The organism is Streptomyces griseus subsp. griseus (genome assembly GCF_000720255.1).
Lineage (GTDB): Bacteria > Actinomycetota > Actinomycetes > Streptomycetales > Streptomycetaceae > Streptomyces > Streptomyces griseus_I.
Window position 1 is genome coordinate 1 of record NZ_JOJE01000048.1, and the last position, 57,671, is coordinate 57,671.

Here is a 57,671-nt window from a genome sequence, read left to right on the forward strand (position 1 = left end):
GACCTCGCCGGCGCCACCGTCTTCCTCGCCTCCGACGCCGCCGCCTACATCCACGGCGTCCTCCTCCCCGTCGACGGCGGATGGCTCGGCAGATGACCGGCACAGACGTCATGCGACAACGGCAGATCAAGAACACGTCCGTCTCCCTCACGGAACTCGGCTTCGGAGCCTCGGTCATCGGCAACCTGTACCGGGTCACTCCCAGCGAGGACGCGACCGGCGCGGTCGACGCCGCCTGGGAGGCCGGCGTCCGGTACTTCGACACGGCGCCCCACTACGGGCTCGGCCTCTCCGAACGCCGCCTGGGAGCCGCCCTGCGGGACCGTCCGCGCGGGGAGTACGTCATCTCCTCCAAGGTCGGCCGGCTGCTCGTCCCCAACGAGCATCCGCGAGGCGCCGACACCGAGGGCTTCGCCGTGCGCGACGACCTGCGCCGCCAGTGGGACTTCAGCCGCGACGGCGTTCTGCGCTCCATCGAGGCATCCCTGGAACGCACCGGGCTGGACCACCTCGACGTCGTCTACCTCCACGACCCCGACGACCACTGGAGGCAAGCCGCCGACGAGGCCATGCCCACCCTCGCCGAACTGCGCGACCAAGGAGTCATCGGCGCGATCGGCGCCGGCATGAACCAGTCCGCCATGCTCGCCCGCTTCCTGCGCGAAACCGCCGCCGACGTGGTCATGCTCGCCGGACGCTACACCCTCCTCGACCAGTCCGCCCTGGACGACGTCCTGCCCGCCGCGGAGGAACAAGGCAAGAGCGTCGTCGCGGTCGGCGTCTTCAACTCCGGTTTGCTCTCCCAGGACCGGCCCGACGAAGGCATGAAATACGACTACCAGGACGCCCCGCCCACGCTGGTCGCCCGCGCCCGCGCCATCGCCGACGTCTGCGCCGGTCACGGCACGACCCTCCCCGCCGCCGCGATCGCCTTCCCCCGTACACACCCCGGCATCGTCAATGTCACCCTCGGCATGCGAGACCGGGAACAAGTGACACGGAACGTGGCACTCCACCGAAGCACCGTCTCCGAGTCGCTCTGGGACGACCTCCGGTGCCAGGGGCTGATCAGGTGATGGACACGCGTTTCGACGGCGCCGCGAGCGCCTGCCACCGCCCGCCCGACCGATTACGCCCGCCGCTCCCCCGTCACGAATGAGTCGGCACCGTTGCTGACGGTGCGCACCCGCTCCCGGCCCCGAAGCCCTGGGGACCGGGCCTGATGAAAGATCCGCGTCTACCGCACCGCGAACATGCACGGAGCCGCCGTATGAACGCCTGCTCGACCGTACGAACCAGCAGGAGGGGCAGATGAAGACAGTCATCTCCCCCGTCCGCAAGGTGTCCGCCGCGCTCGCGGTGGGGGTCACCGCCGCGCTGCTGACAACCCTCTCGACGCCGACCCCGGCCTCGGCCACGACCCAGGCGACGTACTACGTCGCCCCCAACGGTAACGACGCCAACTCCGGGACGATCACGGCGCCGTTCAAGACCCTGCAGCACGCCCGGGACGTCGTGCGCACGGTCAACAACAACATGACCGGAGACATCAACGTCTTTCTCCGGGGCGGCACCTACCCGGTGAGCAGCACCATCAACTTCACCTCGGCCGACTCCGGCACGAACGGGCACCGAATCGTCTACGCCGCCTACCCGGGCGAGAAGCCGGTCCTGGACGGAGGCGTTCAGGTGACCGGCTGGACACAGCAGAGCGGGAACATCTGGAAGGCCACCCTCAACCGCGACAACAAGCTCCGCGCCCTCTACGTCAACGGCAAGCGCGCCCAGATGGCCTCGAAGACGATCAACTCGGCAGGCTGCTACGCGAATTACAGCTTCCCGAGCCCCCAGCCTTCCTGGGCCTGGGACTCGCCGAAGACGACGTGCGACCAGATCAAGTACAACCTCTCCGACCTGCCCGCCATCGCGTCCAACCAGGACGACGTCGAGATCAAGACGGCGACGACCTGGACCACGGCGATCGTGGGTGTCAGCCAGATCACCACGAGCTCGGACGGCGCCAACCGCGTGGCCAAGCTCCAGGAGCCGGGCGCGGCGATAGCCCAGGCCGCATACAACGCCAACTTCCAGGCCACCGGTACCCAGACGTTCATGAACGCGTACGAGTTCCTGGACCAGCCGGGCGAGTTCTACTACGACAAGTCCACCCACACGGTGTACTACTACAAGTCCAGCTCCGACGACATGACGACGGCGCAGGTCTTCGCGCCGAACAACGTGTCCACCATCATCAAGATCGCCGGCACGTCCACGAGCGACCACGCGAAGAACATCACCCTCTCCGGTCTCACGGTCGAGCACTCCGACTGGAATCTGACCAATGTGGCGGGTTCCGTGTTCCGGCAGGGCCAGCAGGGCAACGCCAGCGCGAACGTGTACACGAGGCAGAACTTCCACGCCTACTCGTACCGCAATGTCGACCTGCCGCCCGCGGCCGTCCAGATCGAGAGCGCCGACGGGATCGTCCTCCAGCGCGACACGGTGCAGCACACCGGCGCCGACGGGATCACCCTGGCCAACGACGTGACGGACTCGCAGTTGACCGGCAACTTCACCAATGACGTCGCCGGATCCGCCCTCACCGTGGGACACCCCCAGCACGTGTACATCGGGAGCGCGGACCCCGACCCGAACGACCCGCACGAGAAGTACCCGGTGAGTGTCGAGGGCGTCTGCAAGAACATCACCGTCACGGACAACTACCTCTACGACAGCGCGGTCCTGTTCCAGGGTTCCAGCCCTGTGTCGGCGTACTTCGTCGACACCCTTGACCTGGAGCACAACCGGATCGAGAAGTCCCCGTGGGCGGGCATCACGCTCGGCTGGGGATGGGACAACTTCGACGGGACGTCGAACTCCAACGTCATCTATCCCGGGTCCCCGACCACGACGGCGAGGAACAACACCGTCAAGTACAACGAGCTCCTCAACACCATGCAGGTGCTCGGGGACTCCGCTCCCATCTACACGCTGGGCAAACAGCCGAGCACCGAGATCAGCAACAACTTCATCCAGGGTGAGCCGGCCGGCCACCGGTACGGGATCCACCCCGACGAGGGCTCCGCCTACATCAACGAGCACGACAACGTCCTCGACGTGGACCCGAACGTCATGTGGGTCATGAACACCGGCACCTGGGGACGGCAGAACAACCTGACCGTCACCAACAACTACGGCCCCCGCAACACGATCTTCAGCAAGAGCGTCACGAGCAGCACCATCAACGATGTGCGCGTGTACCGGGACAACGTGTGGCCGTCGCAGGCGTACGGCATCGCCGTGAACGCGGGCCTGGAAAACGCCTACAAGGACATCATCCCCGCCGCCGACACGACTCTTCAGGACTACGCGCTGCCCACCGGCGTCTTCACCGGCAAGGGTGATGTGACCATTCCGGTGCGCAGCCCGGGAGACTCGACCAGGACACTCTGGCTGGCTCCCTCCGGTACGACGACGTTCACCGCCGGTCCCACCATGACCAGCGCGAGCGGCACCGCGACCAGCATCAACGTCCCGCAGGCCGCCGGTGACTACCGCCTCTACATCGTCGACGCCCAGGGGAACGCCTCCGCCGCGTCGAAGGCGCTCGTGCGGCAGCGCTGGAACCACGTCGACGACAAGGCGGCCGGGGTGACCTACTCCGGCACGTGGTCGAACTGGAACGACACCAAGGACATGAACGGGTCCGAGAAGTTCACGAGCACCGCGGGCAACTACGCCGAGTTCTCGTTCACCGGCTCGGGCGTCCGGTACCTCAGCATGACGCAGCCGAACATGGGCAAGGTGGATGTCTACATCGACGGCACCCTCGCCCAGGCGGGCATCGACGCCTATGGCTCGACGGTGACGAAGCAGGTGCCGCTGTTCGAGAAGACGGACCTCGCGGCGGGCCCCCACACGATCAGGGTGGTGTGCACCGGCACGAAGAACGCCGCCTCTTCCGGCACTGTCTGCGCGGTGGACGCGTTCGCCTCCATCGGGTTCCCGGCGACGAACGCCAACTACAAGATCGTCAACAAGGGCAGTTCCAAGGCGGTCGACGTCTCGGGCGCATCGATGTCCGCCGGAGCCAACGTCATCCAGTGGAGCGACAGCGGAGCCGTGAACCAGAACTGGGTCTTCGCCCCGGTGGGTGACGGCAGCTACGAGATCGTCAGCCGGAACAGCGGCCTGCTGATGGACGTCAGCGGTGGCGTCACCACGGACGGCGCGAACATCGTCCAGTCGTCCGACAACAACGTCGCGAACCAGCGCTGGACACTGGTCGTCACCGGAAACGGCTACTACAAGATCAAGAACGTGAACAGCAACGACCTGCTCACCGTGTCCTCGGGAGGCACTCAGCTCGTCCAGTCGACGGACACGGGCGCCGACACCCAGCTGTGGAAGATGGTGAACGTGGACTGACCCCTGAAGGAGGTCAATGACCTGCGGGGACGGTGCCGGCGACACAAGCCGGCACCGTCCCTCTGCTATGCCCGGCGTCCGGTCGGTTGAGCCGCGCGCGGAGCGGCAGGATGCTGGAGGCAGTGCCTGTGGCGTGCGCTGAGCGCGTACGGGAGTCACAGCAGAACGAGGATGGGACCCCATGGACAACGAGTCCGTCATCACCGGGGCATCGCGAGGCGCAGGAATGCCCGAGGACTTCGCCGTGGTCGTCGATGCCAGGGCGAGGATCATGGTGTGGAGCTCCGGGGCCCGCGAGCTGCTGGGATACGGGGCCGACGAGGTCGTGGGCCGACCTGCCGCCGACCTGCTCGCCGCGGACCTGCCCCTCGCCACCCGGCGCCACCTGTCCGCCGGTACGGCCTGGACGAGCGACGTGGCGCTGCTGCACCGGGACGGCGACCGCGTCACCGCGCGGTTGCGGGGGACGCCACTGGCGGACGCGGACGCCAGGCCCCTCTGGCTCGTAACCGGTGCGGCGCCGACGTACCCCTCCGGGCCCGCCACCGCCGAAACGGCGGCCCTGTGGGGCCGGACGCTCGCGCAGCTCCCGCTGCCCGTGGCGATCTACGGTCCCGACGCCCGGTTCGTCGCCTGCAACCAGACCATGAGCCGGGCCATGGGAATGACGGAAGCGGAGATGAGGGGCCGGACCCTGCCCGAGATCCAGCCGGCCCATGAGGAGATCGATCGCCTGCAGCGGCAGGTCCTGCGCACCGGTGAGATGATCCACCGCGAGGAGCGGCCCGGTCGTGCGCTCGGCGAGGTCCACGATCATGCCTGGTCTGTCTTCCTCACCCCCCTGAAGGACGAGAGCGGCACCGTGCAGGGGCTGTCGGCGCTGGTCATCGACACCACCGAGCAGTACTGGGCCCGGCGCCGCCTGGAAGTACTCAACGACGCCGGTCTGCGCATCGGCAGCACGCTCGACGTGACCCGGACCGCCGAGGAACTGGCCGCGGCGGCGGTAGGGGGGTTCGCCGATTTTGTCGCCGTGGACCTGCTCGAGTCCGTCGTACGAGGCGACGAGCCCGAGCCGATGTCGCCCACCGAACCGGTCGTCTTCCGCCGTTCGGCACATGACTCGGTGCTTCCCGGCTGCCCGGAGGCCGTGGTCCCGGTGGGCAGAACGGGCATCTGCCCACCGGGCTCCCCGCCGGCCCGGGCGCTGCTCACCGGACGTGGCACCCGGCACCGTATGGGTGACCCCGTGCTGCGGGACTGGCTGGCCATCTCCCCACAGCGCGCGGAAACCGTGCGACGGCACGGCATGCACTCGGTGCTGTTGGTGCCGCTGCGGGCACGAGGGGTCACCCTGGGTCTGCTGCACCTGGTGCGCCACCGTACGCCGGAGCCCTTCGGCGACGACGACCTGCTGCTCGCCGAGGAGCTCGCCGCCAGGGCGGCCGTCAGTGTGGACAACGCCCGCCGCTACACCCACGAGCGCCGGACCGCGCTCGCCCTCCAGCGCAGCCTGTTGCCGGACCGCCTGCCGGTCGTGGCCGCGTTGGACCTGGCGTACCGGTATCTGCCGGCCGGTTCCGCGAGCGGTGTCGGCGGGGACTGGTTCGACGCCATCCCGCTGTCCGGGGAGCGGGTCGCCCTGGTGGTGGGTGACGTGGTGGGCCACGGTATCCACGCCTCGGCCACCATGGGCCGCCTGCGGACAGCCGTCCACACCCTCGCCGACGTCGATCTCGCCCCCGACGAGCTGCTCACCCAGCTGGACGACCTCGTCATCCGCCTCGACCGGGAGGAGGGGCCGGATGCGCGGCGCCCGGCGGACGAGTCATCGGGGGAGGTCGGCGCCACCTGCCTGTACGCCGTGTACGACCCGGTCTCCCGTCGGTGCCAGCTGGCGCGGGCCGGGCATCCGCCGCCCGCCCTGGTGACTCCTGACGGCACCGTGCTCTTCCTGGACCTGCCCGCCGGACCACCGCTCGGCCTGGGCGGTCTGCCGTTCGAGGCCGTCGAGGTCACCCTCGACGAGGGCAGCCTGCTCGCCCTCTACACCGACGGTCTGATCGAGACCGCCGATCGGGACATCGACGTCGGACTCGATCTGTTGCACGACGCGCTGAGCAGTCCGGCCCCCGACCTGGAGGAAGCCTGCGACCGCGTGGTCCGCAAGGTGATGCCCGCCGCTCCGGCCGACGACATCGTCCTGATCCTGGCGCGGACGTCCGCGCTCGACCACAACCACGTGCACACCTGGCAGCTGCCCCCGGACCCCGCGGCTGTCGCCGGGGCACGCAAGATGACGGACGACCAGCTCAACGAGTGGGGCCTGGACGAGCTGACCTTCTCCACCGAGCTGATCGTCAGCGAACTGGTCACCAACGCCATCCGTTACGGCCGGTCCCCGATCCAGCTCCGCCTCATCCGCAGCGACGCTCTCATCTGCGAGGTGTCCGACGGCACCCACACCGCCCCGCACCTGCGACGGGCCCGCACCTTCGACGAGGGCGGGCGCGGACTGCTGCTGGTCGCCCAGCTCGCGGAGCGTTGGGGCAGCCGGCAGACACCCACGGGCAAGACGATCTGGGCGGAGCAGCCGCTGCCTGGCTGAGCGTACTCACGGAGGAAACAGGAGGCCGAAACCAGGAGTGGCAGATCGGCGGTGAGCCGCGCACGCAGCGGGCCGAAGAGCTGAATGCGGGCCGTACGCCGCGACCCGTGGGCGCGGCGTACGGCGGTGGTGCGGGAGGTCAGGCGGTCATGGCGTCCCGGACGAGGGCGGTGTCGACGAACTGCTCGAAGCGGACGACGAGTCCGCCGCGTACGACGAAGTGGTGCGCGACGCGGACGTCGATCGGCTTGCCGGTCGCCTTGTTGGTCGCGGTGTAGCGGGCGAGGACGACGACGTTCTCGCCGTCGACGACGTAGGTGTCGTCGTGGGCGGTCCAGCCGTCCCAGTCCTGGCCGAGCTGCTCCATGACGTTCGACGTCACGCCCTCGGGGGTGCGGTAGGTGCCGGCGAGGGGGAAGCCCGCCATTTCCGTCCACTCCACGTCCGGGGCGAGGGTGGCCCGCAGCGCCTCCAGGTCGCCGGCCGCGGAGGCCAGGTACTGACGGCGCACCACGTCGGCGGGAGCGGTGGAGGTCGCGAAGTCGGTGTTCTCGTGCGGCACTTGGGTCAGCCCCACTTCATCTCGCCCTTGGCGACCTTCGCGCCGATCTGGGCGGCGATCAGCATGCCGTTGTCGGGGTAGCGCTGGACGAGGGCCTCGGTCAGCGCGGCGCCGTCGGCCGCCTTGCCGAGCTCCTCCTCGAAGGCGAGCAGGTAGTCGCGGGTGGCGGTGATGGCGGAGGCGTCGGCGGGCGCGTCGGGCAGGCGGTGGCCGGGCACGACCAGCTCCGGCCGGAGGGCGGCCATCTCGTCCAGCAGGTCGATCCAGGCCTCACGGTCGCCGGGGGCGGGGGTGTCGGCGACCCAGACGTGCTCCTGCTGGAAGAGCAGGACACCACCGAGGAGGGCGCGGTGCTCGGCCTGCCAGAGGTAGTGGCGGTCGGGCAGTGCGGCCGGGCCGCCCTTGAGCTCGAAGCGGTGGCCTTCGAGGGTGAGGTCGCCGGTCAGGGGCTCGAGGTCGACCAGCCGGGTGGGGAGGTTCGGGCCCAGGGCCTCCCAGGCCTTGAGCTTGCCCGCGTAGGAGTGCTCGATGTGCTCGATGACGATCGGAGTGGCGACGAACTTCGCCTCCGGGAAGGCGTCGGCGAGGACCTCGGCGCCGAAGTAGAAGTCGGGGTCGCCGTGGCTGACGAAAACGGTGGTCAGCTTCTTGCCGGAGTCGAGGATCTCGGCGGCCAGGCGGTGACCGTCGGCGCGGGTGAAGGCGGCGTCGACCAGCAGGGCATCGTTCTCGCCGGTGACGAGCGTGGCGGTCTTGTTCTTGCTGCCGGCGGGGAAGTCCAGGTCGAGGACCTTGAAGGACAGGGTGCTCATGGCGGTTCCTTGGTGGGTCGGGGACGGATCGGGAGGATCAAGAGGTGCTGCGGGGCCCGGTGAGGGCCGCGAGCCGCCGCTGCACGTCGTCGGTGGTGGCCTGGCCGCGTGCCAGGGCGGCCGCGCGGCCGCCGTCGACGGCGAGAAGGGTGGGGAAGCCGTCGACGCCCAGCGCGGCGGCGCGTGCGAAGTCGGCTTCGGCCGCCGCCCGGGCCTCGGGCGCTTCGAAGGCGGCGGCGACGGCGTCCGCGTCCAGGCCGTGCTGCTCGGCGATCTTCCGGTAGGTGGCGGTCTCGGAGAGGCTGAGGCCGTCGACGTAGAAGGCGCGCTGCGCGAGGGTGGCCAGCTCGGCCGCGCGTTCGGGGGCGACCTGGCGCAGGGCGGCCACACCGCGGGCGGCGGCCTCCGAGTCCATCACGAACGAGCCGTCGGCGATCAGCCGCTCGTAGGCGTCGCCGAACTCGGCGCCGGTCAGCTCGGCGATTCGCGCGTTCGCGCCCTGGACGTAGCCGAACTCGCGGATCGGTACGCGCCGTTCACCGGTGAACAGGCCGCCGGAGATCACGTCCACCGCGAGTTCCGGGTGCAGGGAGGCCACCTCGCGCAGTGTGGAGGAGAACCCGTGCGACCAGCCGCAATAGGCGTCGAAAACGTAGACGAGCTTCATTGAGGACCTCGGCAAGACGGTGCGGTGCCCGCCTGCTGCGGGCGTTTCACCTGACACAACAGTACCTGATGCGTCAGATATTTCCATGATCGGGTGACTGTCGCCACACCCACCCGGCACCGGCCCGCACGGCACAGCATCAGACAGGAGGCGGGGTGAACCGGCTCGCCGGTCCACCCCGCCTCCGCTCACCGTATGGTCACCGCGCGGTCGCCGAATCCCAGATCAAAGGCGTCTCGTCGAAGACCACGGCGATCTTGAACGGGGTTCCGGCCGCGATCGTCCTCGGCAGTGTCACGCTGCCCTTCTGCTTCTGGTCGAAGGCGACCGGGCCCAGGTCCGTGACCTTCCCGCCGGACGTGAGCAGGTAGACCCGGCCGGTCACGTTCGCGTGCGGGTCCGCGTCTGCCGGGTCGGACACCGCCGCGTCCTGGCCGACCGCGCCCGCGCTGCCGCCCTGCCAGCCGCCGGTCGTGATGACGTTGACGACCTTCCAGGTGCGGCCGTCGTCCGCGCTGGAGTACAGGGCGATCGCCAGATCGCTGCGGTCACCGTCGTTGGACGGCCTCCAGTCGGGGTCGGCCGCCTTGTGTTCCTTGTAGTAGTGGTCGTCGCCGGACACCACACTCGCGAGCAGCAGCGTGCCCGCCTTCAGGTTCCCGACGCTCTGCGGAAGCACGTACAGGTACGGGTTCGTCCAGTTGCTCGTGTACTTGGCGTACTCGGGGTCGGTTGACAGGTACGCCGGCGCCTTGACCTCGGACAGCGCCTGCCAGGTCGTTCCGCGGTCGTCGCTCTTGTAGACGGGGAGGGTCTCCCCGTCGGCGCTTCCCGTCCTGGGCACGACGGTGGCCTTCTCGAACGACGCGACCAGGCGCCCGCTCGGCAACTGTGCCGACTTCGGGTAGACGGCGCAGTTGCCCCGCCCCTTCAGGCATGGCTCGTTGCCGAGTCGGTAGAGGGTCCCGCCCGTCGGGTTGTAGGCCTGGGCGCCGGCGGCCGGCACCGCGAGCAACGCGGACGCCGCGGCGAAGGTGCCCAACGCCCTGCGTGTCCTACTTCTTCTCATGGTTCCTCCTCGAAGAAGCCGTCGGGCGTATGACTGCGCCGCCATGACTGCGCAGACATATGTACGCAGTTGAACTGTCCCCGTCAAGACCGTGAACAGGATCGCGCGATCGGCCGCTCTTGACGCAACCGGTGACAAGATTGTGTTACTCGCGGTAAGTTCCGGCCCTCCACTCCCCGTTCTCAGGAGTTCCGCTCCATGCGCCGTCTACTCACCTGCCTCGCAGCGGCGTCAGCCGTGTTCGCCGGGTTCCTCACGAACGCGCCTCCCGCCGCCGCGGACACCACCTCCGGGTCCTTCAGCGTCCTCTCCTACAACGTCGCCGGGCTGCCGGAAAGCATTTCCAGCGCCCCCACTCCGCGCCAGTCGAGCACGACGACCATCGGCAGCCGGACCGGCGGCTACGACGTGGTCAACGTCCAGGAAGACTTCAACTACCACGCCTACCTCTACGCCACCGACACGCACCCCTACCGCACCCCGACCAGCGGCGGAGCCGGTATCGGCAGCGGACTCAACACCATGTCGGGCATCCCCTACGACACCGACGACTTCGAGCGGGTGCGCTGGAACTCCTGCCAGTTCGACTCCGGCGACTGTCTCACGCCCAAGGGGTTCAGCTTCATGCGCGAGCGCCTCGCCGAAGGCGTGTACGTCGACTTCTACAACCTCCACACCAACGCCGGCACGAACGACGGCGACCTGGCCTCGCGGGCGGACAACCTCAACCAGCTGACGGCCTTCATCAAGACCCACTCGGCCGGAAACGCCGTCGTCGTCATGGGCGACACCAATACCCGCTACACCCGCTCCGGTGACACCATCGCCGAGTTCGCCGCGGCCAACGGCCTGACCGACCCGTGGGTTCAGCTCATCCGCGGCGGCACACCGCCCGCGAAGGGCAGCGACGCCCTGGTCTGCGACCAGACCGGGCCCACGGTGCCCAACACCTGCGAGGTCGTCGACAAGGTCCTCTACCGCGGCAGCAAGCTCGTTTCCCTCCAGGCGACCTCGTACAACAACGAGCACGCCAAGTTCCTCACCGGTGACGGGCTGATGCTCTCCGACCACGACCCGATCAAGGTGGCGTTCACCTGGGCGCGCAACGCCGACTTCCAGCTCAGTGACCAGTTCGGCGGACCGCACGGCGACTACTACACCGACATCGACGCCGTACCGGCGGGAGCCCGCCCCGTCACCCTCTCCTTGCGCAGCGGCTCCCGCCTCGACGGCGTCGGCCTGACGCTCGGCAACGGCAGGACCCTCACCCACGGCGGAACCGGCGGCACGGTGTCGTCCCTGACGCTGGGCAGCGGGGAGTACATCACCTCAGCCCAACTGTGCCAAGGCCAGAAGGACGGCCGCACGCGCGTCTTCTACGCCAAGTTCAGCACGAACCTCGGCAACAGCCTGTCCGGCGGGACCACCACGTCCGACTGTCTGACGCGCACCGCGCCGTCGGGCTGGCAGATCGCCGGGTTCCACGGGCGGGCCGCCGGCGAGGTCGACAAGCTCGGCTTCATCTACACGAAGCGCTGACAGGGCCGGAGCGGCCCCGGGCGAGGACACCTGGGCCTCGCCCGGGGCCGTGCCGCTCGGGACCACTGACGGCGAGTGTCGTCAGGGCAGCCTGGGAAGCATGTCCCGGGCCGAGTGGCTCAGGCGGCGGAGGTTCTCGGCGAAGCCGTCCCGCTCCTCGACCGGCAGGGGCGCCAGGAAATAGCGCCTGATGTTCTCCACGTGCACCCGCGACGCCGCGACGGTGGTCCGCTCCCCCTGCGGGGTGAGGCACACGAGCTTCGCCCGCCGGTCAGCGGGATCCTCGACGCGCGCCACCAGCCCGGCCGCCTCCATGCGGTCCACCAGGCGTGTCGCCCCTCCGGTGGTCAGCACCTGCTCCTGGGCGATGGCCCGCATCGACAGCCCCGGCTTCCCCGCCCGGCCCAGGATGAGCAGCACCTCGAACACCAGATGACTGACACCACACTCCGCCTCCAGAGCCCGGCCGAGAAGGTACTCCAGCCGGTTCGCAGCCCCCTGCAACCGACCGAAGGCGAGGACCAGCTCGTTGTCAGCGGCCTCCTCCGGCGTCGAGATCTCCGCCTGCTCGTCCACAGTTCTGGCGCCCCTTCCGTCCTGCCCCCCGTCCGTCCACCGATCATCCCCCACGCCGGTCGTGGCATCGTCCACGGCCGGATCACCGTCTCACCGCTCGGGGCAGCTCCTCGTTCATTGCTGACCGTGATGGGTCTGGCGGAAGGTACCGGGGGTCGAGCCGGTGTGGCGGGTGAAGAACTTGCCGAAGTTGGTGGGTTCGGGGAAGCCCAGGCGGCGGGCGATGGTCGCCACCGGTTCGTCGGTGTGGGCGAGCAGCCGCTGGGCCTCCAGGGCTACGCGGCCGTCGATGACGTGCTTGACGGGCTGTCCGGTGGCGGAAACGCAGGCGCGGGTGAGGGTCTTGACGGTGTAGCCGAGGCGGTGGGCGTAGTCGGCGGCGCGGCGGGTGGTGGCGTAGGAGCGTTCCAGCTCGGCGCGGAAGCGGGCATAGACCTCGCCGCCCGCGTGCGGGTCGCCGCCGCCGTCGGGGTGCGGCAGCCGGTCGACCTGCAACAGCACGGTGGCCAGCAGGAGTTGGAGTATCTCGGCCGAGATCGTCGGCTCCGGCCTGCCGTACTCGGCGCGCAACTGGCCCAGCAGGGTGGACAGCACCGCGTACTCGGGGCCGGCGCCCAGCTGCCAGCACCCGGGCCCGTACCACTCGTTGACCAGTCGGTCGGCGCTGCTGGAGTGGGGCGGGAAGGCCGGCGTGAACAGCAGGTGCGTGCCGCCGGCAGTACCCGGCCGCACGAAGCTCTGCACCTGTCCGGGGCGGATCCACAGCAGGGTGCCGGGACGGCAGGGATGCGTCACGAAGTCGATGGCGTGTTCACCGCTGCCCTCGGTGATGAGGGTGAGGGTGTGGAAGTCGACCCGGTGCACCGCGCCCGGCCGAGTGCGCCGACGGCGGCGCCGCTCGTGCAGGGTGGCCAGGTCGATGATCTCGAAGCCGGGGATCCGTTCCTCGGGCGGGTTGAAGTCCAACCGAGGGATGGCACCGCCCCGGGAAGGATCCGCCGCGTCATTTGCCGCGTCACGGTCCGCGGGGGTCATCACCGTCTCCGCGGGGATCATCTCGGTCTCCTGAATGTCCTCGATTTACCATGCCGCGTCTCCAGCGTATCTCGTCTGCCTGCGGTTTCGCGGCGAGAGTAGAGGGCGTCAAGGCGGCGCGAGGCCGCGCTCACCGCAAGGAGAATTTCATGAACGGCACGGTCACGGTCCTCGACAAGGGCGCGGTCCGCATCCACAGCTACATGTCCCCGGCGGACACCTTCCACACCACCACCCAGCTGATCGAGACCTCCGCGCGGATCATCGCGATCGACGCCCAACTGCTCCCCGCCTACGCGGACGAGGCGGTCGCCTACGCCGCGGGGCTCGGCAAGCCGCTGGACCGGCTCGTCGTCACCCACGCCCACCCCGACCACTACAACGGCGCCGCCCGCTTCGGCGTCCCCGTCCACGCCCTGGCCGACGTGCGCGAGCAGATCGTGGCGCGCGGCGACAGCCACCTGCCCACCGGCCAGGTCGTCCCGGTCACCGATTTCACGCCGACCGTGGAGCTCGTCCCCGGCACCGAGGTCATCGACGGCGTCCCGTTCGTCTTCGAGGCCGTCTCCGGCGGTGAGGCCGCCGACGAACTGCTCGTCAAGCTGCCCGAGCAGGGCGTTCTGGTCGCGCAGGACCTGGTCTACAACGACGTCCACCTCTACCTGGGCAACAACGACATCACCGGCTGGCAGCAGGTGGTCGACGCGCTCGCCGCCGAGTCCGGCTACGACACGATCCTGGCGGGGCACGGCCTGCCGACGGGACCGGAGGTCTACGACGCGGTGCGCCGCTACCTCGCCGACGCCCACGAACTGCTCGGCGACGACGGCGAGGCGTACAAGAAGGCGATCGTGGACCGCTACCCCTCCCACGTCGGCCCGTTCATCATCGACATCGCCAACCGGTCGCTGTTCGGCGCGGGCCACTGAGCCCGGTCCCCTGCTTCTTGCCTCCCCCGAGAGGGGCGGGTCGAGCAGCACCCCCGTCATCGCGGGTGCCGGTCTCGCGGTCGTGGTGGCCGGCACCGGCGCGGTGTACTTCGCGCGCAGGCGCCGTACGGTCGGTCGGAGCTGACGGCGACCATCACCGCCCCACTCCGGGGAGGCAGGCCGCTCGCGGTGTCGCGGGCGGCCTGCCCGACGCGGTTCTACCGGCCGCCGGGGTGCAGCCCCAGCCAACCCGGGGACGGTTCCCCGGTGACCTCACCGACGTAGAGCGTCAGTTGCTGGCGGAAGCGCTCCGCCATGGACCGGTCCTCCATGAACGCGGCGAAACCGTCCACATGGGCGTTGGGGTAGTCCCAGATGGGACGGTAGCCCTGGTGGGCGGCGACGTCGGTGCGGACCGACCACATGTAGAAGTCGGACTGGGTCTGCTTCGACAGCCACCAGTTCAGGTAGAGCTTGGCGGCGGCCGGGTGCTTGGCGTCCTTGAAGATGGCGGCGCGCTGGGACCAGGCCATGAAGGGGTCGTGACGCGGGACGACGAAGCGGGTCTTCACTCCGGGGGCCGGGGTGAGCATGCCGTCGGTGCCCAGGGCGACGGACGCGGTGCCCGCCTCCACCCGGTCCGCGGGTTCCTGCGTACCGCGCACCCAGGCGACCTCCTGGGCGACGAACCGCCGGAGCCAGTCCCAGCCGTACGTGTCGACGATGGTCTTGTAGAGGTAGAGGACCGCGTCGTCGTCGTTCGGGTACGTCGAGACGATCTTTCCCTTCCAACGCGGGTCGAGGAGGTCACGGGCGGACGCCGACGGCTTCTAGCCCGACTTGTCGACGTTGTAGACGGTGGAGAAGGCGTCGACGAAGATGCCGGTCCAGGCGCCGTCCGGATCCTTGAAGGCGGGGTGCACCCGGGAGAAGCCGGCGGGCTTGTAGGGGAGCAGCGCCCCTTCGCGCTTCCACCGGGGGAAGTCCTGGAGGGTCTGGAGCTGTACGACGTCGGGCACGAGGGTGCCGGTGGCGAGCTGGTTGTCGATGCGCGCGTCGTGGAACTTGCTGTAGTCCACGACGATGTCCAGCGTGATGCCGGGGAACGCCTTTTCGAACGCGGCCTTGTTGGCGTCCTGTTGGGTCGCGGTGTCACCGCCCGCGTAGACGGTGAGGGTACCGCCCTCCGCCTTCGCCTCGCGGTACAGCCGGCGCAGGCTCCTGGTTTCCTCTCCGAGTTGTGCCGCCTGCCCCGTTCCGGCGCCGAGTGCGACTCCAGCGGCTGTTCGCCCAAGGGCAACACAGCGGCCAAGGCGGTCGACGGGTCCACCGCCACCCGCTGGTGCGCGAACGACGGCAACACCGGCCACTGGCTCAAGGTCGACCTCGGCTCGACGCGCTCGCTGACCGGCACCCGTATCGCCTGGGAGCTGGACAAGACCAACTACCGCTACAAGATCGAGGGATCCACCGACAACAGCACATGGACCGTGCTCGTCGACAACACATCCACCATCAGCACGAGCAGGTCCAGGCGGCCGTGTTCCAGGCCCAGGCACGATACCGTCCGGGTCACCGTCACCGGCCTGCCTGCCGCCACCTGGGCGTCCCTTCGCAGTCTGGAGGTCTACGACCGGCCCTTCAGCGCGGACCTGGGCACCTACAAGATCATCAACGGCAGGAGCGCCAAGGCGATGGACGTCGCCGACGCATCGACCGCCGACGGCGCCCCGGTCATCCAGTGGCCTTATGACGGCGGGGCCAACCAGCGGTGGAGCCTCCTGCCGAACAACGACGGCTCCTACCGGCTGCACAACGTCAAGAGCGGCAAGCTCCTGCAGAGCCCCAACTCCACCCAGGGCGCCACCCTGACCCAGGGCACCGACAGCGGTGACGACAGCCAGTGGTGGAAGCTGGTCCCCTCGGCCACCAGCGGCTTCCACCGGCTCGTCAACGTCCACACCGGATGGTGCGCCGACGTCGCCGGCGGATCGACCGACGACCGCGCCAACATCATCCAGTGGCCCATCGCCGGCGGCACCAACCAGGACTGGCAGATCACCAACCTGTGACCCTCACGCGTCGGACGAGTCGGGTGGTGGGCCGCTCATCCACCACCCGACTCGGTGGGCCACGATTCTCCGTTGCCGAGGAGGCCGGCCGGCCCCGATCCTGAGGCGATGAGGATCTTCACATGCGGCTGAGGCTGCGCCGGTTCAGGCCCTGGATCGGGCCGCACGAGCACCGTGTCGTCCAGCCGGGGCAGCCCCTTCGCCACACCTCGCTGCGCGCCCCCGAGCCCATCGGCCTGCTGCTCGGCGACCACGACGGGCTGAACCGGCTCGCGGGCCTGTTCTCCTTCGCCGCCTCCTCCCGGCACACGATCGTCCACATACCCCTACGTGACGGCGCTCCTCCCGACGAGGGCGTCGGCGAACTCGTCGACCTCGTCCTGGCCCACCGCGCGCTCGGCCTGCGCCCCAGCGCGTGGCCCCGGCTGCGGCGCAAGCTGGTGAACGGCACCGCGCTGACCGTCCGTACCGACGAGGCGCGCACCGCCCGGGACGCCGCCTCCCGGCGGGAGCGCCGGGAGCGGGCCGGCTGCCGGGACGAGTTGCGGCACGCCACCCACGCCCGGACGTTCTTCCTGTTCGGCGACCGGGACGTCTTCGCCGAGATCGCGATGGACCTGGCCGAGGCGGCGGGCCGGGGCCCGCACCGGAAGGGGGTCGACGAGGGCCACTCGGCGCTGATGTCGGCGCTTCCCACGCTGGTCCAGACGCCCGGTGGCGGGCATCCCCTCGAGGTGCTGATCTGCTACAAGCCGTATCCGCCGTACGCGCACTTCAGGCCGCCTGGACGCTGAGCCGGGCGGCGACAGCGGACCGCCGTGCCGGGGTTCGGGCGGGCATGGCGGACACTGGACGCAGACGAGGGGAGGCCGACCGTGCTGACCGTACTCCGTGAACAGCTGGGCCAAGCGCTGTTCCGCCGGGTCGCCGGCCCCGGCGGCTCGGCCACACGTGCCCGCATCCACGACACTCCCGGCTCGCGCTGGTTCGAACCGGAGCGCCCGATCCGCGCGGTCCACGGCGACGCCTCCATGTTCATCGGCGGGCTGAGCGCACTGCTTCTGCAGTCCCTGCACCCGCTCGCCATGGCGGCGGTGGCCGGGCACTCCGGTTACCGCGGCGACCCCTGGGGCCGGCTCCAGCGCACCAGCACCTTCCTGGCCGTGACGACGTACGGCACCGCCGCGGACGCCCAGCAGGCGGTCGACCACGTCCGTGGGATCCACGAGCGGGTCCGGGGGAGGACGGCCGAGGGTCTGTCCTACCACGCGGCCGACGCGCACCTCCTCGGCTGGGTGCACGCGGCCGAGACGGAGAGTTTCCTGCGTGCGCACCAGCGCTACGGTGCCGCTCCCCTGGACGCGGAGGGATACGACGCCTACGTCGCCGACACCGCACGTGTCGCCGAGGCCCTGGGTGTGGTCGATCCGCCTCGCGACCACCGTGGGCTGTCCGAGCGCCTCGCCGCTTACCGGCCCGAACTGAAGGCCACGCCCGAGGCGCGCGCCGCCGCACGCTTTCTCCTGTTCCAGCCCCCGCTCCCCCTCGCGGCACGACCGTTCTACGCCGGCCTGGCCGCGAACGCCGTCGCGCTGCTCCCGCCGTGGGCCCGGAGCATGCTCTGGCTCCCCCACCTCCCCATGGTCGAGGACATCGCCGTACGCCCCGCGGGCCACGTACTGACCAGAACCATCCGCTGGGCCATGACCACCCCCTCCTCGTGAACCTCCCGGCCCCCGGATTCGGCCATGGGCCGGGAGGACTGCTGGTCTCCGTCAGCCGGCCTTCTGCCGTTCCCGAAGTTCGTGGACGTCGGCGGTGAGGGTGCCGTCCTGCTGTTCGTAGTGGGACAGCGCGAGACCGAGGCCGAAGAAGGTGGGTGCCCATTCACCGACGAAGATGCCCCAGCGGTCCGCGCGCTCCAGGCCGGTGCCGGGTTCCATCTTCAGAGAGCCCATCCAGCTGACGAACGTGAAGCCGATGGATACCACGGCAGCCATGTAGGCGTGCTCGCTTCTGATGCCCATGTCATGCATCTTCTTGATGATCATGATCGCTCCGTTTCCCGTGGGGGTTCACAGACGGAGTGCCCACACCGCGGCCTACCATTCACCCTTTTTGGGCGCTATGTCGGCTACATCGAAGAAAGGGGTTGTTCTGCCCAGATGACTTTGCCCTCGCGGGTGTGGCGGGTTCCCCAGTGGTTGGCGAGTTGGGCGACGAGGAGCAGGCCGCGGCCGCCTTCGTCGAAGGTGCGGGCGCGGCGCATGTGCGGGACGGTGCTGCCGGTGTCGGAGACCTCGCAGGTCAGGGTTGTCTGGTGGATCATGCGGAGCTGGATGGGAGGTTTTCCGTAGCGGATGGCGTTGGTCACCAGTTCGCTGACGACGAGTTCCGTGGTGAAGGCGGCGTCCTCCAGCCCCCAGACGGCCAGTTGGTCGCATGCGCGGGCTCGGGCTTCGGAGACGATCGCCGGATCGGAGGGGAGGTCCCACGTGGCGACGTGGTCGGCGTCGAGGGCTCGGGTCCGTGCCAGGAGCAGGGCGACGTCGTCGGAGGGACGACTGGTCAGCAGCGTGGTCAGGAGGAGGTCGCAGGTGTCCTCCAGGGACGTCGGCGCACGGGCGAGGACATCGCGGAGCTGGGCGATTCCGGTGCCCGCGTCACGGTCACGGCCTTCGATGAGGCCGTCGGTGTACAGGGCCAGGACGCTGCCTTCCGGCAGTTCGAACTGGGTCGTCTCGAAGGGGAGCCCGCCGAGTCCCAGGGGCGGGCCGATCGGGAGCTCGGGGACGTCGACTGTCCGTGCGGGCGGGGCACCGCCGGCCGCAGCAGGGGTCACCACGGCCGGCGGAACATGTCCGGCGCTGGACACGGAGCACAAGCGGGAGACCGGGTCGTAGACGAGATAGAGGCAGGTGGCACTGATCTCGTCCGTCTCCGGCTCCTGCTCACCCTGGAGGCGGATGACCACGTCGTCGAGGTGGGTGAGCAGTTCGTCGGGCGGCAGATCGATGTCCGCGAGGGTGCGGACCGCCGTCCGCAGTCTGCCCATGGTCGCCGCGGCCTGGAGCCCGCGCCCGATCACGTCTCCGACGACGAGGGCGACCCGGGCTCCGGACAGCGGTATCACGTCGTACCAGTCCCCGCCCACGCCCTCTCGGGCTCCGCAGGGCAGGTAGCGGGACGCCGTCTCGGCGGCGGGCTGTTCCGGCACGTGGTGCGGCAGCAGACTGCGTTGCAGAGCGAGCGCGGTGGACCTCTGGTGGGTGTACCGACGGGCGTTGTCGATGTACACAGCCGCCCTGGACGCGATCTCCTGGGCCAGGAGCAGGTCGTCGTCGTTGTAGGGGTCCGGGGTGCCATGGCGGAAGAACTGGACGAGACCCAGCGTGACGCCCCGGGCCCACAGCGGCACCATGAGCACGGAGAGGGCGCCGTGGGCGTTCAGGACGCGGCCACGCTCGGGAGTGCCGGCCGCCAGCGTGCGAACCTGCTCCGAGTCCGGTGGGTACGTGTGCGTCTCATCCGGTGCGACCGCTGAGTCCGGGCGGCCGCCCGGCGCGGCCCGCTCGGCGATCCGGCGCAGCGTCTGCTGACTCGGGCCGGGGGCGTCATCCGTCTCCTCGCCCTCCAGCACTGAGTCGAGCAGGTCCACGGTCACCACGTCGGCGAAATGGTCGGTGCCCACGTTCGCCAGTTCCTGGCAGGTGCGGGTGAGGTCGAGGGTGGCTCCGACACGGACCGTGGCCTCGTCGATCACCGATTGCCGCCACTTCAACAGGCGCTCCCGCTCCTCCTGATAGGCAGCGGTGACCTGTTTCGCGATGCGGTCATTGAACTCGAACCCCATCACGCTCACCTTGGTCGCCGCGGCGCTGATCAGTTCGGGGTTCTTCGCGACCCTCACCACCTCTTCGAGCGTCCACTGGAGGATGCCCGCGAGGCCGAGCCGGTAGCCGTGCAGCAGTTCGCTCATCTGTCCACCACGCTGAGCGAACCGACGGGCGCGCTCGATGGCGACAGGCGGCGCACTGACCTCCCGCACATCGAGGCCCTGCTCGAGGATGCCCAGCCAGTGGGTGACGTGTTGAGACAGGGTGAACACCACAGGTGCGGTGTCCTCGCCCTCCCACAGCACTGGAATTTCGACACGCAAGCGCTCGACCAACGCGTCGACCAGTTCCTCCACCCGCGGCTTCAGACCGCGAGCGGCGCTGGACAGGCACGCGTCGGCGTTGGTCGCCACAAGGAGAATGTACGGCCAAACGGATGAGCGTGCACTTCCCTCCGACCTGGTAGCGAGTGGCCGCGTGGACGTCAAAGTTGCTCCACAACCCTCCCCTCGTGCAATGTTTTCTCTGTGGATGCGACCGACAGGGCAATCATCGCCGAGCTGGAGCGGGACGGACGGCTGACCAACGTGGAGCTGGCGCAGCGAGTCGGTCTCACCACGGGGCCGTGCCTGCGGCGGGTCCAGCGGCTGGAGGCCGACGGGGTCATCCGGGGGTACCGGGCGGTGATCGACGCCGCCGCGCTGGGCCGTTCCTTCGAGGTACTGCTCGATCTCAGCCTCGAGTCGCAGGACGCGGAGACGGTGGAGCGCTTCGAGCAGACGCTGGCACAGGCCGACGAGGTGCTGGAGCTGCGCAGGCTGTTCGGCACACCGGACTATTTCGTGCGCGTGGCCGTCGCCGACCTGGCCGCGTACGAGACGTTCCTCAGCCGACGGGTGATGACGATCCCACGGGTCAAGAACGTCACCTCGCACTTCACGATGAAGACCGTCAAGCCCGGTCCCTAGCGGACCGGGCTTGACGATCGACCGCCGGGCTGCGGGATGGTGAGGCCCGACGGATGCCGGTGGTGATGGTGACCTGCTTGGCCCAGAGCTTCTCCCGACGGAGGGTGGCCGGGCCCTCGTCGACGCCGATGGTGGCGACGCGCCTGCCGGAGCGGACCGGGTCGGCGGCGAGCTCGAAGGCGTCGGGGAAGCCGACGGCTTCGATGGTGACGTCCGCGCCGTAGCCGGCCGTGGCGGGGGTGTGTGCCGGCGGACTCCCAACCAGTACTGGTGGCGTTGCGGCAGTGGGGTGACACCTGGGCCGCGGACGAAGACGGGCCCCAGTGGTCCTACGCCACAGGGAACGCGGCACCGCGGTGCACGTGATGACCCGTCAGCCGAGAGGCTGTGCCGAGGGGCCCGGGCGAGTGCGGGCCTCCCGAGGTGTCAACGGCCCGTGGCCCTCCGTGCAGAGGACCACGGCTCGCAGAGGCTCACCGCACTCGACATGGTGAACTTCCAGGGGCGGGCCCTGAGGATCTGCCGTGTACCGGTCGCCCCACTGCTTGAGGGCGATCATCGCGGGCCACAGTTCCCAGCCCTTGCCCGTGAGCCGGTACTCGTGGCGGGTGCGGCTGCCCGGCTCGCGGTAGGCGACGGTCTCCAGGATCCCGGCCGCGACGAGTTTCCGCAGCCGGTCCGCCAGGACGGCCTCGGACAGCCCGACGTGCCGCCGGAAGTCGTCGAAGCGGCGGACGCCGTTCATGGCGTCCCGGATCAACAGCAATGACCACTTCTCGCCGATCAGGTCCAGTGTCCGGTGGACCGTGCAGTTCTCCGTACTCGTCTCCAGCCACCTCATGCCGCCCATCCTAGGCTGGCTTCACCATTGACAGCCAGATGACGACACAGCTAGCTTCGCCACGAGAAGCCAGCCGTGCCTAGGAGTGGGAATGCGCAGGTCACGTACGTTCGAATGGGAAGATCCCACCATCTCCGCCAGAGCGGTCGGTGATCGCAGCGGTCTCGACTTCCTCCGCGAAATCCTGGCTGGGCGCCTGCCCGCCGCGCCGGTCGCCGCCACCCTGGGCTTCACCCTGGAAGAGGTCGAGCACGGCCGGGCGGTCTTCGTCCTGGTGCCGGGCGAGGAGCACTACAACCCGATCGGCAGCGTCCACGGCGGCGTCTACGCCACACTGTTGGACTCGGCGGCCGGCAGTGCGGTGCAGTCCGTGCTGCCCCGGGGCATGGGGTACACCTCGATCGATCTGACGTTGAAGTTCCTGCGCCCGGTCACCGTCGACACGGGCAAGGTCCGCGCCATCGGCACCGTCCTCAACAGCGGACGCCGCACCGCCCTCGCCCAGGCTGAGCTCCGCGACTCCGCCGACCGCCTGCTGGCCCACGCCACCAGCAGCTGCATGCTCTTCCCTGTCCCGTCCGACTGACCTCGTCCCGTCCGACTGACCTCCCGGGGTTTGCGAAGGTGATCGACAGATTGGCCGCGGCCACGCCGAAGATCGCGGTGAGCAGGGGCAGCCCCGGCAGCGGTGAGAAAGCTGACGAGGTCACGGCGCCGGTGCCGATGGCGGCCAGGACGGCGATCCACTGGCCGCGGCGACGGCCACCTTGCACACCGGGGGCTATTTGGCGGGCGTGACGACGTACTGGCGCACGTACAGGTCGCGGTAGGTGACCGGGCCGCGCGGGCCGGGGACCCGGTCGATGTTGATTCCGGTCTCCGGCAGACGCAGGAGTTTGAAGCCGTCGAGCAGGCGCGTGGGCGCGTTCCAGAAGACTCCGGAGCCGCTGTAGGCGTCGATGAAATGGGCGGCGACCGTGGGGTCCTGGGTGGCGACGGCGGCGGCGAGCCCGGAGGTCTCCTCGTTGGCGATCCGTGCCGCGTCGAGGGGACCGTCCGCGGCGTCGATCGTTACGGTCGCGGCGCGTTCCGCGTCGAGGGACCACTCGTAGCCGCGCGGGTGGTCGTGCGGCGGCAGCGAAACGGCGATGCCCAGGCGCTCCAGGACCTCCAGGACACCGGGCAGCGCCTTGTCGTAGACGGTCCGGTCGATGAGCAGCAGGTTCAGCCGGTTGCACACGCCGAGGCGGTCCAGGCTGTCGGCGATCAGCTGATGCACCGCGCTCTCGTCGGCGTCGGCGCCCACATACAGCACTCCCCCGCCGTCGGCGTGCGCCAGCGTCCGTACGCCGTGCACCGCGGCCTCGCGGCTGAGTTCCCGGGTGCTCTCGCCGCTGCCCCGCAGGATGACCAGCGGGACGATCTCCGGCAGGGTCACCAGCGCATGGGCCGCGGCACGGTCCGCGCTCGGCACCAGCTGGATGACGTCGGGATCGAGGCCGACGTCGCTCAGCGCGGGGACGATCACCTGCGCGACGAGGGCCTGAGAGGACCGCAGGGCCGCCGAACCGGTGCGCAGCACCCCACCGTTACGGGATTTGAGCAGCTGTGAGGCGATGTCCAGCGTCACGTTGGGACGGGCCTCGAAGTTCGCGCCGATGACGCCCACCGGGCGTCGGCGTTCCACCAGCGTGAGACCGTCCGGGCGCTCTTCGACGACGCGGTCCCTGTGGGTGTGCGGAACGTTCGCGAGCGTGCGCAGTTGCGCCGCCATGTCGTCCAACCGGGCGGTGGTCAGCCGCAGTCGGTCCTGAAGCGCGGGCGACAGACCGTCGGCCTCCGCTGCCCGCAGGTCTTCGGCGTTGGCCGACCTCAGCGCGGGCGCGGCGTCCGTGAGCCGCTCCGACATGCGGAGCAGCGCCGCGTCGATCACCGCGTCCGAGGCCTGGGCGAGGGTGGCGACGCCCTGCTGAGCCCGGACCGCGCACTGGCGCACTGTTGTCTGGACGGAGCGGGGAGCGCTCTGTTCGACGCTGCTCACGGGAGTGTCCTTCGCGGTCGGTGCGCACGGAATCGATGACGCTACGCAGTATTGTTCAACAATCCTCGAATCGGGCGACGCCAACTGTAAACCGATCGGTTGTGCCGGGCAAGCACCACGCCCGGCACGAGCGCGGTCAGCACGAGCGGCACGGCAGGAACGTCGCCGTGGATGTCTCCGCTCTTGAGGTCGGAGGCCGGGCTGGAGGGGCGAAGCGGGCCCGGCCGCCGAAGGCGAGGCGGTTGGGGGGCAGGCGGATGCAGTGGCCGAGGTGCGGGCAGAGCGGGGCTGTGTCCAGCCAGTACGAGATCTGCTTCATGGCGTGCGTCCTCGCACCCGTCTCACATCCGTACGAAGGGTCAGCAGCCGAGCAGCGTCGGCAGGCCGGACAGGTCGCGCAGCTCGTCGTGCGGCTGGTGGTCGGCGCTGTCCGGGCGGCCGAAGCGGTTGATCCACACGGGAGGGTTCGACGCCGATGTTCTCGACGTTCCGCGCGATCAGTTGTGGTCCGTGTCGGAGATGATGGCGATCTCGTAGCGGGACTTCAGGGCGCGCAGTTGAGCGCCCACGACAGTCCTAGTCGGCGCTGGCCGCTTCGTCGCGAGCCATGTCGAGGAAGCGCCGGATCGCTTCGACCGACATGTCGAGTCCCTCGGACGCGGACTGTTCGTCGCCGAAGACCTGCACTGCCTCGGTGACGGCCACGGACAGTTCCAGCTCGGCCTTGCGGACCTTGGCCTCGGCCTTGTCCACGGTGTCGACCACCGCCAACTGGCGGCGCTGCTTCTCCTGGAGCCGCTGCTTGCGGGAGAGGGTCTTGTCAGAGTTCTGCACGGTCATGACCAAGATCATAATGAGTCCGAGCGGGGTCCGGAGCACATCGATGGGGCCTGCACGGGCCCGCATCGAGGGCGAGGCGACCGCCGAACGGCTCGCGTCCGGAGAGCGTCGTCGGCCAGGCGGACGAAGCTCTTCGGGATGCGGCCCCAGGTCGCGGCCTGCGCCCGGTCGGCGTCGGTGCCGGCGTCCAGGTTCTCGTCGGGCTGGAAGGTGTTCAGGAAGGTCAGGAACTCCTCGTCGGTGCCGTCGGCGAGGAAGGCCGCCTTGAACGCGGCGAGGGCGTCCGGGTCCGCGGTGCGGAAGTTGACGCGGAGGAGGCCGAGGTCCGCTGGGTTCCCGGCCATCGCCAGACCGAGCGAAGCGGCGTCGACCGTGGCCATCTCCGGCTCTGCGTAGTACGCCCCGATACCGAGATCGACCGGGCACCAGGCGGCGACGTAGACGATGCGGTCGATCAGGTCCGGCCGCGCGTTGGCCGCGGCGGTGGCGGTGACGCCGCCACGGCTGTGGGCGACCAGGATCACGGGACCGTTCCGCTTGGCCCGCTCCAGGATCCCGATCAGGTGCGCGGCGTTGTCGGCGAGCGTGACCCCCTTGATCGAGCCGGGCGCGATGGCGAGCTCTCCGAGATCCTGCGGCGCCTGGTAGGCACGGGTGTAGGTCGCCCCGAATCCGTGACCGGGCAGGTCGACGGCGACCGAACGGTGCCCGAGGAGGCCGAGTTCCGCCTGGAGCGGTGCTAAGGAAAAGGAATTCGCGAAGGCTCCGTGTACCAGTACGAACGTGGGTTGCATCTGTCTACTCGCTTTCAGGATGTCTCCGTAGGTGGTGGTGAGCAGCACACGCTACTCATCGGAAGATCATCCGCAATGCCTGTTCGAGCCCTCGTCTACTCCTGTTTTTCGCCGGAGGCGAAGCGGGAGATGATCAGGGCGATGATGATGATGGCGCCGTTGAGGAATTGGTTCCATAGGGGTGGGACGCCGGCGAGGGTCATGACGTTGACGACGAGTTGGAGGGTGAGGACGCCGGTGAGGGCGCCGAAGACGGAGCCTTTGCCGCCGTTGAGGCTGACGCCGCCGATGACGGTGGCGGCGAAGACCTGGAAGATCCAGCCGTTGCCTTGGGTGGCGGAGATGGAGCCGTAGTGGCCGCTGTAGAGGATGCCGGCGAATGCGGCGAGGAGGCTGCCGAGGATGAGGACGGTCCAGGTGATGCGGTCGACGCGGATGCCGGCGGTGCGGGCGGCTTCGGGGTTGCCGCCGATGGCGTAGAGGGCGCGGCCGTGTCGGAGCCAGGCCAGGGCGGCGGCGCCGGCTGTGAAGAGCAGGGTGCAGATCCAGATGGCGGCGGGTGCGCCGAGCCAGGAGGCTTTGCCGAGGTAGGTGAAGGAGGTGGGGAGGTCGACGATGGACTGGCCTTGTGAGATGGCGACTTGGAGGCCGCGGAGCATGGTCAGGGCGCCGAGGGTGACGATGAAGCCGTTGAGGCGGAGTTTGAGGATGAGGAAGCCGTTGAGGGCGCCGATGGCGGCGCCGACCAGGAGGCAGAGGGGGATGGCGGTCCATTGGGGGAGCAGGCCCAGGCCGTTGAAGCGGCCTCCGGTGGTGGGCAGGACGAGCCAGACGGCGATGACGGGGGCCACGCCGATGGTGGACTCCAGGGAGAGGTCCATGCGTCCGCTGATGAGGATGAGGGCGGTGGCCAGGACGAGGAGGCTGAGTTCGGTGGATTGCTGGGCGACGCCGATGAGGTTGTCGGTGGTGAGGAAGGCGGGGGAGACGATGAAGCCGATCAGGCCGAGGACGAGGATGGCGGGGATGAGGGAGAGTTCGCGGAAGCGGCCGAGGTCGAGGCGGTGGCGGGTGGTGTCCGCGGTGGCCGGCTCCGCCGCGGTTGCTGCGGGTTCGGTGAGTTGTGTGGTGGCGGACATGTCTACCTTCCGTGCTCGTCGGTGCCGGACGCGTGGGGTGTGGTGGGTGCGGTAGCCGTGGTGACGCCTTCGATGGCGGCGACGAGGTGTTCGTCTTTCCAGCCGCGGTCGAACTCGGCGGTGATGTGTCCGTGGAACATGACGATGACGCGGTCGCATACGCGCAGGTCGTCGAGTTCGTCGGAGACGATGAGTGCGGCTTTGCCGCCTTCGGCGGTCTGGCGGATCCGCGTGAGGAGGAATTCTTTGGATTTGACGTCGACGCCGTTGGTGGGGCGGATGGCGACCAGGATGTGGGGGTCGGTGGCCAGGGCGCGGGCGACGACGACTTTTTGCTGGTTGCCGCCGGACAGGGCGGATACGGGGGTGGTGGTTGTGGGGGTTTTGATGTCGAGGTCGCGGATCATGCGCTGGGCGAAGGTTTTGGTGCGGGCGGGCAGGATGGTGCCCAGGGGGCCGAGTTGGCCGGTGACGGTGAGTGTGGCGTTTTCGGCGACGCTGCGGTTGTTGACCAGGCCTTGGAGGTGGCGGTCTTCGGGGACGAAACCGACGCCTGCGGCCAGGGCGCAGGGCACGCTGCCGGTGGATATGGTTTTGCCGGCGACTTTGATGGTGCCGGTTTTGGCGCGGTGCAGGCCGGCGATGGCCTCGCCGGCCTGCACATTGCCGCTGGCCGCGGCTCCGGCGAGGCCGATGACCTCGCCGGAGCGGACCGTCAGGGAGAGGTCCTGGCAGGCGCCGGGCAGGGTCAGGCCGTCGATGCTCAGCAGTTCGGCCGTGTCGGCTGGTGTGGTGGGGGCTTTGTTTTCTGCCACCGTTGTGATGGAGGCGGTTTCGCCGGTCATGGCCTCTACCAGTTGCTGGTGGGCGAGGTCGGTGACGGGGGCGGTGAGGATGTGGGCGGCGTCGCGGTAGACGGTGACGGTGGTGCAGAGGTCGTAGACCTCTTGGAGGTGGTGGGAGATGAACAGGAAGGCGACGCCCTGGGTTTGCAGGTCGCGGAGTTTGGCGAAGAGGCGGGTGATGCCGCGGGCGTCGAGTTTGGCGGTGGGTTCGTCGAGGATGATGAAGCGGGCGCCGAAGGACAGTGCGCGGGCGATCTCGATGAACTGGCGTTGTTCGACGCTGAGGTCTTTGGCGCGGGCGGCGGGGTCGACGGCGACGCCGTATTCGCCGAGCAGGTCTTGTGCGCGTGAGCGTAGTTGCTTCCAGCGGATGGGCTGTGTGGCGGTGGGGCTCTGGCGGTTGAGGAAGAGGTTTTCGGCGACGGTGAGTTCACCGATGATGGTGGAGCGCTGGTAGACGCAGGCGACGCGGGAGCGCCAGGCGTCGGTGTCGCCGAAGGCGGGTGCCGGGGTGCCGGAGAAGTGCAGCAAGCCGGTGTCGGGTTGCTGCAGGCCGGTGAGGATGGACACGAGTGTGGACTTGCCGGCACCGTTGCGTCCCACCAGGGCGTGCGACTCGCCCTGGGCGATGCTGATACGGGCCTCGCGCAGCGCGACGGTCGCGCCGAACCGTTTGCTGATACCGGTCGCCTCAGCGACCGGGGCCCGGGTTTCGGAGCCGGCCGTCGCGGGGGTGGCGGTGTCCGCCATGGTGGATGCCGTCCTTCGGGTTCGGATGGTCGGGACCGCGGATCGCAGGGGACCCGGATCCGGGGTCGGGGGCCGGCCGCGGCCGGGGGAGGGGGATGGCGAGGTCCCCCGGCGCCGACGTCTTGCTTGCCGGTGGTCAGCCGATGTTGTTGCCCCACAGGGACTTGTCGTCGACGTTGTCCTTGGTCACCAGCGGGGCGGGCAGCTGGTCCTCCAGGCCGTTGGGGAGCTGGATGATCGTGGAGTCGTGGTCGGTCGGGCCGGGCTTGAAGGTCTTGCCCTGGGCGGCGGCCTGGGCGTAGTACAGCGCGTACTTGGCGTAGAGGTCGGCGGGCTGGGAGATCGTGGCGTCGATCTGGCCCTTGCGGATCGCGTCGAACTCCTGCGGGATACCGTCGTTGGAGACGATGCTGATGTGGCCCTTCTCGCCGGCCGGCTTGAGCAGCTTCTTCTGCTCCAGCAGGGCGAGCGTGGGCTGCAGGAAGACACCGCCGGCCTGCATGTAGATACCGTTCAGGTCCGGGTGCTGGGCCAGCAGCGACTGCAGCTTGGCCGAGGCCACATCACCCTTCCAGTCCGTGGGCAGCTCGAACACCTTGATCTTGGGGAACTTCGTCTTCATGCACTGCGCGAACGCCTCGGAGCGGTCACGGCCGTTGATGGAGTCCAGCGCGCCCTGGAACTCGGCCACCTTGCCCTTGCCGGCCGCCAGCGCATCCAGCGTCGAAGCGATCGCCCCGGTGTCCTGCGGCGCCATCACCACCGCCTTCGCCCCGGTGTTCTCAAACACCTGCACATTGGCCACCAGCTTGGTGACATCGTTCTGCGAGTTGCTCACCGGCAGAGCATTGATCCCGTCCGACTTGATACCCGCCTTCAGGTACTGCGCGTAGGAGTTCCAGAAATCGGAGTCCGAACGCGGCAGATCAATACCGATCGCCGGCGCACTGCTGCCGGCGCTGGTCGAGTCGGAGCCACTGCGGTTGCACGCGGTGGCGAGCGACATCGCCGCGAGGACGACGGTGACGGCAGCGGCGGTGGAGCGTGTGCGAGCGAGCTTCATGGCCGTGTTCTCTCTTCTGCCAGGGCGGGGAGCCGCCGGGCGTCGGTGAAGGGGTGACGGACTCGCCTGAAGGAGGAGGCGAGGCCGTCTGCCGGGCGTGCGGCGGGGTCGGTACGGGGCATGCGCGGCCGCGGGCGATGACGAGATGGGTGTGAGTCAGCGGTGGCCACGACACGGAGGCCGGACCGCGGCACCGCGAGCCCCCAACGCGCCGGATCACCGTGCCACGATTCCTCCGATGTATCTCGGACGTCGAGGACGTTACGACGGCGTCGCCCGCGCTGACAAGAGCCTGCACGTACCGATTCGTGAGGCATCGGGCAAGGACACTCCGCGAGTCGGCAGGGCGCTGCGGACCGCCGTCCACCGACCTCTTCTCGCGGGCGCCAATGGGAGGAAACCTGCCCATTGCGGCCATAGAGGAGTGCAGAGCCGTTGGCCGTGACCGAATACATCCGACGTCTCCATTGCCAGCCGGTCCCGCTGCGCTTACAGTCACCCGTGCCGCCATACCTCCGATGACTGAGGAAGGCGGTCGAAACCCTCCCAGGACGGCCAACCGCCCTGACGCTCCTCATGACAAGGAAGTTGCCCCAGTGAAACTGCTACGAGTCGGCGCCCCCGGCGAGGAGCGGCCCGCTGTCCGCACCGACGACGGCCGACTGCTGGATCTGTCCTCCGTGGCCTCCGACATCGACGGTGCCTTTCTCGCCTCGGACGGTGTCGAGCGGGCCCGTGCGGCGGTCGCGACGGGGCAACTGCCCGAACTGGAGGCGGAAGGCCTGCGGATCGGCGCACCGATCACCCGCCCCGGCAAGATCGTCTGCGTCGGTCTCAACTACCGCGACCACGCCGCCGAGACCGGTGCGCCAATTCCTCCGCGCCCCGTGGTGTTCATGAAGGACCCGGGAACGGTCGTCGGACCCTATGACGAGGTCCTCGTCCCCCGCGGCTCGGTGAAGACCGACTGGGAGGTGGAGCTCGCGGTCGTCATCGGCCGCCGGGCCCGCTACCTCGACGGCCCCGAGGCCGCGCGGGCGGTGATCGCGGGGTACGCGATCAGCCATGACGTCTCCGAGCGCGAGTTCCAGCTGGAATACTCCGCGCAGTGGGACCTGGGCAAGTCCTGCGAGACCTTCAACCCGCTCGGCCCGTGGCTGGTCACCGCCGACGAGGTCGGCGATCCGCAGGACCTCGGGCTGCACCTGAGCGTCAACGGCGTGAAGCGGCAGGACGGCCACACCAGCGACATGATCTTCCCGGTCGACCACATCGTGTCGTACCTGAGCCAGTACATGGTTCTGGAGCCCGGCGATGTGATCAATACCGGAACGCCCGCGGGTGTGGCTCTGGGTCTGCCCGGCACTCCTTATCTGCGTCCCGGTGACACCGTCGAGCTCGCTGTGGACGGGCTGGGCAGCCAGCGCCAGTTCTTCGGCCGAGCGTGAAAGGCATTCCCTTGACTGCAATCTCGCCCCGGATCATCGCCGTGGAGACCTACGACGTCCGTTTTCCCACGTCGCGGGAGCTGGACGGCTCGGATGCGATGAATCCCGATCCCGACTACTCCGCCGCCTATGTGGTGCTGCGCACCGACGCCGCCGACGGGCTGGAGGGCCACGGTTTCACCTTCACCATCGGACGTGGCAACGATGTCCAGGTCGCCGCGATCGCCGCGCTGCGCCCGCACGTCGTGGGCCGCTCGGTCGCCGAGGTGTGTGCCGATCCGGGCTCGCTAAGCCGCGACCTGATCGGGGACAGCCAGCTGCGCTGGCTCGGCCCGGAAAAGGGCGTGATGCACATGGCGATCGGCGCGGTCGTCAACGCGGTGTGGGACCTGGCCGCCAAGCGTGCCGGGCAGCCGCTGTGGCGCCTGCTCGCCCACGCCGAACCCGAGTGGCTGGTCTCCCAGGTCGACTTCCGCTACATCGCCGACGTCCTCACCCCCGAGGACGCCCTGGCCCTCCTGCGCCAGGGCCGTGCCGGGCTCGCCGAGCGCGAGGCGGTCCTGCTGGAGCGCGGCTACCCCGGCTACACCACCTCCCCGGGCTGGCTGGGCTACTGCGACGACAAGCTCACCCGCCTGGCCAAACAGGCCGTCGCCGACGGCTTCACCCAGATCAAGCTCAAGGTCGGCGCCGACCTGGCCGACGACATCCGGCGTATGCGCACCGCCCGCGCCGCCGTCGGCGACACCATCCGCATCGCCATCGACGCCAACCAGCGCTGGAACGTCGACGAGGCGATCGCCTGGACCAACGCGCTCGCCGCGTTCGACCCGTACTGGATCGAGGAGCCCACCAGCCCCGACGACATCCTCGGACACGCCGCCGTGCGCCATGCCGTCGCCCCCGTCAAGGTCGCCACCGGCGAACACGTGCACAACCGCATCGTCTTCAAGCAGCTCCTGCAGGCCGGCGCCATCGACATCCTGCAGATCGACGCCGCCCGGGTCGGCGGAGTCAACGAGAACCTCGCCATCCTGCTGCTCGCCGCGAAGTTCGGCGTCCCGGTCTGCCCGCACGCCGGCGGAGTGGGCCTGTGCGAACTCGTCCAGCACCTGTCGATGTTCGACTACCTCGCCCTGACCGGTACCACCGACAACCGCGTCATCGAATACGTCGACCACCTCCACCAGCACTTCACCGACCCGGTGGTGATCCGCGACGGCCACTACACCGCCCCCCTCGCACCCGGCTTCTCCGCCACCATGCGACAGCCGTCGTCACCGGAGGCGCCGCCGGCATCGGGCTCGCCACGGCCCGCGCGCTTGCCGCGCGGGGCGCGGCGGTTGCCGTACTCGATCTCGAACCGTCGGACGTGCCCGCGCCGCTGCTCGGTCTCAAGGCCGACGTCAGCGACGACGCCTCGGTACGCGCCGCCGTGGAGGCCGCAGCGACCGCGCTGGGTGGCATCGACATCCTCGTCAACAACGCGGGCATCGGCGCCATCGGCACCATCGAGGACAATCCCGACGAGCAGTGGCACCGCGTCCTGGACGTCAACGTCATCGGTATCGTCCGCACCACCCGCGCCGCCCTCCCCCATCTGCGCCGGTCCGCACACGCCGCCGTAGTCAACACCTGCTCCATCGGCGCCACCGCCGGACTGCCGCAGCGGGCGCTGTACTGCGCCAGTAAGGGGGCCGTGCTGTCCCTCACGCTGGCCATGGCCGCCGACCACGTCCGCGAGGGCATCCGCGTCAACTGCGTCAACCCCGGCACCGCCGACACCCCCTGGGTGGGCCGTCTCCTCGACGCCGCCGACGACCCGGTGGCCGAACGCGCCGCCCTCAACGCCCGCCAGCCCATGGGCCGCCTGGTCACCGCCGACGAGGTGGCAGCCGCCATCGTCTACCTCGCGAGTCCCGCCGCGGCCAGCGTCACCGGCACCACGCTCGCGGTGGACGGCGGCATGCAGGGCCTGCGGCTGCGCCCGGCGAACCCGTCGTGAGGACCACGCGACTGGGCGCCGGAGCGGTCACGGTCACCCAGGCGGCGCTGGGCTGCGCGGGGATCGGCAACCTCTACCGACCGGTCACCGACGAGACCGCCCTCGCCACCCTGGAGGCGGCGTGGGACGCGGGAATCCGCACGTTCGACACGGCGCCCCACTACGGCCTCGGCCTGTCGGAGCGCAGGCTCGGCGAGGCCCTGCGCGGCCGCCCCCGGGACACGTACACCGTCTCCACCAAGGTGGGCCGCCTGCTCGTACCGAACCCCGAGGCCGACCACGACGACGACCTCACCCATGGCTTCGCCGTACCGGCGACCCACCGCCGTGTCTGGGACTTCACGGCCGACGGGGTGCTGCGGTCATTGGAGGCGAGCCTGGACCGACTCGGCCTCGACCGGGTCGACGTCGTCCTGCTGCACGATCCGGACGACCACGCCGAGCAGGCTCTGCGCGAGGCGTACCCGGCGCTGGAACGGCTGCGCGCTGAAGGCGTGGTCGGGGCGATCGGCGTCGGGATGAACCAGTCCGGGCTTCCCGCACGCTTCCTGCGGGAGACCGACATCGACGTGGTGCTGCTGGCCGGCCGCTACACCCTGCTGGAGCAGGACGGCCTCGCCGAAGTACTGCCGGAGGCCGCCGCCCGGGGCCGGAGCGTCGTCATCGGTGGTGTCTTCAACTCCGGGCTGCTCGTCGCGCCCCGGCCAGGCGCCACCTACGACTACGCCGCCGCGCCTCAACCGGTGCTCGACCGCGCGCTGCGCCTGCAGGCGGTGTCCGAGCGTCATGGCGTCCCGCTGCGCGCCGCCGCCCTGCGCTTCCCGTTCGGCCATCCCGCGGTCGCGAGTGTGCTCACCGGCGCGCGTTCCCCGGAGGAGGTGCGGGACACCATGGAGCAGCTCCGGCGTCCGATCCCGGACGCCCTCTGGAACGACCTGCGCACCGAGGGCCTGCTGTCGGCGGACACTCCTGTCCCGCTGTCGCGGACACGGGAGGCACAGGACGTACGCTAATCTAGGTAGACCTACCTACCTACCTGGTTTGGATCGTGATGAGCGAGGCTGACCCCCTGAACACAGCGGGGAGCGGGCGGCGGCGGCCGGCGCGGGAGCGGCTGTTGGAGGCGGCGGCTCGCCGGTTCTACGCCGACGGCGTGGCGGCGACCGGCATCGACACGATCACGGCCGAGGCCGGCGTGGCGAAGATGAGCCTGTACAACAACTTCTCCTCCAAGGCGGACCTGGTCCGGGCCTACCTGGATGCCCGGCACGAGGAGTGGCTCGTCCTGTACCGGACCCGGCTGGAGCGCGCCCGGGGCCCGCGCGAGGGGGTGCTGGCCGTCTTCGACGCGTACGCCGACCACGCGGCCTTCGCCTACGACCACGGCTTCCGCGGCTGCGGTCTGCTCAACGCCGCCGCCGAACTCCCGGCCGGAGACGAGGGCCGGGCCGTGGTGCGTGCCCACAAGGAGGAGGTCGAGCGCCTGATCGCCGGCCACCTGGAGGAGTTGCTGCCCGGCCGCCCCGAGCAGGCCCGCGCGCTGGCCGAGCACCTCGCCTTCCTCCTGGAGGGGGCGATGGCCCGTGCGGGGCTGGAGGGTGGCGCTGATCGTCTCCACCACGCCCGCTCGCTGGCCGCGACCTTGCTGGACCGGCCGTGAGGGGCGTCGACAGCGGTCCGTCCGCGAGCATCGGGGCCCTGTGTGTGCTGGCCGCCTCCCTGCTCTGGGGGACGACGGGTACGGCCGCCACCTTCGCCCCGGAGGTGGGCCCGCTCGCCATCGGCGCCGTCGCCATGGGCCTGGGTGGGCTCCTCCAGGCCCTCTCCGCCACTCGGCAGATCACTCACCAGGTCGGCCGGCTGCGCGAGCGACGGGGCACGGTCCTGCTCGGCGCCGCGTCGGTGGCGGTCTATCCCCTGGCGTTCTACAGCTCGATGCACCTGGCCGGCGTCGCCGTGGGCACGGTGGTGTCCATCGGCACCGCGCCGCTCGCCTCGGCCCTGATCGAACGCGTCGCGGACGGCCGCCGACTCACCCGCCGCTGGATCCTCGCCGCCACGCTCGGCCTGCTCGGCACGGTCCTGCTGTGCGTCGCCGAAGCCGCCCACGCCCCCGACGACACGGGACGGGCCTCGACGGCGGGCACACTGCTCGGCATCGGGCTCGGCATCGTCGCCGCCGCGACCTACGCCCTGTACTCCTGGGCGGCACACCGCCTCATCACCCGCCACATCCCTTCCCGGGCGGCGATGGGCGCCGTCTTCGGCCTCGGCGGTCTGCTCCTGCTGCCCGTTCTCGCGGTCACCGGCGCCCCGCTCGTGGCCTCCTGGTCCAACGCTGCCGTAGGCACCTACATGGCGCTGGTCCCCATGTTCGCCGGCTACGTCCTGTTCGGCTGGGGACTCGCCCACGTACCCGCCAGCACCGCCACCACCCTCTCCCTGCTCGAACCGGCCGTCGCGGCCGTCCTCGCCGTCCTCGTCGTCGGCGAACGCCTCCCCACCACCGGCTGGACCGGCATAGCGCTGGTCATCACCTGCCTCGCCGTCCTCACCACCCCCCGCCGCCCACGAAAGCAACCACGGCATCCGGCCGACCGCGCGAGCGAGGCCGATGCGACCAGCATGGCCGGCCACGCCGACTGAGTACGCGGGTCACCACCGACCTACGACCACAGCCGCATGCCTGGTCATTCCTGCGGTACGACAGCCACCGGGCACTGCGCGTGGTGCAGCAGGGCGTGGCTGACCCGTCCCAGCTGCATCCCGACATGGCCGTGCCGACGGCGTGTTCCGACGATCACGAGGTCGGCTGCGGCCGAGCGGTGCACCAGCGCGTGGTGAGCGGGGCCCTCAACGGTCGTACGACGCACCCTTATGGCCGGGTGATCGCTCATCGCATCGTGCAGCAGCGTGTCGAGCAGCGCGCCGGCCTGCTCTTCGTGGCTCCGTGCCGGTGTCGCTGCCGGTGCGGCCGGGTCGGCGCCCTCCTGTGCCGGGGCGCGCCACGCCCGTACGACGTCGAGGACGCACGCCCGGGCCTCGGCCTCGCGGAAGGCGAACCGCACGGCGTCACCGCTCGTGTCAGGGTCTCCGGCGCCGAGCAGGATCCGTTCGTGGGTGCCGGCCAGGCCCGCTGTGTCGCCGCGGACCACGATCACGGGGCAGTGCGCGCGGGCCGCGACCGCCAGGCCGACGGAGCCGAGAAGCAGTCCCTTCAGCTCACCACGGCCACGGGACCCGGTGACCAGGGCGGCGGCATGGTCACCCTCCCGCAGGAGGGCGTCCGCCGCTTCGGCGGCCAGGATGTCGGTGGAGACCTTGACGTCCGGGTGGCGCCGCTGGGCGCGTTCCGCGGCGGAGGCGACGATGTGCTCGGCCAGTACCTGCTCCGACGGACGGTTCAGACCGGCGGACGGTACGGCGCCTTCGTAGTGCTCCCACTGCGAGGCGTACACCAACCTCAGCGGCAGACGGTGCCGGGCGGCTTCGTCCACCGCCCAGTCGACGGCGGCCAGGCTGCCGTCCGAGCCGTCAACGCCCACTACCAGGGGGAGTTCCATGGTCATCTTCCCCGCCGCCTCTCGCCTCTCGCCTTTCGCCTCTCGCAGGGCAGCCCCGAGGGGCCGTCATCAACGTCGCATGCCTGACATCGGGGGGCGAGAGGCTGTTCGGCCCCTGCTCGGGGACGTTCGACCCGTCCTGGCCGCCCTCAGAACCCCCGCCTCGAGGCGAAGGGCCCCGTCATCGGGCCCGAGCGGCCTGTGGTGCCGTGCGCCGGCCGGGTGGAGTCTGGAAGCAGCGAGTTCCGACGGCGTCCGGAGGCCGGTCCCATCGAGTGGGGCCGCGTCGGCGGCGCTCGCACCGTGCCGTACCCGACATCCCGAGGAGCACACCGTGCACGGCAGCCCGCACATCGTCAGCGACGTCATGACGCACACCGTCGTGGCCGTGGGGCGTGAGGCCCCGTTCAAGGACATCGTCCAGATCATGGAGCAGTGGAAGGTCAGCGCGCTTCCCGTGCTGGAGGGCGAGGGGCGGGTCGTCGGCGTCGTATCGGAGGCCGATCTGCTGCCCAAGGAGGAGTTCCGCGACAGCGTTCCCGACCGGTTCACGCAGATGAGCCGCCTGTCCGACCTGGGCAAAGCCGGTGCGCTGGCGGCCGAGGAGCTGATGTCGGCGCCGGCCGTCACGGTGCACCCCGACGCCACCCTGGCGCAGGCCGCCCGCATCATGGCCCAGCGCAGCGTCAAGCGCCTGCCGGTCGTCGACGACGAGGGCGTCATCGAGGGCGTCGTCAGCCGGTCGGACCTGCTGAAGGTGTTCCTCAGGCCGGACGACGAACTGGCCGAGGAGATTCGCCGGGAAGTCGTTTCCCCCCTCTTCCCCCTCCCGGTCGAACCCATCCAAGTCAAGGTCTCCGACGGCGTCGTCACCCTCACCGGGAAGATCCGGGACACCTCCCTCGTCCCGGTCGCCGCCCGCCTCATCCGCGCCGTCGAGGGCGTCGTCGACGTGGATTTCGACCTGTCCGGACAGCACACCTAGAGGGGCGAGGTGTCATGGTCCGTTACGTGTACGACTTCGCGGAGGGCGGCCGTGAGCTGGACGGCCTGCTCGGCGGCAAGGGCGCGAACCTGGCGGAGATGACCCGGCTGGGCCTGCCGGTCCCGCCGGGTTTCGTCATCACCACCGAGGCGTGCCGGGCCTTCCTCGCCACCGGCGCCGAACCGGACGGCATGTTCCGTGACGTCTCCGAGCATCTGTCCGCGCTGGAGGAAGGAGCCCGGCGCCGGCTGGGGCATCCGGATGATCCGCTGCTGGTGTCGGTCCGCTCCGGGGCACGGTTCTCCATGCCCGGCATGATGGAGACCGTTCTCGACATCGGCCTGAACGACGCCTCCGTCCTGGGGCTGGCCGAGGCGTCCGGCAACGAGCGGTTCGCCTGGGACTCCTACCGGCGCCTGGTCCAGATGTTCGGCAGTACGGTCATGAGCGTCGACACCGCGCTGTTCGAGCGGGCCCTGACGACCCTCAAGGAGGACCGCGGAGTCCGCGACGACGTACACCTCGGCACGGAGGACCTGGCCGAACTCGTCGAGGCGTACAGGCGCCTGATCCACGACGAGACCGGCGAGGGGTTTCCGCAGTCCCCCGCCGAGCAACTGCGCCGGGCGATCCTCGCCGTCTTCCGCTCCTGGAACGGGGAGCGCGCCCGCCTGTACCGGCGGCGCGAGCACATCCCCGACGACCTGGGCACCGCCGTCACCGTGCAGCGCATGGTCTACGGCAACCTCGGCTCCGACTCCGGCAGCGGCGTGGCCTTCACCCGGGACCCGGCCACCGGACGCCCCGGCCTGTACGGCGACTACCTGCCCGACGCACAGGGCGAGGACGTGGTCGCCGGCATCCGCAACACCGTGCCGCTCACCGACCTCCAGCACCTCGATCCGCGCTCGTACCGGCAACTGCTGGAACACATGCGGACGTTGGAGCGCCACTACCGGGACCTGTGCGACATCGAGTTCACGATCGAGCGCGGCACGCTGTGGATACTGCAGACCCGAGTGGGCAAGCGCACCGCCGAGGCCGCCTTCGCCATCGCCGCCGAGCTCACCGACGAAGGGCTGATCACCCAGGACGAGGCGCTGGCCCGGGTCGGCGGCGACGGGCTCGCGCGCCTCATGTTCCCGCGATTCGACACCTCGGCGACCCCCGACGCGCTCGCTCACGGCATCCCGGCCTCCCCCGGCGCGGCGGTCGGGGCGGCCGTCCTGGACTCGGCCGAAGCGGTGCGGCGCGCCGCCGAGGGCCGGCAGGTGATCCTCGTACGGCAGGAGACCACGCCCGACGACCTGCCCGGCATGATCGCCGCCCAGGCCGTGCTGACCAGCCGTGGCGGCAAGACCAGCCACGCGGCCGTCGTCGCACGCGGCATGGGCAAGGTCTGCGTGTGCGGCGCCGAGGAACTCACCCTGGACACCGGACATCGGCGCTTCACCACCGGCGACGGGACGGTCGTCGAGGAGGGCGCCGTGATCTCGGTGGACGGTTCCGCCGGCGCCGTGTACGCCGGTGCGGTGCCGCTGGTCGACTCCCCGCTGATGCGGCATCTGGAGACCGGCGAACAGCCGGCCGGAACGGTCCGCGACGTGGCGCGAGCCCTGGAACGGGCCGACGGTGTACGGCGGTTGGAGGTCCGGGCCAACGCCGACACCCCCGAGGACGCCGCCCGCGCCCGCCGTTTCGGCGCGCAGGGCATCGGTCTGTGCCGCACCGAGCACATGTTCCTCGGTGACCGCCGCAAGCTGGTCGAGGAGATGATCCTGGCCCGCACCGACCGTGAGCGCGAGCACGCCCTGGACACCCTGCTGCCGCTCCAGCGGCAGGACTTCGCCGGCATCCTGGAGGCGATGGACGGCCTCCCGGTCACCATCCGCCTCCTGGACCCGCCACTGCACGAGTTCCTGCCCGACCGCACCGACCTCGCCGTCCGCATCGCCGCCGCCGAGGCCCACGGCGAGCAGCCGGACCCGCACGACACCCGGCTCCTGGACGCCGTGGGCCGCATGCACGAGGCGAACCCGATGCTGGGCCTGCGCGGGGTACGCCTCGGTCTGGTCGTCCCCGGCCTGGTCGCCATGCAGGTGCGGGCTGTCGCCGAGGCCGTCGTGGAGCGCACCCGGGCCGGCGGCGATCCCCACGCGGAGATCATGGTGCCGCTCGTCGGGGACGTCACCGAGATCCGGCTGGTGCGCGGCGAAGTGGAAGGCGTGCTGGCGGCGGTCGGCGAGGAGTACGGCGCCCCCGTGCGATGCCCGGTCGGCACGATGATCGAGCTGCCCCGAGCCGCGCTCACCGCGGGCCGCATCGCCGAGGAGGCGGACTTCTTCTCCTTCGGCACCAACGACCTCACCCAGACCACCTGGGGCTTCTCCCGCGACGACGTGGAGTCGGCGTTCTTCTCCGCCTACCTGGACAAGGGTGTCTTCGACACTTCCCCGTTCGAGACACTCGACCGCTCCGGTGTCGGACGGCTGGTCGGCATCGCAGTCGCCGAGGGGCGTGCCACGCGCCCCGACCTGAAGATCGGCGTCTGCGGCGAACACGGCGGCGACCCGGAGTCCGTCCACTTCTTCCACGCCGCCGGGCTGGACTACGTCTCCTGCTCGCCGTTCCGCGTCCCGGTGGCCCGCTTGGAGGCCGGCCGAGCGGCGATCGTCACGGGGGACGGCGACACGACGGCGTGAGGGACGCCGACGACGGACACGACGGCATGACGCAGCACCGCATGTGTGACCGACCCGATGTGAACACCCACGGGACAACGGCGAACAGGTCGGCCCACAGGCAGGGTCGGAGTCGGCGAACAGCCGCAGAGCCAGGCAGTCGGCGTTCTCGGCGACGCCCCAGCCGAGCAGGCGCATGCCGAAGCCGTGGGCGATGCGGGCGAACGCCGTACCCGCCCGTGACGCGGGCGGACGGGCGTCGCTCTCAGCGGTGTTCGGGGTTGTCCGCGCCCGGGCGGCAGCCGGCGTCCCACTGTGAGCGCTGGTTGCCGTGAGCGGGGACGCCTCCGGAGCGCTTCAGAAGGGCGGCGAGGTGCATCAGGTTCCAGGTCATGAAGCTGGTGTTGCGGTTGGTGAAGTCGTTCTCCGGGCCGCCCGAACCCGGATCGAGGTACGACGGCCCGGGTCCGGCCGCGCCGATCCAGCCGGCGTCCGCCTGCGGCGGGATCGTGTACCCGAGGTGCTGGAGACTGTAGAGGACGTTCATCGCGCAGTGCTTCACGCCGTCCTCGTTGCCGGTGATCAGACAGCCGCCGACGCGACCGTAATAGGCGTACTGGCCTTGCGAGTTGAGCAGCGAGGAGCAGGCGTAGAGACGCTCGACGACCTGCTTGGTGACGGAGCTGTTGTCGCCCAGCCAGATCGGGCCGGCGAGCACGAGGATGTCGGCACCCATCACCTTCTCGTACAGCTCCGGCCACGCGTCGACGGCGAAGCCGTGCTCGGTCATGTCCGGGTAGACACCGGGTGCGATGTCATGGTCCACCGCACGGATCACGTCCGTCGTCACCCCGACGGCATCCATGATGCCCCGGCTCTTGTCCAGCAGCCCCTGGGTGTGACTGAGCTCCGGGGACGGTTTCAGCGTGCAGTTGATGTAGAGGGCGGTCAGGTCGTCGAAGCGGTACGGGGTGTCGCCGCCAGGTGAGGCTGTCATGGCGGCAGCCTCTCGCATGTGTTCCATTTTGTCCCGATTCGACGCACCCGATCCGCGCGCCCGCAAGGGACATTTCTGTTCCTTTTGGCGTGTGCGGGGTGCGACGCCGGGTGATCAAGGTCCGTCGTGAGCGAACCCCAGGCCGCTCAGCGCAGTACCGCCGCCAGCAGGTCCGTGCCCAGGGCCGTCAGGGCGGGGAGGTTGAGGGTGTAGCGGACGTAGCGGCCGTGCCGCCGGGGCGTGAGCAAACCCGTGCGGCGCAGGACGGCGAGGTGGCGGGAGACCTCCGGGGGTGAGAGTTCCCAGGTGTGGGCCAGCTCGCCGGTGGTGTGCGGGCCGCGGGCCAGGGTGCGCAGGAGTCGTAGGCGTACGGGGTGTGCGAGTGCCTCCAGCCGTAGGGTGACCGTTTCCAGCGAGACCGGCTCGGACGGGCTCGGCTCGGCCACGGGGTACTGCACCACCGGCTGCCAGCCGGGCGCGTGCACCACCAACAGGTGTGGGCTGCCGAAGACGCTGGGGACGAAGGTGATCCCGGTGTGGTGAGCGGTGGTCGCCTTGTCCTGAAGCTTGTCCACGGTGATGCAGTCCCCGTCGGGGGCCAGGGTGACCGCGCCGGAGACCGATGCGAGGGCCGACCCGATCCCGTGGCGCTTCAACAGGTCGGTCTTCAGGCGCACGTCGGTGGCGAGTCGCACGGCGACACCCGCCCAGGCGGCGTCGAAGAAGGCCTCGGCGCACTGTTCGAGGGTGCGCCGCACCCGCGCCCGTACCGCGGCCGGGTCCGCGAGCAGCCGTTCCGCGAACGCCTCTTGCCGCGCGCCGCGCGCCTGCGCCAGGTCCAGGGCTCGCGCGCGCCGTGGCGTCGGTGAGCGGGGACGGCGCGGCGAGTTGGACCCGGCTGCCGCCGCACGTGGTGGCGAGCGCGGCGGTCACATACGTTTCGTCGTCGATCCGGTCCACGTCGTCCAACTCCTCGACGAGCGTCGGCCGGGGTCGGGCGGGAATCATGAAGTCGGCTTGTGAGGAACGCCAGAGGAACTCCGCCTCCCGCAACCGCTCGGCCAGCTCCGGCCGCAGTCGGGTCCAGACCTCCCCGGCCCAGTCGGCCAGCTGCGGATGATGCCCGGGCTCGGCCAGCACATGCAGCATCGCGGTCAGCTCGGCCAGCGGGGAGGCGGCGAACCGCAGTCGCTCGTACGGCAGGCCGCTGATGTCGATCCTCAACGTCACCCTTCATCATCACTGACCGGACGACCGGCGACGGCATCGATTGACGGTGTCTGTCAACCGACGTGCCGGGCCCGGCGGCCGAACGCACCGTTTGACGCCATGGCAACCACCACCAAGATCCAGCCCCGCGCCCTCGTCCGTGCCTCCGGAGGCCCCCGCTATGCGGTCGCCCTGGCCGTGGACGCGCTCGGCACCGGCCTCCTGCGGCCCTTTCTGCTGCTCTACGGGGTGACGGTGCTGAGGCTGTCCGCGCCGGTCACCGGCGCCGCCATGACGGTCGGAGTCGTGGCGGGCCTGGTGTGCATGCCCGCGGTGGGGCGCTGGCTGGACCGGGGCGCCCGCAGCACGGTCGTGGCGGCGTCCATGCTGGTACGGGTGCTGGGCGTGGCGCTGCTGCTGGCCACCCCCGCGGGGCACCCCTGGCTGTTCGCGACGGCCGCGCTCTTCCTCGGCGTCGGCAACCAGGCATGGCCTGCCGCCCACGCGGCTCTCGTGGCCACGGTCGCCCACGGCCGGGAACGCGACGCCGCCCTCGCGGGAGGCCGCGCCCTGCGCAACGCCGGACTGGGGGTGGGTGCGCTCATCGCCACCGTATGCCTGGCGGGCGGCACCACCGCACTGCAGGCGCTGGCAGCCGTGACCGGGTTCGCCTGCCTCGGCGCGGCGGCCCTGTCGTGGTCGGTCCACCTGCACGCGCGTCCGGCGGCCATCCCGGCCGAGGACGGGGACACCGAGCCCGCACCCCGGATGCGCGCGCTGCTGGCCGCCAACGTGGTCTACGTCTTCTGCCTCAACGTTCCCGAAATCGCGCTCCCGCTGGTCCTGGTGACACAGCTGCACGCCTCCCCGGTGTGGCCGGCGGCCGTCTTCGTGGCCAACACGGTGCTGGTGGTCACCCTGCAGGTCCCCGTCACCGTCCTGATGTCCCGCTTCTCCCGGCGGACCGTGCTGGCTCTCGCCGGCGTCGTACTCGCCGCGTCCTACCTCGGCTTCCTCGCGGCCACCTCGCTGGGAACCGGCTGGGGCGCCCCAGCCGTCGCCGCGGTGTCCGTCCTCTGCACCATCGGCGAGATCATCTACGCCGGCAGTGCCACCGCGCTCGTCACCGCCCTCGCACCGGCCCATGCCCTCGGGCGCGCCCTCGCCCGCTTCGAGCTCTCCTCGGGCTTCGGCCTCGCCGTCTCTCCAGCGGTCATCACCACCCTCGCACCCCACGGGCCCGGCCGCCCTGTGGGGCAGCCTCACCGCTGCGACGCTCCTCTCCGCCTCCGCCGTCGCGACCGAGAAGGACCGGGGAACGCGGTCGGCGGTCGCGGCGGCCGGGTGCGAGCAGCGTCGCGAGCTCGGCAGTCGCCTCTGACCACGGTTCGAAGCACCGGCGGCGGCTACAGCGCTGACAAGCTGCCCCACCCGAGCTGACAGGATGCCGCCCTCGACCGGGATCGATCCCGCCGGTCTCGAGTCGGCCTCCCTTCGGCCGCCACCCGACGCCTCACCCGCGTCGGTGAAGATACGCCTCCAACTCGGCAGCCCCGGTCAGCAGCTCCCGTCCGCGGGCGGACAGTCGGCCGCGCCAGTTGCCCAGCGCGGCCTCCAGCGGCTCCAGCCCGCCGGCCGCCCGTACCTGGGCGATCAGCGGGGCGATCTGGTCCAACAGGTACCCGCCGCGCCTGAGTTGGTGGGCCAGCCGGGCGTCCCGCACGTCGGCGTCGTCGTAGACGCGGTACCCGGTCAGCGGGTCGCGGCGCGGGTGCACCAGTCCGGCACGCTCCCATTTGCGCAGCGTCGCGGGCCGGATGCCGAGTTTCCCCGCCAGCGGTCCGATGAACGTTCCGCCGGGCTCGGGGCCCACCCCGGGCTCGGACGTCATGGTGATCTCCAGGTCACGGAGGGCGCTTTCCACGGCCTGAAGGGTCCGACGGTCGTCGAGCAGTTGGGCATGGCTCTCGTCGATGAGGCGGAACGCCTCGTCGGCCGCGCCGTCGTTCACTGCCCGCATGATCGCCGTCGCGGTCCGGTGACCGTGACCGGGTACCAGGGCGAGGAACGCGCGCAGGGCTCCCGCGTGCAGCGAGGTGTAGGTGCGGTAGCCGTGCGCTGTGCGACCGGTCGGCGGAAGGATGCCGGCCTCCTCGTAGTTCCTGACCGCCTGCGTGGACAGACCATGCCGACGCGCCAGATCAACCGGCCTGAGCCAGTCGGCCGTTTGAAGGTTTCGCCCCATGCGCTTGCCCATATCGCTGAAAAGTCTCAACCGAAGGTTCAACGATACCGTTGAGGCCATGGCTACGGACATCAAGGAGACCACGCATGCCGTCGAGGCCGCCTCCGTCATGAGGCTGCTTCCCGCCCGGCCGCGGCTGCTCGCTCTGGGCGAGCCCACCCACGGCGAGGAGACCCTGCTCGACCTGCGCAACGAGCTCTTCCGTCAGCTCGTCGAGCAGGAGGGCTACCGGACGATCGCGATCGAGAGCGACTGCGTGATGGGCCTGGTCGTGGACGACTACGTCACCTCGGGCACGGGCACCCTCGACGACGTCATGGAGCACGGCATCAGCCACGGCTGGGGCGCCTTCGCGGGCAACCGCGAACTCGTACGCTGGATGCGCGAGCACAACGACGGCCGGCCCGCGTCGGAGCGCCTCCGCTTCGCCGGTTTCGACGGTCCGCTGGAGATCACCGGCGCCGCGAGCCCCCGGCAGTCCCTCACCGCGCTCCACGGCTACCTCGCGGCCCAGGTGGACACGGACCTGCTCCCCTGCACCGCGGAAACGCTCGACCACCTCCTCGGCGCCGACGACCTGTGGACCGATCCCGCCGCGATGATGGACCCGTCCCGGTCCGTGGGGCAGACGCCCGAGGCCCAACAGCTGCGGCTGCTCGCCGACGACCTGGCAGCCCTGCTCGACACACAGACTCCGCACCTCCTCGCGACGACCTCACGGGACGACTGGGACCGGGCGCACCTGTACGGCCGCACCGCGACCGGCCTGTTGCGCTACCACCACGGGATGGCCGACACCTCGACGGCCCGTATGACCCGGCTGGTCAGCGTGCGGGACCAGATGATGGCCGCCAATCTGCTCGCCGTCGCCGAGCAGGGCCCAGTGCTGGTCCACGCCCACAACGGGCACCTCCAGCGGTCCAAGAGCACGATGCGGATGGGCGGCCGGCCGCTGGAGTGGTGGAGCGCCGGCGCGCTGGTGAGCGCCCGACTCGGCGAGGAGTACGCCTTCGTGGCGACGGCCCTCGGCACCATCCGGCACCGGGGAGTGGACACCCCGCCCCCGGACACTCTCGAAGGCCTCCTGTACGGGCTCCCGGACGACCGCAATGTCGTCGACGCCCCCCGGCTGGCCACCGCCCTCGGCGACACTCCGCCCGCGCCCCGTGTCTCCCCCTGGTTCGGCTACGCCCCACTCGACCCGGCGCACCTGCGGGACACCGACGGGATCGTGTTCGTCAAGGACGTCCCGCAAAGCTAGTGCCCTCCCTCCGCCGACGTGTTCTCGGCCGCCGGCGCGGCCGAGCAACTCGCCGACCGGGGGCGCCGCATGGACAGGGCCGCCGCCGCACCAGGGCATGGTGGGGCGGTCCGCTCCTCGTCGCAGAACGCTCCGCTACGCCGCCTGCCTCCGCAGCCTCTTCGCCGTGACCGCGATCCCGGCCACGACGGCCACCACAAGGGTCCCGACGATCTGGAGCGGCTGAGCCCCCGCGAGCGCGAAGTGCTCGCACTGATCGCGGAGGGCCGCTCCAACGCCAGCCTCGCCGCGCACCTGTTCATCAGCGAAGCGGCCGTGAACAAGCACATCGGCGACATCTTCAACAAACTGGACCTGCCGGCGGACACCGAGGGCCACCGCCGGGTGCTGGCGGTACTCGCCTTCCTACGTGCCTGACCCACCGCCGGCCCTGCCCCGCGAGCGCGCGCAATTCCACCCCCCTCCCCCGCCCTCGGCCAGGGCCGGCGACATGGGCTCCGGAATGGGATTGCACGAGATACGCCCGCCATACAACCTGGACCCGTGGAAAATGAGATCTTCAAGCCGAAACCGGCCGGCGCGATCGGCGTCCTCCTGCCCCGCGACACTCCGGCGGGAGACATCCTTGCCTTCGCCCGACGTGCGGAGGCACACGGCTTCGACGAACTGTGGGTCGTGGAGGACCTCGGCTACCGAGGAGGCCTGGTGCAGGCGGCCACCGTTCTCGCCGCCACGACACGGATCCGCGTCGGCGTGGGACTGCTGCCCGCTGCCGCCCGGAATGTGGCCTTCACCGCGATGGAGATCGCGACCCTCGCCCAACTGCATCCGGGCCGTGTCGACATCGCCGTCGGGCACGGCATGCCGACCTGGATGCGCAGTGTCGGAGCTTGGCCGAAGAGCCCACTCGCCCTCCTGACCGAGTACGTCACGGTTTTGAAGGCGTTGTTGAGCGGCCACCTCGTGCACCACGACGGGACATACCTGCACATCGACGGGTTGCAGCTGCACGAGAGCGCCGCACCGGAGGTGACCCCGGTCGTCCTGGCCGGTGTCCGCGGCCCCAAGTCGCTGGCCCTGTCCGGCGACGTGGCCGACGGAACCGTCCTGGCGGAACCGGTGACGCCCGCCTACGTACGCGAGGCACTCAAGGAGATCGCTCCGACCCGCCCGCACCGTCTGGTCGCCTACAACATCGCGGCCATCGACGACGACCCTGCGGTCGCGCTGGCCGCTGTCCGTCCCACCCTCGACGTGGTGGCGGAACCGGACTGGCGGCCCCACATCGCCCCGCTGCCCTTCTACGACGAGCTCGTGGCTCTGCGCTCGCGTTGCGGCAGCCCGCAGGAGTTCACTCGCGCCCTGCCGGACGAATGGGTGCGGCAACTCGCCGTGGCAGGCACGCCAGGGGAGGCACGGTCGCGGGTGACGGACCTGTTCGACGCGGGCGTCACCAGCGCCGTTCTCACCCCGGTGGGCACCGACCGTCTGGCGTCACTGGACTCGCTGGCGGCGATCCTGTGAGTACTTCACCAATGCCGACACCGACATCGGCACCGACGCCGACGCCGACGCCGACTCATCGCAGCGCCTTCGCTTGAAAGAGCACGTCTGCCTTCGTCTGAAAGAGCACGTCTTCCATGGACCTGGCCACGCGCCGCCGCCGAGCGGCGTTGTTCCTCTTCTTCCTCATACCGGGTCTGTCGATCTCCTCGTGGGTGACCCGGACGCCGGACATCCGAGACCAACTCGACGTCTCCACAGCCCAGATGGGGATCATCCTGTTCGGACTGTCCGTCGGCTCCATGATCGGTGTCCTCAGTTCCGGAACCCTCGTGGCCAGGTTCGGGACCCGACCGGTCATGGGCAACGCAACCATCCTGATCATCCTCAGCATGGTGGTCATCGGCGGCGGGACGATGCTCTCCTCCGCCCCCGTGACCACGGCCGGACTGTTCCTCTTCGGTGCCGGAATGGGCGGCGGAGAGGTTGCGATCAACATCGACGGCGCCGAGGTCGAGCAGATCACGGGACGGACCGTGCTGCCCACACTCCACGGCTTCTTCAGCCTGGGCACGGTCGTGGGAGCCGCCCTCGGCATTCTGTGCACCGCTGTCTCCTTCCCGGTGAAGTGGCACCTGGCCGCCATGGCCGCCGTCACAGCGGCCATGTTCGCCTATGCCTTCCGCGCCATTCCGAGCGCGGTGGGCAAAGCCCGTGCCGACGAGTCGCAGCCCGACACCACCACCGCGTCGGCCCACGCCAAGGTATGGAAGGACCAGCGGCTGCTCCTGATCGGCGGCATCATCCTGGCCATGGCACTGGCAGAGGGGTCCGCCAACGACTGGCTGCCCCTGCTCATGGTCGACGGCCACGGCGTCGACCCGGCCCTGGGGTCAGCCGTCTACACGGGCTTCGCCACCACCATGACCATCGGCCGTTTCGTCGGCGGCTTCCTGATCGATCGCGTCGGCCGCTCCCCCGTCGTCCGGGCCAGCGCCGTCTGCGCGACCCTCGGGATCGCCGTTGTCGTCTTCGCCGATTCCGCCGTCCTGGCAGGCATCGCCGTACTCCTCTGGGGCTTGGGCGCGTCACTCGGATTCCCGGTCACCCTCTCGGCGGCGGGTGACTCCGGCCCCGACTCGGCCGCGCGCGTCAGTCTGGTGGCGATGATCGGCTACGTCGCCTTCCTGGTCGGACCGCCCAGTCTCGGCTTCCTCGGCGATCACTACGGTCTCCGCGTCGCCATGATCGTCGTCCTCGCCTTCACCGCCATGGCGATCATCATCGCCCCCGCGGTGGGCGAGCGCTCCGCCGAGACGGTGTCCTGATCTTCGGCGCCAAGCCGCGACGGTGTCAGTCCCTGCTCCTCCAGGCTTCGGTAGCGGTCACTGTCGCCGTACTCCTCGGAGACCAGGACGGAACCGGCGGAGCAGGCCACTGCTTTCGTGCCACTGCGCGTACACCGGCGCCAACTCAAAGGGATACTGCACGTAGATCTCCCCGGCGAAGCACCGTGCGGCCTGCCGGCGTATCCGGGGCCCGTAGCCCGTAGCCCGTGACCGTCGGGTCGGGGTCGTCCAAGTCCAGGGCGCTCGTATGGACCCGTGGCCGGGAATACGCCGTCGAAGCCATCGCGCTCGTCCAGCCGGCGAACATCTCCGCGACGGGCCACAGTTGGTGGACCGCCTCCGCGACGATCTGGTCCGGGCCGCCGAGGCAGAGGCCGGGCCCTCCAGGGTCGCGCTCTCCCACCTCGTGCGCGGGAGCGTGGCAGATCGGCCGTTGAATCGCCGCGCCGCTGCCTCTCTTCACGGACTCGGCGGCACCGCACTGCCTTCCCGGTCGGACGACGGCCACACATAGGGCAGGTCGTCCGGAACGCCGGGGAAGGCATGCGCGTATGTCTGCGGGTCCTTGCGGACGAGTGCGGACTGGTGGCTGCGGTGGAAGCCCTCATCGCCGAGCCACGGAGGCAGGTCCCCGGCGGCGGCGAGAGCGGGCTGATCGCGCACGGCAGCGTCCGGACGGCAGGCCGCGTACCCGGCGACCAAAGAGGCGGCGCAGCTGTCCGGGTGTCCCTGCTCCCGCCACACCCGGCAGACTTCGAGGCCGTAGCGGACCAGTGCCTCCTCGTATCCGCTCCACATACGCACCGCCGGGTGCCTGCGCCAGCCGTATCCGGGAATGGTCAGGCCGCGCAGCACCTGGAGCGCCTCGACCCGCTGTTTGCCCAGGCGGCGACGGTCCAGGAGCAGGGCGGAGCGCCGGAAGTCGGAATCGGGGAGGAACGTCTGCATGGGCGCATTCCTGTGGTGGTGCGGGCTCGGCCGCTCAGTTGTCCGCGATCGGGGGGCGGGCCGTGTGGTCGGGGTGCCCGGCGGTGCGGCGGGCTTCCTTCATCTCCGCCTCGTAGAGGTGGTCGCGCCCTTGGGCCAGCTCGCTCACCGCGCTGCGCTCCAGCTCCTGGAACGGCCGGTAGTACGTGGCGTCGTAGGCCTCGATGATCTGGAACGTCCAGTGTCCGGGGATGACGTTGCGGCCGAGGACCTCGCTGTGGATCTTGTCGGCCCACGCATGATGTCCCGCTTCTCGCAGCAGTTGTTCGGCCCGGTCCAGTTCCAGGTCGGCCGCACCGGTCAGCTGGTGGAAGCCGTAGAGGTGGCCGCGTGCCCGCTCGGTGGTCTCCAGGGCCTTCGACAGTGATCCGAGCGCCTCCACGGTCTTGTCGTCGACGCCTGCGGGCCGCCGGTGCCGGTGGTCGGGCCCGTCCTGGTACTCACGCATGCCGCTCCTCGGTGCCGTGGCCGTCGATAACTCCGTCACCTTCTCTTCCTGTCCGGCCGGGCGTCCGGACGCATCGTCCCCGGCTTTTCCTTGCCTCGTCTGCCATCAGGCAGTGATACATCCCATCTTCCAGGAAGGCAGCACCCTCCGCCCACGCACCGCAAAGGGAGCAGGCCCCCCGAAGGCACAGTTGAAGTCCATCAAGTCAAGATTTTCCCGTCCTGACCCTGGACACGACAAGAGATCATCCCTGTTAATCCATCCCATGTCCTGGGCGTGCGTAACGCCCGGGGCGGGGTGGGCCACCTCGTCCCGCCTGCCCGGTTGCACCCACCGCAATACAACGGAGTCAGTACATGGAACTGCCCGACCTCCCCGTCAACCGCCGGCGCTTCCTCACCGCCGCCGCGCTGGTGGCCGGCGCCACGTCCCTGCCCCTCGTGTTCGCGGGCAGCGCCTCCGCGGCCGTCCCGCCCCAGGTCACCCTCCCGGACCGCGGCATATGGGACGACGCCACCGCGTCGGCATGGACCGACGGGTTCCTGAGCGGTAACGGCGAGTACGGCGCCGTCTACTACGGGGCGCCCACGCTGGAGAAAATGATCTTCAATCACCACCGGTTCGTCCTGCCCAACGGCAGCCGGAGCGTCATGCCCCCGGTGATCTCCGGCAAGCTCGAATCGGCCCGGGACAAGGCGCTGTCAGGTGACTATTCGGGAGCGGCCTCGACCTTCGCCAACGGCTGGAGCCTGCGCTGGACGCAGACCTTCCACCCCGGCTACGAACTCCGGCTCAGCACTCCGGGCATGACCACCGTCAACGACTTCGCCCGCATCACCGACTTCCGCACCGGCGAGGTCACCCACACCTGGACCGACCAGTACGGCACCTGGAAGCGCCACGTCTTCGTCTCTCGCGCCGACCAGGTCATCGTCCATGAGCTACTGCCCGCCACCGGCCGCACGGTGGACACCACCCTCAGCGTCAACACCGCCCTGGACGGCGTGCCGACGAGCGTCTCCTACTCCACCACCGCCACCGTGAGCAACCGCGACGGCTACCTGAACCTGCGCGGCACCTATCCCTCCGGCGGCGCCTACGGCTACGAAGGCGTCACCCGCGTCGTCGTCACCGGCACCGGCGCCTCGGTCACCGCCAGCGGGTCCACCCTGGTGGTCGCCAAGGCCACCAAGGTGCTGCTGCTGACCAAGCTCGGCCGCTACGAGACCTCCACCGGCTGGAACTCCCAGCCGCTGCAGACCGCCCTCGCCGCTCTGACCGCCGACTACGCCACCCTGCTCGGCCGCCACGCCCCGCAGCACCAGGCGATGTACGACCGCTCCAGCACCGATCTCAACGTCTCCACCGCCGACCGCCAGCTCTCCACCAGTGCCCTGATCGCCCGGCAGAACAGCAACACCTCCGCCATCGACATGGCACTCCTCGAGCGGATGTACGACTCCGGCCGGTATCTGTTCGTGAGTTCCAGCGGTGTCCTGCCACCACGCCTGACCGGCATCTGGACCGGCACCTGGAACGGCTCCTGGGCCGACGACATCACCACCGACGCCAACATCAACCTGCAGGTCGCCGGCGGCAACATCCTCGACCTCACCGACGCCATGCAGGGCTACTTCGACCTCATCCTCGGCCAGCTCGCCCACTGGCGCGACAACGCCACCAACCTCTACGGCGCCCGCGGCTTCCTCGCCCCGTCCCGCACCGACGGCGAGTACGGGCACATGCTGCACTTCAACAGCGGCAGCTTCCCCGGCCAGGCGTGGACCGGCGGCGCCGACTGGCTCCTGTACCCACTGCTCGAGTACTACCAGGTCACCGGCGACGCGGACTTCTACAAGAACAAGCTCGGCCCGGCCCTGATGGAGCTGGCCCTGTTCTACGAGGACTTCCTCACCCGCACCGACTCCAGCGGCAAGGCGGTCTTCGTCCCCTCCTTCTCCATGGAGAACTCGCCGACCAGCACCGGCCAGTACTTCTCCATCAACGCCACCGGCGACATCATGGCCGGCCGGCACGCCCTCCGGGCGGCGATCGACGCGGCGAACACGCTCGGCCTGGAGCAGGGCAGCGGCCAGGGCGTGCAACGCTGGACCGCCCTGCTCGCCAAGCTGCCCGCCTACACCGTCAACAGCGACGGGGCGCTCGCCGAGTGGTCCTGGCCCGGCTTGACCGACAAATACAACCACCGGCACGTCCAGCACCTGTACGGCGCCTGGCCGCTGCACGAGATCAACCCCGAGGAGGAGCCCGACCTGGTCAAGTACGCCCGCAAGGCCCTGGACCTGCGCGGCGACCAGAACTACTCGGCCCACGGCAGCCTGCACCGGGCCCTGGCCCGCGCCCGCCTGAAGGACGGCCCCGGCGTCTACAGCAACCTGCTGAAGATCTACGGCAAGAACATGGTGTGGCGGTCACTGATGACCTCCCACAACCCCAACCTGGACATCTACAACTGCGACGCCGCCAACGCCATCCCCGGCATCCTCGGTGAAGCACTGGTCTACAGCCGCCCCGGAGTCCTGGAGATCCTCCCCGCTCTCCCCGACCAGCTGGCCAAGGGCACCATCAAGGGCGTCCGCGGCCGCAACCGCATCACCGTCGAGTCCCTGACCTGGGACACGGCGGCCCGTACCGCCACCGTCAAGCTCACCTCGGACATCGACCAGGACATCACCTTCATCTGCCGGCGCGGCATCACGTCCGTCAGCACCTCGGCCGCGGTCACCACGTCACCCCTCGGCAACCACGCCCGGGTCGTGTCGCTGACCGCCGGAACCAGCACCACCCTCACCGTCGGCCTGCTGACCGGCACCTTCAAGCTGGTCAACCACAGGAGCGGCAAGGTGCTGGACATCAACGGCGCCTCCACCTCCGATGGCGCCTCCGTCATCCAGTGGCCGTGGGGCGGCAGCACCAACCAGCAGTGGAAGCTCCTGCCGGACTACGACGGCTCCTACCGCCTGGCGAATGTGAAGAGCGGCAAGGTGCTGGACGTCCCGGGCAGCTCCACAAGCAGCGGTACGGCCCTGGACCAATGGTCGGACTCCAACAACCCCAACCAGTGGTGGAAGCTCGTTCCGGCGGCCACGAGCGGCTACTACCGCCTCGTCAACGTCAAGAGCGGCCTGTGCGCGGACGTACAGAGCGGATCCACCGCCGACGGCGCGAAGGTCATCCAGTGGCCCTCCAACAGCGGCTCCAACCAGGAATGGCAGCCCGTCGGACTGTGACGGCCCTCGGTGCGAGAGCCGGCGGCGACTCGTCGTCGACGGCTCCAGGGCCTGCAACAACGGCGCGGAAGTGGGGCAACGACACCGGGTGAGGCCGCCGATGACCGAGTGGTTCTCGGCGGTGACCGGATCAGTGGGCGGGGTTGTTGCCCCACAGGTTCTGGTCGTCCACGTTCGTCTTGGTCACCAGCGGCGCGGGCAGCTGGTCCTCCAGACCGTTGGGAAGTTGGACGATGGTGGAACCGTGGTCGGTGCGCCCTGGCTCGAACGTCTTGCCCAGGGCCGCCGCTTTGGCGTAGTACAGGGCGTACTTGGCGTAGAGGTCGGCAGGCTGCGAGACGGTGGCGTCGATGTCGCCCCGGCGGATCGCCTGGAACTCCTGCGGGATGCCGTCGTTCGAGGCGATCACGATGTGCCCCGCCGAGCCGACGGGCTTGAGCAGCCCCCGCTCCTCGAGCAGGGACAGGGTCGGCTGCAGAAATGCGCCGCCGGCCTGCAGGTAGATGCCGTTGATGTCCGGGTGTCGGGCGAGCAGGGCCTTCAGCTTGGCGTAGGCGACCCCGCCGTTCCAGTCGGTGGCCAGCGGATGGACGGTGATGTCGGGGAAGTTCTTCTTCATGCAAGCGGCGAACGCCTCGGAGCGGTCACGCCCGTTGATGGAGTCCAGCGCGCCCTCGAGTTCGGCGACCCTGCCCTTGCCGCCGAGTTTTTTGCCGAGGAACTCGCATGCCTTGGTGCCGTACGCCCTGTTGTCGGCCCGGACCACCATGTAGACCTTGCCGCTGTCGGGCCGGGTGTCCACACTCACCACCGGAATGTGCTTGCTCGCCAGTCGGTCGAGTGTGGAGGCGATCGCGCCGGTGTCCTGCGGTGCCAGGACGATGGCCTCGGCGCCCACGGCCTCCAGGGCATGGACATTGGCAGCCAACTTGTCGGAGTCACCCCTGGAGTTGGTGATCGGCAGGGTATCGACGTCCAGGGCGGGGAGGTACCGCTTGGTGTAGTGGGCGTAGGAGCTCCAGAAGTCGGAGTCGGTGCGGGGCAGGTCGATGCCGATCGTGGGCCTGCCCGCGGAGTCCGCAGCAGTGCCGCGGTCGCACGCCGTGGTGGATCCCGCGACCAGTGCGGCTCCGGCCACTACGGCAGCGACACGCAGGTGGTTGGGCTTCATGTCCGTGCTCGTCTCATGGAGGTGCCCGTCATCGGATGTCTGGAGGCGTAGCGAGACGCTAGGACCAGTCACCGGGGTCGACAAGACTCCCCCGATGACTTGGTTGAATTCGTTATCTGAACCGCCCTCCAACCCGCGATGACAAACAGTACAGAGAGAGCTATCCAGACATACTGCGCTCAATTCATCGGAGGTCTTTCACTGATTCAGGTCTTTCACTGGCGTACGGGGCGTGGGATGTGGAGGCGGGCGCACGCCGGCCGGTCGTGCTGCCAGTCGATGTCGACGGTGACGCCGCCGCTGGTGCGCAGGCCGCGGACAGTGCCGCTGGGCCAGGCGTCCGACAGCGCGGGCAGCAGCCGCGGTTCGCGGTGTGGCTCTGCAGCAGCGTCTCGGCGACGGCGGTCGTGGCGCCGAAATTGCCGTCGATCTGGAAGGGCTCCGGTCGGTGCAGGTCGATGAGGTTGTCGGAGATGGAGACGGCCAGGAGCCCGCGCAGGCTCCGGTGTGCGAGGGCGCCGTCGCCCAGCGAGCGGCGAGGGGCGGCCCCCCAGGCAGGGCTCCAGCCGGTACCGCCGCCCCCTGCAGCGCCCTGGTCAACGCAGCATCCGCCGAATCCTGCGCTCACCGCCGCCGGGTCTGCCGCACTCCGGACGACGTCCCGCAAGCGCAAGCATGGCCGCTCTCAGATGCGCGGGCCCACCTACCGGGTCGCGAGGCGGGGCTGATTGCCGCCTGTGACCAGCGCCGTCTCGGCGACGAGCAGGGCGTCGAGGGCCGCGGCCTGTTCATCCTGGGAGTCGAAGTACCAAGGGCCGTCGCCCCGGTCTCACGGCACCAGGACGACCTTGCCCGTGGTGTGGCCGGTCATGATCTGACGATGCGCCGCGGCGGCTTCCCGCAACGGGTAACTGCCGGCGACCAGGATGCGCAGCCGCCCGGCCTCCGCGGCTTGGGTGAGCCGCAGGCGGGCGGCGGCGCGGATTTCCGTGCCGGGGTCCGCGCCGGGCCCGCCGCCGAGAAGCTTGATGCCTGTCTGGGCCCCGCGCTGGAACGCCGCGATGCTGGCGATACGCGCTCGATCCGCCACGAGTTCCACGGAGACGTCCACGGCCTCGTCGGTGCCCACCAGGTCGGCCGCCGCGTGGACGCCGTCCGGCGCCGCCGCGCGTACGCGGTCGGCCAGACCGGGCCCGTATGCGATCGGGATCGCTCCGAGGTCGCGCAGCAGGTCGTGCTTGGCCGGGCTGGCCGTTCCCAGGACGGTGGCGCCGCTCGCGACCGCGAGCTGCACGGCCACCAGACCGACCCCTCCGGCGGCACCGTGGATCAGCACCGTCTCTTCCTTGCGCAGGCCGATGGCTTCCAGGACGTGCACGGCGGTGACGCCGGTGACCATCAGGCCGCCGGCCTGCTCCCAGGACAGGCCGGCCGGCTTCGGGACGACTGATGCGGCCGGCACGACGAGCTCGGCGGCGTACGCGCCGGGCGCGCGATGGGCGATCACCTCGTCACCGACCGCGATCGGACCGGCGGGGCCGGTCGCCTGGGCGCCCACCGCGGTCACCACGCCGGCGGCTTCGGCACCGAGGCGGATCGGCAGGTTCGCGGGATCGGTGCCGAAAGCACCGCTGTACATCTTGTAGTCGAAGGGGTTGACCCCGGCGGCACGGACCGCGATGCGTACCTGGCCCGGCCCGGGATCCAGGACGGCTTCGTCGATCACCGACAACACCTCGGGACCGCCGTACGCGCTTGCCACTACTGCTTCGCTCATGACATAGGGCAACACGGTTCCGAAAAGGCTCATTCCCCCACCCGCCACTCGTTGAAGCCGGCCCTGAGTCCGCCGTGGACAGGACCAGGACACGCGCGCGGGGACAACCGGGAGGCTCGGCGCACGGGGTCATGCGGCACCGTCCAGCTCTGCTCTCGCCATGTCGATCCCAGCAGCCAGGGACCGCAGGGCGTGGTGGGTCCGGCTGCCGGGGTCGGCGGTCCACACGACGAGTTGTTGTTCGGGATCTTCCGCGCACGTGAAGGTGGACCGCTCGAACGTCAGGTCACCTGCCGCGGGATGCCGGAGCAGCCTGGTGCCGCCGGCCCGTACGGCGACATCGTGCGAGGTCCACCAGAGCCGGAACTGCGGGTCGAGCGTGGAAAGCTCTTCGACAAGCGCCGTCAGTCGAGGGTCGTGAGGATTCCGTCTGCTGTCCATGCGCAGGTGGGACACGGCGAGTCGGGCCATGTCCGTCCAGTCTCTGTACAGCACACGAATGGCGGGCTCGGTGAACAGCAGGCGAACGTAGTTGCGCTCCTCCTCGGGAACACGGGCGAAGTCCATCACGAGAGCGGCTGCCATGGCGTTCCACGCCAGAAGGTCTGTGTTGCGCCCGATGACGAACCCCGCCGTCAGCGTCATGTCGTCCAGCAGGTGCCGCAGTTGGGGATCGACCTCCTGCCGAGCGCTTCTGTCGGTCCTGGGCAAGGCGGTCTTCCCCGCAAGGGTCAGGACGTACGCGCGCTGGTCGCCGTCGAGGCGGAGCACCCGCGCGAGCACGTCGATGACGGTCTCGGACGCCTGGACGCGTCCCTGTTCGAGCCGCGTGTAGTAATCGGTGCTGATCGCGGCCAGCCGAGCGACTTCCTCACGGCGCAGACCGGGGACACGCCGCGGCTCCCCCTTGTGGGGCAGCCCCACCTCGCCGGGGCTCAGTTGTGCACGGCGCGCCTTGAGGAAGGCCCCCAGTTCGTCCAGGCTCGGCTCGCGTCGCACACTCACAGCTACGCACGTTGCCGGGATCCCGCGTACCAAACCAACCGTGCGCTGCATGGGGATCCCCCCGGATCGTGAGGTTCGAACTGCGACTTCCTCCCACCTCCGCCGACTACGATCCCGTCTTGGGCAGCACGGGCTCGATCCGGAAGAGCTCACCGCCGATCTGGCCGACGAGTCCGTGGTCGTAGACCATCAGCTCCGGCGCGACGCCTGCCTCGACCGGGCTCTTCGGCACCGGTACCTGGCCGCGCCAGCGGAGCGCGCCGCTGTCCAGGTCGACGCCCACCAACTGCCCGGACGGATCGAGGTAGTACGCCACCCTGCTACGGAGATCCACCGCGGCGTCGGAGGGCAGTTCCCGCATCCTGGGATCGC

General features: G+C 69.9%; 47 protein-coding genes and 9 pseudogenes (1 of these 56 running past the window's edge). 26 read left to right on the forward strand and 30 right to left on the reverse strand.

Features of this window, described 5'->3' with window-relative positions; translation table 11 throughout:
* From IG99_RS48215 to IG99_RS37665, 4 genes and pseudogenes are all read left to right on the forward strand, one after another.
* Window positions 1-96, forward strand: a pseudogene (locus tag IG99_RS48215) (2-deoxy-D-gluconate 3-dehydrogenase); the annotation flags it as partial.
* 14 nt (window positions 97-110) lie between these two features.
* Window positions 111-1,076, forward strand: a complete 966-nt coding sequence (locus tag IG99_RS37655; RefSeq protein WP_037682512.1) for an aldo/keto reductase — start codon at window positions 111-113, stop codon at window positions 1,074-1,076.
* Window positions 1,077-1,311: 235 nt separating this feature from the next.
* A complete protein-coding gene (locus IG99_RS37660; protein WP_037682405.1) occupies window positions 1,312-4,428 on the forward strand; it encodes an RICIN domain-containing protein in 3,117 nt (1,038 codons plus the stop codon).
* A gap of 181 nt (window positions 4,429-4,609) precedes the next feature.
* A complete protein-coding gene (locus IG99_RS37665; protein WP_037682407.1) occupies window positions 4,610-7,036 on the forward strand; it encodes a SpoIIE family protein phosphatase in 2,427 nt (808 codons plus the stop codon).
* Window positions 7,037-7,175: 139 nt separating this feature from the next.
* Here IG99_RS37665 and IG99_RS37670 read toward each other — a convergent pair whose 3' ends face one another.
* The 4 genes and pseudogenes from IG99_RS37670 to IG99_RS37685 all read right to left on the reverse strand — a co-directional run.
* Window positions 7,176-7,613 (reverse strand): nuclear transport factor 2 family protein, encoded by a 438-nt coding sequence (locus tag IG99_RS37670; RefSeq protein ID WP_037682408.1) that lies wholly within the window; start codon window positions 7,611-7,613, stop codon window positions 7,176-7,178.
* Entirely contained in the window at window positions 7,604-8,410 is an 807-nt protein-coding gene (locus IG99_RS37675; RefSeq protein WP_037682409.1) for an MBL fold metallo-hydrolase, read from the reverse strand. Before IG99_RS37675 ends, IG99_RS37670 begins: the two co-directional genes overlap by 10 nt.
* Before the next feature lie 37 nt (window positions 8,411-8,447).
* Window positions 8,448-9,077 carry a DsbA family protein gene (locus tag IG99_RS37680; RefSeq protein ID WP_037682410.1) on the reverse strand — a complete coding sequence of 210 codons (630 nt, stop codon included), beginning with the start codon at window positions 9,075-9,077 and terminating at the stop codon, window positions 8,448-8,450.
* A gap of 420 nt (window positions 9,078-9,497) precedes the next feature.
* Window positions 9,498-10,146, reverse strand: a pseudogene (locus tag IG99_RS37685) (sialidase family protein); the annotation flags it as partial.
* 198 nt (window positions 10,147-10,344) lie between these two features.
* On the opposite strand from IG99_RS37685, the gene IG99_RS37690 reads away from it, so the two are divergent.
* Window positions 10,345-11,685, forward strand: coding sequence for a jacalin-like lectin (locus IG99_RS37690; protein ID WP_037682411.1), 1,341 nt, complete (start codon window positions 10,345-10,347; stop codon window positions 11,683-11,685).
* Window positions 11,686-11,766: 81 nt separating this feature from the next.
* On the opposite strand, the gene IG99_RS51535 is transcribed toward IG99_RS37690, so the two are convergent.
* The gene (locus IG99_RS51535; RefSeq protein WP_037682516.1) at window positions 11,767-12,261 is read right to left on the reverse strand and encodes a MarR family winged helix-turn-helix transcriptional regulator; all 495 of its coding nucleotides are present in this window, start codon (window positions 12,259-12,261) and stop codon (window positions 11,767-11,769) included.
* 114 nt (window positions 12,262-12,375) lie between these two features.
* On the reverse strand, window positions 12,376-13,317 hold the full coding sequence (locus IG99_RS37700; protein ID WP_234312088.1) for an AraC family transcriptional regulator: 942 nt from the start codon (window positions 13,315-13,317) through the stop codon (window positions 12,376-12,378).
* Between the two features lie 128 nt (window positions 13,318-13,445).
* Here IG99_RS37700 and IG99_RS37705 point away from each other — a divergent pair, with 128 nt between their 5' ends.
* Both IG99_RS37705 and IG99_RS51810 read left to right on the forward strand, forming a co-directional pair.
* A complete protein-coding gene (locus IG99_RS37705; protein ID WP_037682412.1) occupies window positions 13,446-14,225 on the forward strand; it encodes an MBL fold metallo-hydrolase in 780 nt (259 codons plus the stop codon).
* A gap of 10 nt (window positions 14,226-14,235) precedes the next feature.
* The gene (locus IG99_RS51810; RefSeq protein ID WP_324606165.1) at window positions 14,236-14,370 is read left to right on the forward strand and encodes an LAETG motif-containing sortase-dependent surface protein; all 135 of its coding nucleotides are present in this window, start codon (window positions 14,236-14,238) and stop codon (window positions 14,368-14,370) included.
* Between the two features lie 73 nt (window positions 14,371-14,443).
* Here the strand turns inward: IG99_RS51810 and IG99_RS52170 are convergent.
* Window positions 14,444-15,442: pseudogene (locus tag IG99_RS52170) on the reverse strand (ABC transporter substrate-binding protein).
* Window positions 15,443-15,463: 21 nt separating this feature from the next.
* Between IG99_RS52170 and IG99_RS48225 the strand changes: the two are divergent.
* The 3 genes from IG99_RS48225 (at window position 15,464) to IG99_RS37725 (ending at window position 18,021) form a co-directional block, all read left to right on the forward strand.
* Window positions 15,464-16,297, forward strand: coding sequence for an RICIN domain-containing protein (locus IG99_RS48225; protein WP_234312089.1), 834 nt, complete (start codon window positions 15,464-15,466; stop codon window positions 16,295-16,297).
* A 122-nt stretch (window positions 16,298-16,419) separates the two neighbouring features.
* Entirely contained in the window at window positions 16,420-17,091 is a 672-nt protein-coding gene (locus tag IG99_RS37720; RefSeq protein WP_037682414.1) for a hypothetical protein, read from the forward strand.
* An 81-nt stretch (window positions 17,092-17,172) separates the two neighbouring features.
* Complete coding sequence (locus IG99_RS37725; RefSeq protein WP_037682415.1) at window positions 17,173-18,021, forward strand: oxygenase MpaB family protein; 849 nt, start codon at window positions 17,173-17,175, stop codon at window positions 18,019-18,021.
* A gap of 51 nt (window positions 18,022-18,072) precedes the next feature.
* On the opposite strand, the gene IG99_RS37730 is transcribed toward IG99_RS37725, so the two are convergent.
* Both IG99_RS37730 and IG99_RS37735 read right to left on the reverse strand, forming a co-directional pair.
* Window positions 18,073-18,348: a hypothetical protein gene (locus IG99_RS37730; protein ID WP_037682416.1), complete on the reverse strand. Its 276-nt coding sequence runs from the start codon at window positions 18,346-18,348 to the stop codon at window positions 18,073-18,075.
* A gap of 83 nt (window positions 18,349-18,431) precedes the next feature.
* A complete protein-coding gene (locus tag IG99_RS37735) occupies window positions 18,432-20,546 on the reverse strand; it encodes an ATP-binding SpoIIE family protein phosphatase (protein ID WP_199815693.1) in 2,115 nt (704 codons plus the stop codon).
* A gap of 114 nt (window positions 20,547-20,660) precedes the next feature.
* Between IG99_RS37735 and IG99_RS37740 the strand changes: the two genes are divergently transcribed.
* Window positions 20,661-21,101 carry an Lrp/AsnC family transcriptional regulator gene (locus IG99_RS37740; protein WP_037682417.1) on the forward strand — a complete coding sequence of 147 codons (441 nt, stop codon included), beginning with the start codon at window positions 20,661-20,663 and terminating at the stop codon, window positions 21,099-21,101.
* A 373-nt stretch (window positions 21,102-21,474) separates the two neighbouring features.
* On the opposite strand, the gene IG99_RS37745 is transcribed toward IG99_RS37740, so the two are convergent.
* Window positions 21,475-21,942, reverse strand: coding sequence for a winged helix-turn-helix transcriptional regulator (locus tag IG99_RS37745; RefSeq protein ID WP_037682525.1), 468 nt, complete (start codon window positions 21,940-21,942; stop codon window positions 21,475-21,477).
* Window positions 21,943-22,033: 91 nt separating this feature from the next.
* On the opposite strand from IG99_RS37745, the gene IG99_RS37750 reads away from it, so the two are divergent.
* Window positions 22,034-22,528 carry a PaaI family thioesterase gene (locus IG99_RS37750; RefSeq protein ID WP_037682418.1) on the forward strand — a complete coding sequence of 165 codons (495 nt, stop codon included), beginning with the start codon at window positions 22,034-22,036 and terminating at the stop codon, window positions 22,526-22,528.
* A gap of 195 nt (window positions 22,529-22,723) precedes the next feature.
* Here IG99_RS37750 and IG99_RS37755 read toward each other — a convergent pair whose 3' ends face one another.
* The 7 genes from IG99_RS37755 to IG99_RS37780 all read right to left on the reverse strand — a co-directional run bounded on the left by IG99_RS37755 (window position 22,724) and on the right by IG99_RS37780 (window position 29,414).
* A complete protein-coding gene (locus IG99_RS37755) occupies window positions 22,724-23,983 on the reverse strand; it encodes an aldehyde dehydrogenase family protein (RefSeq protein ID WP_234312090.1) in 1,260 nt (419 codons plus the stop codon).
* Between the two features lie 136 nt (window positions 23,984-24,119).
* Complete coding sequence (locus IG99_RS49225) at window positions 24,120-24,302, reverse strand: hypothetical protein (protein ID WP_158973321.1); 183 nt, start codon at window positions 24,300-24,302, stop codon at window positions 24,120-24,122.
* A 257-nt stretch (window positions 24,303-24,559) separates the two neighbouring features.
* Complete coding sequence (locus IG99_RS37760) at window positions 24,560-24,823, reverse strand: hypothetical protein (RefSeq protein WP_107056129.1); 264 nt, start codon at window positions 24,821-24,823, stop codon at window positions 24,560-24,562.
* A gap of 8 nt (window positions 24,824-24,831) precedes the next feature.
* Window positions 24,832-25,617 carry an alpha/beta fold hydrolase gene (locus IG99_RS37765; RefSeq protein WP_234312094.1) on the reverse strand — a complete coding sequence of 262 codons (786 nt, stop codon included), beginning with the start codon at window positions 25,615-25,617 and terminating at the stop codon, window positions 24,832-24,834.
* A gap of 95 nt (window positions 25,618-25,712) precedes the next feature.
* The gene (locus IG99_RS37770; RefSeq protein WP_037682421.1) at window positions 25,713-26,756 is read right to left on the reverse strand and encodes an ABC transporter permease; all 1,044 of its coding nucleotides are present in this window, start codon (window positions 26,754-26,756) and stop codon (window positions 25,713-25,715) included.
* A gap of 2 nt (window positions 26,757-26,758) precedes the next feature.
* A complete protein-coding gene (locus IG99_RS37775) occupies window positions 26,759-28,351 on the reverse strand; it encodes a sugar ABC transporter ATP-binding protein (RefSeq protein WP_037682423.1) in 1,593 nt (530 codons plus the stop codon).
* 136 nt (window positions 28,352-28,487) lie between these two features.
* On the reverse strand, window positions 28,488-29,414 hold the full coding sequence (locus tag IG99_RS37780; protein ID WP_037682424.1) for a sugar ABC transporter substrate-binding protein: 927 nt from the start codon (window positions 29,412-29,414) through the stop codon (window positions 28,488-28,490).
* A gap of 596 nt (window positions 29,415-30,010) precedes the next feature.
* Between IG99_RS37780 and IG99_RS37785 the strand changes: the two genes are divergently transcribed.
* From IG99_RS37785 to IG99_RS37810, 6 genes and pseudogenes are all read left to right on the forward strand, one after another.
* On the forward strand, window positions 30,011-30,862 hold the full coding sequence (locus IG99_RS37785; RefSeq protein WP_037682426.1) for a fumarylacetoacetate hydrolase family protein: 852 nt from the start codon (window positions 30,011-30,013) through the stop codon (window positions 30,860-30,862).
* An 11-nt stretch (window positions 30,863-30,873) separates the two neighbouring features.
* Window positions 30,874-32,139 (forward strand): annotated as a pseudogene (locus IG99_RS37790) (L-fuconate dehydratase); the annotation flags it as partial.
* Between the two features lie 20 nt (window positions 32,140-32,159).
* On the forward strand, window positions 32,160-32,867 hold the full coding sequence (locus IG99_RS37795) for an SDR family NAD(P)-dependent oxidoreductase (protein ID WP_037682536.1): 708 nt from the start codon (window positions 32,160-32,162) through the stop codon (window positions 32,865-32,867).
* A complete protein-coding gene (locus IG99_RS37800) occupies window positions 32,864-33,880 on the forward strand; it encodes an aldo/keto reductase (RefSeq protein WP_037682428.1) in 1,017 nt (338 codons plus the stop codon). The genes IG99_RS37795 and IG99_RS37800 overlap by 4 nt, the downstream gene beginning before the upstream one ends.
* 38 nt (window positions 33,881-33,918) lie before the next feature.
* Window positions 33,919-34,527, forward strand: a complete 609-nt coding sequence (locus IG99_RS37805) for a TetR/AcrR family transcriptional regulator (protein ID WP_037682429.1) — start codon at window positions 33,919-33,921, stop codon at window positions 34,525-34,527.
* Window positions 34,524-35,513 (forward strand): DMT family transporter, encoded by a 990-nt coding sequence (locus IG99_RS37810; RefSeq protein ID WP_394298067.1) that lies wholly within the window; start codon window positions 34,524-34,526, stop codon window positions 35,511-35,513. Before IG99_RS37805 ends, IG99_RS37810 begins: the two co-directional genes overlap by 4 nt.
* A 44-nt stretch (window positions 35,514-35,557) precedes the next feature.
* Here the strand turns inward: IG99_RS37810 and IG99_RS37815 are convergent, their stop codons facing one another.
* Window positions 35,558-36,430 (reverse strand): universal stress protein, encoded by an 873-nt coding sequence (locus IG99_RS37815; protein WP_037682430.1) that lies wholly within the window; start codon window positions 36,428-36,430, stop codon window positions 35,558-35,560.
* A gap of 334 nt (window positions 36,431-36,764) precedes the next feature.
* Between IG99_RS37815 and IG99_RS37820 the strand changes: the two genes are divergently transcribed.
* On the forward strand, window positions 36,765-37,415 hold the full coding sequence (locus IG99_RS37820; protein WP_037682432.1) for a CBS domain-containing protein: 651 nt from the start codon (window positions 36,765-36,767) through the stop codon (window positions 37,413-37,415).
* 14 nt (window positions 37,416-37,429) lie between these two features.
* Window positions 37,430-40,117 carry a pyruvate, phosphate dikinase gene (gene ppdK / locus IG99_RS37825; RefSeq protein WP_037682433.1) on the forward strand — a complete coding sequence of 896 codons (2,688 nt, stop codon included), beginning with the start codon at window positions 37,430-37,432 and terminating at the stop codon, window positions 40,115-40,117.
* 105 nt (window positions 40,118-40,222) lie between these two features.
* Here ppdK and IG99_RS52175 read toward each other — a convergent pair.
* The 3 genes and pseudogenes from IG99_RS52175 to IG99_RS37835 all read right to left on the reverse strand — a co-directional run.
* A pseudogene (locus IG99_RS52175) lies at window positions 40,223-40,336 on the reverse strand (2-hydroxyacid dehydrogenase); the annotation flags it as partial.
* Window positions 40,337-40,361: 25 nt separating this feature from the next.
* The gene (locus IG99_RS37830; RefSeq protein ID WP_037682435.1) at window positions 40,362-41,093 is read right to left on the reverse strand and encodes a flavodoxin family protein; all 732 of its coding nucleotides are present in this window, start codon (window positions 41,091-41,093) and stop codon (window positions 40,362-40,364) included.
* Between the two features lie 146 nt (window positions 41,094-41,239).
* Window positions 41,240-42,323, reverse strand: a pseudogene (locus IG99_RS37835) (DUF5937 family protein).
* 99 nt (window positions 42,324-42,422) lie between these two features.
* Between IG99_RS37835 and IG99_RS37840 the strand changes: the two are divergent.
* Window positions 42,423-43,683, forward strand: a pseudogene (locus tag IG99_RS37840) (MFS transporter).
* Window positions 43,684-43,815: 132 nt separating this feature from the next.
* Here the strand turns inward: IG99_RS37840 and IG99_RS37845 are convergent.
* Window positions 43,816-44,547 (reverse strand): TioE family transcriptional regulator, encoded by a 732-nt coding sequence (locus IG99_RS37845; protein WP_037682539.1) that lies wholly within the window; start codon window positions 44,545-44,547, stop codon window positions 43,816-43,818.
* 58 nt (window positions 44,548-44,605) lie between these two features.
* Here IG99_RS37845 and IG99_RS37850 point away from each other — a divergent pair, with 58 nt between their 5' ends.
* The 4 genes and pseudogenes from IG99_RS37850 to IG99_RS37865 all read left to right on the forward strand — a co-directional run bounded on the left by IG99_RS37850 (window position 44,606) and on the right by IG99_RS37865 (window position 48,639).
* Window positions 44,606-45,808, forward strand: a complete 1,203-nt coding sequence (locus IG99_RS37850) for an erythromycin esterase family protein (RefSeq protein WP_037682436.1) — start codon at window positions 44,606-44,608, stop codon at window positions 45,806-45,808.
* A gap of 153 nt (window positions 45,809-45,961) precedes the next feature.
* Window positions 45,962-46,225 (forward strand): annotated as a pseudogene (locus IG99_RS37855) (helix-turn-helix domain-containing protein); the annotation flags it as partial.
* Window positions 46,226-46,351: 126 nt separating this feature from the next.
* A complete protein-coding gene (locus tag IG99_RS37860; RefSeq protein ID WP_234312091.1) occupies window positions 46,352-47,332 on the forward strand; it encodes an LLM class flavin-dependent oxidoreductase in 981 nt (326 codons plus the stop codon).
* Window positions 47,333-47,448: 116 nt separating this feature from the next.
* Window positions 47,449-48,639: an MFS transporter gene (locus IG99_RS37865; protein WP_051866389.1), complete on the forward strand. Its 1,191-nt coding sequence runs from the start codon at window positions 47,449-47,451 to the stop codon at window positions 48,637-48,639.
* Window positions 48,640-49,119: 480 nt separating this feature from the next.
* Here IG99_RS37865 and IG99_RS37875 read toward each other — a convergent pair whose 3' ends face one another.
* Window positions 49,120-49,608: an MSMEG_6728 family protein gene (locus IG99_RS37875; protein WP_037682441.1), complete on the reverse strand. Its 489-nt coding sequence runs from the start codon at window positions 49,606-49,608 to the stop codon at window positions 49,120-49,122.
* A 34-nt stretch (window positions 49,609-49,642) separates the two neighbouring features.
* Window positions 49,643-50,095, reverse strand: coding sequence for a hypothetical protein (locus IG99_RS37880; protein WP_037682444.1), 453 nt, complete (start codon window positions 50,093-50,095; stop codon window positions 49,643-49,645).
* Between the two features lie 356 nt (window positions 50,096-50,451).
* On the opposite strand from IG99_RS37880, the gene IG99_RS37885 reads away from it, so the two are divergent.
* Entirely contained in the window at window positions 50,452-53,346 is a 2,895-nt protein-coding gene (locus IG99_RS37885; protein ID WP_037682445.1) for a glycosyl hydrolase family 95 catalytic domain-containing protein, read from the forward strand.
* A 130-nt stretch (window positions 53,347-53,476) separates the two neighbouring features.
* On the opposite strand, the gene IG99_RS37890 is transcribed toward IG99_RS37885, so the two are convergent.
* From IG99_RS37890 to IG99_RS37905, 6 genes and pseudogenes are all read right to left on the reverse strand, one after another.
* The gene (locus IG99_RS37890; protein WP_078948153.1) at window positions 53,477-54,517 is read right to left on the reverse strand and encodes a sugar ABC transporter substrate-binding protein; all 1,041 of its coding nucleotides are present in this window, start codon (window positions 54,515-54,517) and stop codon (window positions 53,477-53,479) included.
* Window positions 54,518-54,732: 215 nt separating this feature from the next.
* On the reverse strand, window positions 54,733-54,876 hold the full coding sequence (locus IG99_RS52180) for a glycoside hydrolase family 95-like protein (protein ID WP_394298070.1): 144 nt from the start codon (window positions 54,874-54,876) through the stop codon (window positions 54,733-54,735).
* Between the two features lie 86 nt (window positions 54,877-54,962).
* Window positions 54,963-55,145: pseudogene (locus IG99_RS52185) on the reverse strand (hypothetical protein); the annotation flags it as partial.
* Between the two features lie 201 nt (window positions 55,146-55,346).
* A complete protein-coding gene (locus tag IG99_RS37895) occupies window positions 55,347-56,279 on the reverse strand; it encodes a quinone oxidoreductase family protein (protein ID WP_037682446.1) in 933 nt (310 codons plus the stop codon).
* A gap of 144 nt (window positions 56,280-56,423) precedes the next feature.
* A complete protein-coding gene (locus IG99_RS37900) occupies window positions 56,424-57,293 on the reverse strand; it encodes a helix-turn-helix transcriptional regulator (RefSeq protein ID WP_051866411.1) in 870 nt (289 codons plus the stop codon).
* A gap of 112 nt (window positions 57,294-57,405) precedes the next feature.
* Window positions 57,406-57,671: the 3' portion of an outer membrane protein assembly factor BamB family protein gene (locus tag IG99_RS37905; RefSeq protein WP_037682447.1), read on the reverse strand. 1,108 nt of this gene lie beyond the right edge of the window; only the last 266 of its 1,374 coding nucleotides appear in the window; the start codon falls outside the window, past its right edge; its stop codon occupies window positions 57,406-57,408.

Excerpts from the sequence above, each read along its gene's own strand:
- IG99_RS37655 (WP_037682512.1), top strand. The coding sequence starts at position 111 with ATGCGACAACGGCAGATCAAGAACACGTCCGTCTCCCTCACGGAACTC.
- IG99_RS37660 (WP_037682405.1), top strand. The coding sequence starts at position 1,312 with ATGAAGACAGTCATCTCCCCCGTCCGCAAGGTGTCCGCCGCGCTCGCG.
- IG99_RS37665 (WP_037682407.1), top strand. The coding sequence starts at position 4,610 with ATGGACAACGAGTCCGTCATCACCGGGGCATCGCGAGGCGCAGGAATG.
- IG99_RS37675 (WP_037682409.1), bottom strand. The coding sequence starts at position 8,410 with ATGAGCACCCTGTCCTTCAAGGTCCTCGACCTGGACTTCCCCGCCGGC.
- IG99_RS37680 (WP_037682410.1), bottom strand. The coding sequence starts at position 9,077 with ATGAAGCTCGTCTACGTTTTCGACGCCTATTGCGGCTGGTCGCACGGG.
- IG99_RS37690 (WP_037682411.1), top strand. The coding sequence starts at position 10,345 with ATGCGCCGTCTACTCACCTGCCTCGCAGCGGCGTCAGCCGTGTTCGCC.
- IG99_RS37700 (WP_234312088.1), bottom strand. The coding sequence starts at position 13,317 with ATGATCCCCGCGGAGACGGTGATGACCCCCGCGGACCGTGACGCGGCA.
- IG99_RS37705 (WP_037682412.1), top strand. The coding sequence starts at position 13,446 with ATGAACGGCACGGTCACGGTCCTCGACAAGGGCGCGGTCCGCATCCAC.
- IG99_RS37720 (WP_037682414.1), top strand. The coding sequence starts at position 16,420 with ATGCGGCTGAGGCTGCGCCGGTTCAGGCCCTGGATCGGGCCGCACGAG.
- IG99_RS37730 (WP_037682416.1), bottom strand. The coding sequence starts at position 18,348 with ATGATCATCAAGAAGATGCATGACATGGGCATCAGAAGCGAGCACGCC.
- IG99_RS37745 (WP_037682525.1), bottom strand. The coding sequence starts at position 21,942 with ATGAGGTGGCTGGAGACGAGTACGGAGAACTGCACGGTCCACCGGACA.
- IG99_RS37750 (WP_037682418.1), top strand. The coding sequence starts at position 22,034 with ATGCGCAGGTCACGTACGTTCGAATGGGAAGATCCCACCATCTCCGCC.
- IG99_RS49225 (WP_158973321.1), bottom strand. The coding sequence starts at position 24,302 with ATGAAGCAGATCTCGTACTGGCTGGACACAGCCCCGCTCTGCCCGCAC.
- IG99_RS37760 (WP_107056129.1), bottom strand. The coding sequence starts at position 24,823 with ATGACCGTGCAGAACTCTGACAAGACCCTCTCCCGCAAGCAGCGGCTC.
- IG99_RS37765 (WP_234312094.1), bottom strand. The coding sequence starts at position 25,617 with ATGCAACCCACGTTCGTACTGGTACACGGAGCCTTCGCGAATTCCTTT.
- IG99_RS37770 (WP_037682421.1), bottom strand. The coding sequence starts at position 26,756 with ATGTCCGCCACCACACAACTCACCGAACCCGCAGCAACCGCGGCGGAG.
- IG99_RS37775 (WP_037682423.1), bottom strand. The coding sequence starts at position 28,351 with ATGGCGGACACCGCCACCCCCGCGACGGCCGGCTCCGAAACCCGGGCC.
- IG99_RS37780 (WP_037682424.1), bottom strand. The coding sequence starts at position 29,414 with ATGAAGCTCGCTCGCACACGCTCCACCGCCGCTGCCGTCACCGTCGTC.
- IG99_RS37805 (WP_037682429.1), top strand. The coding sequence starts at position 33,919 with ATGAGCGAGGCTGACCCCCTGAACACAGCGGGGAGCGGGCGGCGGCGG.
- IG99_RS37815 (WP_037682430.1), bottom strand. The coding sequence starts at position 36,430 with ATGGAACTCCCCCTGGTAGTGGGCGTTGACGGCTCGGACGGCAGCCTG.
- ppdK (WP_037682433.1), top strand. The coding sequence starts at position 37,430 with ATGGTCCGTTACGTGTACGACTTCGCGGAGGGCGGCCGTGAGCTGGAC.
- IG99_RS37830 (WP_037682435.1), bottom strand. The coding sequence starts at position 41,093 with ATGACAGCCTCACCTGGCGGCGACACCCCGTACCGCTTCGACGACCTG.
- IG99_RS37845 (WP_037682539.1), bottom strand. The coding sequence starts at position 44,547 with ATGGGGCGAAACCTTCAAACGGCCGACTGGCTCAGGCCGGTTGATCTG.
- IG99_RS37850 (WP_037682436.1), top strand. The coding sequence starts at position 44,606 with ATGGCTACGGACATCAAGGAGACCACGCATGCCGTCGAGGCCGCCTCC.
- IG99_RS37865 (WP_051866389.1), top strand. The coding sequence starts at position 47,449 with ATGGACCTGGCCACGCGCCGCCGCCGAGCGGCGTTGTTCCTCTTCTTC.
- IG99_RS37875 (WP_037682441.1), bottom strand. The coding sequence starts at position 49,608 with ATGCAGACGTTCCTCCCCGATTCCGACTTCCGGCGCTCCGCCCTGCTC.
- IG99_RS37880 (WP_037682444.1), bottom strand. The coding sequence starts at position 50,095 with ATGCGTGAGTACCAGGACGGGCCCGACCACCGGCACCGGCGGCCCGCA.
- IG99_RS37885 (WP_037682445.1), top strand. The coding sequence starts at position 50,452 with ATGGAACTGCCCGACCTCCCCGTCAACCGCCGGCGCTTCCTCACCGCC.
- IG99_RS37890 (WP_078948153.1), bottom strand. The coding sequence starts at position 54,517 with ATGAAGCCCAACCACCTGCGTGTCGCTGCCGTAGTGGCCGGAGCCGCA.